Below are 57,671 nucleotides of genomic sequence, written 5' to 3'. Positions count from 1 at the left end.
AGATCTGGCTAAGATCGGTTATTTCTTTGCACACCAATGCATTCGTTTTGATGGAGACAAACGATACAAGGATGCAGAAATGTCAAAACTGATCCAATCACAAATGTTGATTGCTGGCATGTATGAATTTAGTGGTGAATACGCACGGACGGTAGGTTTGCCAAGTAAATCAGGTGTCGGGGGTGGTATTGTGGTAAGCGTTCCGCAGCAAGGAGGAATTGGTGTTTTTAGTGCGCCCCTAGATAGTCATGGTAACTCCGTAGTCGGGTATCGCATGATCCTCGATCTTGCAAAACAGTATAATTTAGGGGTGTTTTAACACCCCTAATATTTTATGATATGCGGAATAAACCGGCTTTTGTCTGTTGTGATCGGCATATCAGATTCACGAAAGGAAATCCCACAAGGTTCCTGACCGATCAGCCAGCTTCCGATAATAGAAAAGCCCGAATCTTCCCGATGCAAGGTAGCTAGTTCCTGATAAATGTACCCTTCTTCCCCATACTCACCTTCCGTTGCATAGATCATCTGCTTATCATAGTACATTTCTACATTTGCACCTTCTCGTGATAAGATTGGTTTTTTCACAAAATGTTTAAGGAAATCAGGTTCCTCAAAGTATGCTGCCAACAAATGAGGATGGTTTGGAAATAGCTCCCAAAGAATAGGAAGGATCGCTTTATTAGATAGCAACATTTTCCACGATGGTTCAATCCACTGCGCGCGTAAAGCATCGTTAACGATATGTACACCAAAATCTTCACGCACCATCCACTCCCAAGGATATAATTTAAAAACCGATTGAATGGGCTCTCCTTCCAGGTCCAGGAAAGAATGTCCATTCCAACCAATATCGTCTACATAGATCAGCTTGGTCGCCAACCCTGCCTGTATCGCCGTATCCCGTAAGTATTCAAGGTTTGTCAGGTCTTCAAGCGACTCCTTTACGCATGCAAAGTGCAAAATTTCGCCTTTGAGGTAAGGCTTCAGCTGTGTCCAACTGGCAATCAGTTGCTCATGGATGCTGTTAAACTGATCTGTCCCCTCTGAAAAATAATGCTTTTTCCAATACCACTGAACGATTCCTGTCTCAAAAAGCGAAGTCGGGGTATCCGCATTAAATTCTAACATTTTCAGCTCCCCTCGTTCCACATCATAAGCGAAGTCGAAGCGCCCATATATCGAAGGATCATCATTTTCCCAGGAGTTTTCGATATGGTGGTACATATAGGCTGGAATATGAAACGATGCATACTGCTTGTTTTTAATGACATATTCCACAGCTTGAAGGCACATATCCCACAATTCTGCTGTTGCTTTATAGATGAGATCCGCTTCGCGACTGGTAATTTCGTAATAGCGATCATCCACCCAAAACGGTACACCACCGAGTGTATGATAGCCAAAGCCGATTTCTTCTAACCGGTTTTGCCAGTTAGGGTCGATACGTAATGTATTAATCTTCATTAAGCGCCTACTGAAGAGTTGCTATTAGCGGTATTTCCAAAACCTCCGCGTTGCGCCTTATAGGCATCCGCTTTCCGGGCATTCGTCCCTGAAACAGAGCTGGGATGAATGCTGTTGTTGGCGTAGCCTAGCACACCTCCCATATGGCGAAAGGCCATAAACCAAAGTAGCGATGTTCCCATCCCACCAGATCCACCGGATCGGTTTGATGAATTATTGTAATTGTCCGTCACCTCGGTATAAGCGGCAGTAGAGTCTGCTCGCATAAAAACTCGTTGCTTATCCGTGTCTTTAGCTTGTTGTGCAGGCTGTCCACACGAGGCCAATACCGACGTAATCAAGACCAACTGTATATTTTTTGAAGCTTTCTTTCTCATGGTTACTGGACGGTTACAAAGATTGGTACTTTACGTAAAGAATTTGTATCCGCCGCATTCCAAGTCTTCGGCTTTGCTTCGGTAATGATAGTATCTGCTTTTTCAGCTAGTCGTTCGCCATTATACCATATATTCTGCTTGGTAATATGTAGTACCGAATCGCCCTTTTCTACGGTGGTTAAGGTAACTTCTCGGGCAGATTTTTTATCCAGGGATTCTAGTTTTTGTTCTTTCTCGCGGGCGCAGCTCAACAAGAAAGTCAATGCAAAAAAGGCTAATGTGTATTTCATTTCCTGTAATTATACGATTTTTTGAATTAATTCCCTTCAACGGAATGAGAAAATACACATCCGCTAGAGATCGCGCTACAAAAAACAATGTGGCAACCTTATCTTACTATAAACAAATGATGTCTATATGCCGATCAAGTTACCACACCGCTGTTCCACTGATGTACAGGAAACCTATATATTTAAATTAAAAGTCTATTTCTTCACCTGCAACTCTTTACCTGCGATATCTTCCCAGCGGTAGAAATGAAAAGTCTTATCATCGCTCATCGCTACGAACAACCCTTTTTTAAACGTATCATTAAGCGACACATTAACGACATCCGAGCCGTCACTTTGACGGGCCGCTACAGGAACCGTTTTCAACAGTTTATGTGCATATGGCTCCTCTTTTGTGCCTTCCCGACTAAACACCTGAAAACGATTCGCTCCTTGATCTGAAACCAAAATATACCCCGTGCTATCTGTCAGTTTATAGATCGATATGCCTTCATGATCTTCGGCAAAACCTGTTGTTGCGAAAAGAGCCAATTGCTTATTCCCTTTTTCCGGATCCGCATGATACTGACGAACCCCCGTCTGCTCATCCGAATAATAAATATAACCCAGCTCGTTATCCACCGCAATTGCTTCGATCTCCTTCTTGCCCGAATATTCACCAAATTTACGTACTAAAGTCGCTTTTACCTGTCCTTTGCCATTATCCTCCAACGCATATTGCCACAGATATCCATCCTTAGGACCATTCTTGCGTCCCACGATAGCATACATCTTACCCATCGGCGCGGTATATATTGCAACGCCCATCAGGTCCCGGTAATCCTGTCCTGTTTCCCCTTCAAATACGGGGATCCCTCCGTTATCCACCGGTTTCATATCAGGCAAAGAAAAGATACGTAGTTTGTGCGTAAAGCGTTCCGTAGTAATCGCAATATCCGTTGGTTTACCGTTCAACATCAACCCATAAGCGAGATCTACATTATTGGGACGCTTGAGGTTACGCACCACTTTATCGTGCACGATCTTACCCTGTAGATCAAAAACATAAAGTGCTCCATTTTCATCCTTATCCGTCCCGAGTACCAAGCTCTTTGATGGATCTGCTTTATTGATCCATATCGCAGGATCATCCGAATCAAACTGTACAGGTTCCGTAATAATTGCTGGTTGCACCTCTACCTCCGTGCTATCCCCCACCTTCGTCTGCGCCTGTTGTTGTGCAGGCTGCCGACAAGCAGACTGGCTCATCAGCGTTAGGGCGAGCACAGCCAAATTTAACTTTTGTAATTTGTTCATCGTTTTATTTTGTGTTCTTTTTTGTCTCTATTATATTATAACTTCACGCCATATGCACCAACATACAATGCAGGTTCTGGAGAGCTGTAACGTGTTCCATTTTCGAGAACCAAACCTTCCTTAAAGTGACGTTTAAAATTTGTGGTTCCTTTTGTTAAGGCCGGTGAATTTCCTTGTAGATGAAAATCCCATCCTTTATTATAATCTGGTAAATTCATGGGGGTATTCAGCGGATAATTAACAAACTTGGGATCATTATCCCCTGCTTTAGTACTGATGACATCATTCTTTCCGCCCACCACATCATTCTTTCCTGGTTGAAATTGGTCCACTGTCGTTTGGTCAAAACCGTAATACCAATTGTTGCTATATACCGAACGTGCATCTTCCGGTTTCTTCGGGTCGCGCTTAATACCAAAACGCGTATTCGCAAACAAGTTGTTATACAGATCGGCACGCACGGTGGCTTCGACCCAAACGGAGCCTCCCTTAGCTGTCGGGCGTCTCCAACCCGTATTTACCATCGTATTGTTATACGCAATAATATACGCTTGCGGCGTGCGGTCTCCGGTGTTAGATAGCTTTAACGCATTGGAGTTCATGCTATAAACGACATTATATGCGATATCGGCGAGGGAACCAGACTTGAAATTCATCGCATCCCCTCCTGTAACACCGTTGGTATAGAATTCGTTGTTCGAGAAAATAATCTTTCCACCATCGATATAGGTACAATCTTCCTGGAAATGGCGGAAAATAGTATGCTGCACGATTAGCTTGCCGCTCACATTCGAGAACCAAATAGCAGGTAGATTTTCACCTGGTTTATTCTTGTAAAGTCCCATTTTCACGGAAGTAGAGGCGTCAGAAGTCGTACTGCCACCATATTCCAAAATGGTATAGTCTAATACCAACTCCTTACACGATGGCGCGGCTAGGATGCCTCCCCAAAGTTTACCGAATTTATTCGCTTCCGTTCGATACGGCTCAGACACTGTAAACTTTATCGGGTTTTCAGCGGTACCAAAAGCGTATAGATTGCCCTTTACAATGATTTCGGGCTTTGCTACAGTGTCCATCACAATAGTTACCCCTTCCTCGATCGTGAGGGATTGTCCTTCTGGAATCACAATATCTCCTTTGACAACCTGCGTACTTCCTTTGGCCCATACGCCCGAAACCTCTCCCGTGGCAGATCCATCTAAGGGACGGGTGTCTACATCGATATTTGCTTTTTCGCAGCTGGAAAAACCGAGGATCACAGTGAAAATAGCCGCTAGTTTGATATATTTTTTCATCTTTTTTCTCTTTATCATTTATGCATGTGTACGCAAAGAATTAATTTAATTTATAGCGAAGACCGACCAAATAACTCTGACCGTAATAGTCGCTACGAATCAATGTTTGTCCATTAGAAACCAAGTTTTCTGCAATCTTCTCATTCTCTGGGTTCGTTCCTTTAATAAATAACTTCATCGGAGTATTCAATATATTATTGGCCTTCACAAACACCGTCAAGCCATGACTGAAACGCTTCTCCGCTGAAAAATCCATTTGGATAAATCCCTTTTGCCAAAGATCATTGTTGAGGAACTGCGATACCGTATTGATGCGGGGGCCGGTATATGCGCCCGCTACCTGTGCATCCCACCCCGTCTTGGTATCCTTAAACAACAAGGCTAGGTTAGCAATATGTTCCGACTGTCCAAATAAAGGACGCGTTTGATCGACCAAAATAGGCTCGATATCGCCCGACTCCGGGTTTATGCGACGTTGTGTCTTGGGTGTTGTAATCCGCGAATGTGTATAGGTATAGTTGGCTTTTACCCCAAACTTATTGACGTATTTGATATAATCGATTTCAGCACCATAGTTTTTTGCATTACCGAAATTACCGGGGCTGTAGTAAATATCTTGTCCGCGTGTGGCATCAGCCTGAAAGGTATACTCAATCGGATTTTTGATTTTTTTGTAGAACACACCCACTAAAAATTGCTCCGATGCACCAGGAAAGAGCTCATAGCGTAAATCAAAATTATCGGCCAACGCACGTTTCAAGTTCGGATTTCCGCGTTCTTGATATTCTTCGTTGACCACTTTACTTGGCACCAGTTCATAGAAACCAGGGCGATTCAATGATTTTGCGTACGAGGCATGTAATTGCGACTTACTATCGAACAAATACTTAAGCGTTAAACTCGGCAAGATATCCGTGTGGACCTGACTCCCAACCGGCGCATTCTCTCCTGCCGGAAACAATAAATTATAGCCTTGATTATTATGTTCCATCCGCGCACCTCCGATAGCTTGTATACGTTCCGCCTGGTAATTGAACATCGCATAGACCGCCGTCGTCTTTTCGCTCGCATCGTAGGTTAACGGATTGCTTACGGCTCCTGTCGGATTGGTTACACGGAGGTTTAATTCGGTATAGTTCTGGTAATCTACGCCATATACTTTACCGATATCGGATTCTGACGGGGCTAATGTGTAATTGTTGTAAAAACTGCTGCGTTGCTTATCGCGGTACACACCTCCAGTAGAAAGCTCTAACTTGGCATCGCGAACATCAAACTTATATTTTAAATCCCAATATGCCGCTTTATCATCATCGGTATTGCGTTCCCAACGGTAGCTGACTGGCGCAGTATTGACCAAGGTCGTTCTACGGCGTTGGTAGTTTTCTTCCAGTCCGTTTAAACTTATTTGGGTATTCTGTGGGACATCATTCAGCGCCGATGAATATACCGCTGCCCAACGAATGCTGAATTTATCGTCCAACAAACTGTGGGTACCTTGCAACGTCCCATTGTATATTTTTTGGTCTGTCTTGCGGCTCCGTGTTTGGTACACCAATTCTGCTTTCCCTATTTCAGGTTTGTACTCACTGTTGTATGTCGTCGTGATGGCTTCGCGAACTTGTTCGTTGACCAAATTCACATACATATTGTAGAAACTGAACTTATTGTTCTTATCCAATACGTAATCTACTTTGGAGTGTAGTCCTAACCGCTTTTGTTGTTCGGAATATTGACGTTCTACTTTATTGGTAATGACGGCATAGGCGTCAGTTCCATTAACAGCATTGTTATAGAAAGCACTCGTACTGCCGCGGAATGTATTTTGATAACTTCCGGCAACGATAACCCCTAATTTATTCTGAAGGAAGCGTTGACCGATCGATAGACTACTCAAAATATTGGGAGCAGGATGCTTGCTTGTATAGTCTAATGTTCCTTTGCTAAAATCTGCCTGCGTAGCTTTGTAATCACGTCCGTTCAGTTCATAAGGCGATTTGGATTGTATCCCGCTGTTATTAAAGGACGTAAATTTATGATCAAAGAACAACTGGTTATATCCGGTCGATAAATTAGCATTGATTTGCAGTTTTTCGGGTGCATTTTTCATGATCATATTCACAGCTCCGCCAATGGCATCTCCCTCCATATTGGGAGTCAAGCTTTTGTATACCTCTAATCGTTCAAGTAAATCCGAAGGAAAGATGTCCAGCGGGATATAACGATATTTGTTATCGGGAGAGGGTAGCTTTACGCCATTGACAAGGGTATAATTGTAGCGCTTATCCATACCGCGGAGAATAGCATATTGTCCATCCCCGTTGCTGTTTCGTTCTAAAGAAACACCCGATACACGTTGCATAACATTGGCTACTGTTAAGTCGGGGGATAGCTCAATGGCTTTGCCCGAAATAATGTTCATCACCTGCGAAGCATTCTGCTCGATCCGACGCGCTTCTCCGTCACTCGATCCAGCTCCTTTACTTTTAATGGATACCTCCATCAATTGAATAGATTTCGAGAGCAGGTAGAAAGCTAATGGCGGTGTATCTTCCTTCAACACCTCAACCTCTTGCACGATACTTTCATAATTTAGGTAGGAAACCTGTACCGTTTCTTTCCCTGCGGACAGGCCTTTGATCTCGAACGATCCATCCAGGCCTGTGCTTGCGGATTTACCACTTTTCTCTAAAACTATGGTTGCTCCAACCAGAGCCTCACCGCTTAGTTTATCGAAAACCTTACCTTTTATTTTTGTCGCATGCGCCAGGCTTGCACAAAAAAATAATGGGATTAAAATTGCAAATAATTTCTTCATTGCTTTTACGAATAATGGTCTATTTAAACGACGAAACAAAAGTGAAAAAACATTTGAAAGTGGAAGAATTTTTGCCGTTACAGGAAGGCAACAGCGTTACAAACAGCGTAAACAAAACAGCAACAAAAACACACAAACAACTGAAAATAAAATATTTACAATATCACAAAAACGCCATTACCGTTACATCATCATTACATTAAGCTAATATTAAGTCGTTAGTTTGTTCGAATAGCTAATCGTCGAGTCTGTCATGCCTAGACTGAAGAGCTCGCTGGTATTTGGTAATGTTTTGAAGGTAAACACGAGCCGAAGGCTCGCGCTAGCAAGCTTGTCAAGCTTTGTGACAGTGAACCTGACTAGCGTATGCAGCTTAGTCAAAGTGCCTGCCTCGGTAACAATTAAAGCGACTGAATAAAAAAGGTTAGGTTATCGCCTTGCTCCATTTGGAGCTTCTTGCGTAAGCGGTACCGAGCAACCCGCAGGCTATCGGTCGATATTCCGAGCATTACGGCTATCTCCGCCGAGTTTAAATTCATTTTCATAAGTGCAATTAAGCGTAGATCAGCTGCTGTTAGGTCTGCACTATGGCTCTTCAGCTTTTCAAAAAACTGCTGATGAACTTGCTCAAAAGCCTGTGCAAATTCCTTCCAATGTTGTTCTTCACCAAAGGAATTATCGATCTCCTGAACCAACTGTTGGATTTGTTTCTTTTGATCACGCCGCTCGTCTTTAACCATGGCAAGAAGATCTATCCGCAACTGCTCCAAAAACTGTTTATTTTTTATCAGGTTTAAGGTGTGCGTGGATAGTTCTCGTCCTTTCACCACCAACTGCTCCTTCAATAGTTCCTCCTCCAACACCTTCTTTTCTAACTGTACTTGCACCAGAGCATGCTCCGCTTTTTGCTTTTCTGCCGTGTTTTTTTGATCCCGAATCTTAAGACGTTGTCTACTGACAATAACCAAAATCAACCCTATAAGAAGAAAAGCCCCGACAGCCGATGCAATTATCATCACACGATTTACCTTGCGAATTCCATGCAGTCGCACAATCTCATCGGATTGCTTATTCATATCATACAGAACCTGAAGAAACGACGTTTGCTTCAAGACATCCTGTGAATAAACTTCCAGGCTATAGGTTCGACTAAGTTCTGCATAATGATACGCGCTATCCAGTTGCTGCATCAGACCATATGTTTTCCCTAAATCTTTGGTGGCCGATGCCTTCTGGTATGTATTCTTCGTCTTTTCCGCCAACAATAAAGCTTCTTTTGTCTTAGCAATACTAGCCCTATATTGTCCTGTCTTACGTAAAATATCGCCTAAGTTGTTAATCACCTCAATTGTCCCGATTTCATTTTTATCTGCACGATAGAGATTCAAAGACTGATTAAAGTGCTCCAAAGCATCATCATAGCGCTCCAAGTCCTCGTAAATGCTCCCCAAATTTTCATATATCTTGGCAGCGCCTGTCTTATTATTGCTGTGCTGAAATTTACTTAAGGCCATCTTCTGGTAATAGAAAGCACTATCATAAAGCTGTCGCTTTTCATAGACCTGCCCTATACTTCCTAAAATGCGTGCCTCCCCTTCTCCGTTTTTATTTTTTTGATACAATGTCAAGGCCTTAGCGAATAGCTGCTGTGCTTTATCTTGTTGTTTATTGTAAAAATAAAGCGTACCCATCTTACCATAATTCTCGGCTAAGAAATCTGTATTCCCAGCTTTCTCAAATGCTTTTTCTGCTTCGAAGTAAAACTCCATTGCTTGCTGATAGTGCCCTTGATGGAAGCAGATCTCGCCCATAGCCTGTAAATATTCGCCTTCCAACAATGGATGATCTTCCTTCCTAGATTTCGTGTACAGCTCCCGCAAGGAACGCAACGCCGTATCCGGTTGTTGTGAAGCTAGCGCTTGCAGCTTTGCCAACTCCTCCGCTTGACCGTAAACCAAATTCCCGACAATGACCAAGCAACAAAAACAAAAAACTCGAAACATACAACGACTTATTAATTAACACAAAGTAAATGATACACTATTAAGTTAATATTAAGTGTGTAGTGATGTGGCAGTTCCCACGATATTATTTTCACTAATACACGGAATTCCATCGGTCAAGAGTCATCATATTTTCTACATCAGGAAAAGGCAGTAACAGAAGGGTCGTAGGCAAATTTACAAACAGAAAATATAGATAAAAACAGATTTATATTTTGAAATATTTTGTTTAAACGAAATTATAAGCTAAATTAAAGTTCACAATACACCTTTTAACACACTATTCTAACACCTCCACATGAAAAAAGAAACATAAGAAATACCTAAAAGACATGGAAAAAACCACCATTATACGATGATTAAATGCATTACAGTTGACAATGAGAAATTAGCGAAAGAAAAATTAACATCGGATTTGGGAAAAATCCATGGTGTGAAAATCATGGGCGTATACAGCAATGCATTTGATGCTTTACGAACAATCAATTCAGAAGAGATACATTTGGTCTTCTGCGATATCCAAATACCCGAGATTGATGGGATTAGCTTTTTTAAAAGCTTACAAAATCCCCCTTTGTTCGTTTTTGTGACTGCCGATGCAAAATATGCGGTTGAAGGTTACGAACTGAATATATTCGATTATATCCTTAAACCTGTCGATATTGATCGGCTGATTAAAACGATCAACAAAGCACATTTTTTCTTAGACTCCCTAAAAGCCAGTGCAATGTCTCGGAATTACATGATCATAAAAGAAAAAAATTCCCGATACATCACCGCATACGACGAAATCCATTATATAAAGGGAGATAAAGACTATGCATACATCTTTACAAAAGAAAAGGTATACTATGTTTGGCAAAAACTAATGAATTTAGAAGAGTCTCTACTTGATGTGCCCCAATTTATCCGCGTCCATAAGTCCTTTATTGTGAACTTAGATTTTGCAGATCAAGTCAAAGGAAACACAATCAAGATGAAAGGAACTGTGGTCGCTATCCCGATAGGTGCACGTTATAAAGTAGACCTTTTTAAAAAGCTGGGCATAATCGTGCAGTAGCCTTATCCCGACCAACAACACATGCCCAGCTGTTACCATTCCATTCTTAATTTCGAATCCTAGTCTATGCGTCCCATATACAAGAATCAGTATACAGGATCTATTTTATGTACGCAAGAATTAGGATAACCATTCCTTTACTGCATCAATGCCTTAAGTTTATCCACGTTAACATTATGTATCCACGAAATCGCTTTCGTATCTATCTCACCATTAGGCTTTATAGCGACATATGTTGGATATCCAGATCGATTAAACATCTTGAACAACTCATCTATTATTGGCTGTTGCACGAAAATATGCGTCCCAGGCTGCTGGAGCTCCAACACTTTATTCGTCCATTTTTCCTCACTCGATCCGCCTTCCGTACACAAATACACAAACTTCACATCCAAACTGTCCTTTTTAACCTGCTCATGCAGCGTTTTGCTGTAAGGCATCTGCGCTAAACATGGGGCACACCATGTCCCCCAGATATCGATGATCACTAATTGATCTTTATACTGCGATTTTAAATTCACCAGCAGATCTTCCGCTGTTTCGTACTTATTTAAATAAAGGGACGCATCAAAGGTCGTTTTCATCTTAGGCTCTCCAAAAGTAGATGCCCCCAAAGGCATGGTCGAACGTTTTTTTAGTTCCTCTAATTTGGCGAGCTTATCTCCTATTTCTTGTTCTTGCATTTGTAAATAATCTTTAACCCAAACGGTCGACATCGTAGGAATCACAAGACCATAAATATTATTTTGTTCCTTTAAATCCTTATCGTCCATCATCGCTTTAGCCAAATCTGCGTACGGCTGCGGCAAAACCGAATCCAGAGCAATTAACGCAGCTTTGTTGTCTCCACGTTGTTTCTGCGGATCTTGATAAAACCGTATGGCATAGTTCTGCAACCAGCGAAAATAAGCCGTAGAATTATTGGAGACCGCGTAGGCCGGAACTAAAAGATCTTGTAAGTCGGCCAGGCGTTCCCCCTTCCTGTAAAAGTACAGAAGCTTACTTTCCATGTACTGCAAATCTGTCTCACTGGTGATAAAACGAGCAAACTGTCCACCGACTGTAGCCAAAAAGTCCTGATCAACACGTCGCTGAATTTTATACAAGGAATCCAACTTGGATAGATAATTAACCTGATCCGCCTCAATTTCATCAATCTTCTTATAAAAATCAGAATTGTGTTTCTTGTCATAAACTATATAATCATTCATCGTCTGATTTAGCTTACCATCTTTCCCCGCGAAAGACAAGCCCTCCCCTGTTAAGTACACCGATGCTTTCTTAAGTTTTTCCATATCGAAGGTCAAGGTAAGTTCTTCATGGCTGTATAGGCAGGTATACGCATATTTATCAAATTTAAACCAGATCTGGCGATATGGTGTTTTATCCAGCAAACGGATCTCAAACGTACCATCTTTCTGTGGTTTGACAGTATGTGGCGTCTGTGTAGGTTCTGTTGGATTCACCGTTGTATAATTAATACTCAACTGCTGTAACTCTTCGGCAGTAGCGTGAAGAATTTTTCCTCGGATGACAGCCTGCTTTCCATGAAAGACATAGCTCGGATCTGTGTAAGGTCCATCCAGCTGCTGTGCAAAAAGAGAAGTGCATAGCAGCACATTTAAAATAAAAGCAATAATTCTCATAATTAATTGTTTAAATATTTTTTTACAGATTCTTTTCGTTGTCGAGAAATTGGAACTCGGGTATTATCCAGCATCAAAAGCGCTCCTCCATCTTCTTTCAGAAAACTTTTGATGTATTTTTTATTGACCAAATGAGACTGATGCGTACGAATAAAATGATGTGGACTGAGCAACTCGACAAACACCTTAAGGGTTTTACTTACCAAAATAGGCGCACCACTATCTAACCAGATATGGGTATAATTATCTTCTGCTTGACAACGGACGATTTTTGAGATATTAACATAGTGTGTTTCCTGGAGCGTCGGTAATGCAATCCGCGGATCATCAACCGGCGCTGTTTGTTTGATATTTTCCAGTAGATTATCAATTCCCTTATTATACTTTTTAGACGTGATGCGGCGTTCCGCCTTATGTACTGCCTGAATAAGTTCCGTCACATCCAACGGTTTCAACAGATAATCCAAAGCGGAAAATTTAATTGCTTGAATACCGTATTGATCAAATGCTGTAATAAATATCACTTCAAAATCAATATGTGGCAACTCTTTAAGGAGGTCAAATCCATTTTTGTTCGGCATTTGAATATCCAGAAAAAGGAGATCTGGCTGATGATTTTGTATCAGTTTTTTAGCTTCGTCCACCGACTGGGCATGCGCCAGCACCTGAACATTCGGCAGGTGTTCCTGAAGGTACTGTTGCAGTACTTCGATATTATTCAACTCGTCGTCAACAATGATAGAGGTCATCATAGGGTAAGCTATTATTGGATCCAGTTATCTACTTGTATTTGTACGCTTGTTCCATTCCCATCGGAAGAGATCTTTAGCGCAAAGCTATTTTCAGGATATGCTTTATTCAGCAATACGATTCGCTCTTTGCTTAGGCGCATACCGTAGCCTGCTGCGGAGTCTAGTTCGTTCATATTAAAACCTTTTCCATTATCCTTAATCTCTATACAAAGGTTACCTTGATTATTGGCAAAGCGCACACTGATTTTTCCTTTCTCGTACAGATCAGCAATACCATGTTTGATTGCATTTTCAACAAATGGCTGTAGCATCATGGTAGGAATTTCAATCAAATCCGGATGTGCCACAATCGCATTCTCGATCTCGTAGTGAAAACCATAGCGTAACTGTTCCATTTGCAGGTAATCATCCAAGAGCTTTATTTCATCCGACAAACTAATCATTTCCTGTTCAGCAAATTCCAATGCGGCGCGTGTCAGGGAGGCAAAACGGTTTAAGTAATGATTGGCATCGTCCACCTGATGTTTTTGTATCAAGTTCTGGATGGAATTTATCGCATTAAACATAAAGTGAGGATTCAGCTGCACCTGAATGCCCTTCAGCTGTACGGCCACCCGTTGTTTCTGATCTTCCAATTTTCGTATCCGACGCCTGGTTTGACTCCGATATAGGAAAAAACCAAGCCCAAGAATAACCAATGTTCCAAACACATAAGGCAATATTTTGTTGAGTGCATATTTCTTTTCCAGTACCTTAGGTTCGAGGACTTCATACGGTATCCGTAGCATTTCTGCATCAGGGAACTTACCGAACTTACCGGTTTGCTGAATAATTAACTCATATTTTCCGACTTGTGCGAGATGTTCCTCAGCGACACTATATTTTGTTTCTTGAAGCCACCATTCGATGCGTGTAGTATCCGTCTTTCCTGCAATTGTTTTGATCAGATAAATCGAATATGGCGTAGTCTCGTGGTTATTAAATTCTAGAGAAAACTCGGTCACACTATCCTTCGGGAATTTCCAATCTAATGGCACGCCTGTTGCAGGATCAAATTTACTAGCAAAGCCATTGTTTAAGGAATCGTAACGGAGATTATAATAGCCATACTTACTCGTACCGTGAACAATAATCTGTTTCAGCTCGGGCCTGTAACGCTGTCTCCAGTCCATGATGTAACCATCACGGATATGGAGTTTATCTTTGTGTGCTACCTCCACCAAAATCTGCTTTCCCGGGTAGTTAAAAGTACCGATCGCGCCATAAGGTTTCTTCGCGCCATATTTTTGTTCTAGCTTTGGTATAGGTGACCATTTAACCCGTTCAATACTGTCATTTTCAACAACACGATATCTATAGTCGTGAATATTAGACTCATTGATTCCCATTGCTACAAGCGTTGCATCGGAAGAGTCTGGGATAAGATAGCTGTTATATTTTTTGGAGAAATTTTGCACCTCCGCCGAAAAGTAGTTTTTCAATTTCGGATGTAACTTAATGCCCAACATGATGGAACTCTTGGGTACGATGTTTAAACTCTTCCCTGGTAAGAAGGTTGAATTATCGAACGAATCAAATATTCGATACAGTGCGGAATCGCCACATGCATAGCTAGCAGGTTGTCTCACCATCATCCGTTGATCCGTATTTACTGCTTCGAAATGAAAATTGTTTCCCCAATAGTAGTCTTCTCCCATTGAGTTTTGTGCCGTTGATGATAAAGCACAAAGCAGTAGCCATAAAGCCTGTAGGTATCTTTTCATATTAAAGTTTACAGGGACTAAAATGACCAATTCTTACGATATACGAAAACAAGAATTAGGATTTGGTTGCTTTGGTCTAGAATTCGGGAAAATGTACCGATTTTTTAAAAATAGTACCATAAACAAAAGATCAAGGGGTTTAGTTTTTTCACTCGAAATGATCTAGAAATTATAGATATTTGAGCCGCCGTAATGCGTACCTGGATAAACAGGTGTGACAATCGAAAACAATAAAATAAATGAAGAATATACTACTAGCCTTGGGCCTATTAATGTCAGGACACCTTTTTGCACAAAAAATCGAAGTCTTAAATTTTGCTACTTTTCACATGTCGTATACCCCAGATGCACATGCTGTAAAGTTTGACCAAAAAGATAACAAGAGCAAACAAGAGACATTCGAAATTGCGAAAATGTTGGCTGAATTTAAACCCACAGTAATCTGTGTAGAAGTGTTGCCTGTAAAGAATGATGAATTGAACATCGATTACAACAACTTCCTAAAAGACAACAATTATAAGGTCAAATTTGGTGGTGAAATCGCTCTACTTGCTTACGAGGCCGGTAAATTGGCAGGCGTAAAAAGAACTTACGGAATTGACGAACAAGAAACCGCGGCTTACAATTACAACATTGGAAGAGAGCTGGAAAATCAAGTAGATAGCCTAACTTCAAAGCATTATACGGAAAGCCTATTGAAGGAGTTTGCGCAGCTTGAAAAACTATCAATCTCGAACAAACTAAAGTTTTTCAACAAAAAAGAGTCGTTAGAGAATTTTATCAATATCAATGCCGATATTCTAACATACAACAGTACCCAAGGTAACTTTGAGGGGGCTGATGAAGCAAGCAAATTCTACAGAAGAAACCTCCGTATGTTTTCAAACCTCAATCAGGTGCCACTAACAAAAGAAGACCGCGTTCTTGTTATCCTGGGCGCCACACATACGGCTTTTCTTACCGAATTCATGAAGCGAAGCCCTAAATACGAGCTTAAAGATGTAGCAGAATATTTAAAATAAAAAAGGCTAAAAAGGAAATAAATTGTTATGTTGAGCCTGTCGAAACATACAATTTATTTCCAAAAGTATTATTTATCCTACGGTAACGCTTCGACAGACCTGCTTACCGCAGACAGACTTCATATGATAGCAAGTAGAAGCCTTTTTATTTCTGTTTCTTTTTCCCTTTCTTTCCCCATTTTCGGTTGTACCAAATTATAAAACCAGTTACCGGCAAAGAAGCCCCGACAAGCGAAGCAATCGAAGCAATAATCTTAGTAGTAAGACCACCAATTGTTCCGACATGGATATCAAAATTCGCTTTGTAGACCTTTTGTCCAAAAGAATAGTGATCTAGATTAGCCATTCCACCTACCTGCTTCAGGGTCTTTTGATCAAAAGAAAACCACGTGGTAATATCATTGTGTCCGGAGGTCGGATCGATATAAATAGCATACACATCTTCCTTGTTCTGAGGATATGTAATACGCATTTTCAAATGCTGTTTATAGCGGGCCCATATCTCATCATCCGCATGCTTGTAAACCGATGTCGTAATCGTTGTATCTGAACTCCCTTTTGTAGGATGTTCCATACGGGGTTTCCCTCCCGTGACCAACCAATGATAACCACTATCGAACCAACTAAATGTAAAAACCACTCCCGTTACAGTGAGGATCACCGTAAAAATCAAGGTGTAAAAGCCCAACACATTATGCAGGTCGATATTGATGCGCTTCCAATTGGCATTCCACTTAATTTTGAAACTTTTATTGCGCGTCGATTTATTCCATTTCGATGGATACCACCAAATGAGTCCGGTGATCAACGTAATCAAAAAGATAATACAGCTAGCCCCCACAAAGTAACTGCCGAATGGTCGTGGAAACCAAAAAAAGCGATGACCGGCACGTAAGAAATCATGAAAAATCGTGACGGTATCTTCATTGACTCGGTGGTACAAAATTGCGCCAGTATAGGGATTAACAAACAGCTCATGATAGTTCTCATCTTGAGGCGTCATATAACTTATTACGCTACTTTTTTCTGGGCCGCGGTATGCGATACTATAAAAACCACCATCCGTGACGGCAGGGATATCCTGGAGTGTCGACTTCACTTGTACTAGTAATTCGGATGGTTTTAGTACCTCCCCTTGTTCCACTTTAACGGATTGTCCCGGAGTAAAGAACAATTCAACCTCGTCCCGAAACACCCAGATTGCAGCCGTGAAACACACTACAAATACAACAATACCAGAGAGCAGTCCCAGCCACAGATGTAACCAGTTACTGATTTTTCTGAAAAGTGATTTTTTTGATTTTGTCATCGTTAGAAAAAAGGTATCAAAGGGAAGGGGACTTAAAATGCCCCCTTCCTGTCTGTTATGTAGTTAGGTCTTTTACTTCAGGCGGAATAAACCGTTTACCGCATCCACATCCTTGATCTGCACACCTTTATTCACTAACCCCGTCGTGCTATCGTAGTTATACAAGAAGAAATTACCATCGATATCTTTCGTATTCACCGGGAAATACACCTTACCTTCATCTGCTAGGATATTTGGAGCTGTCGGTTGACTTTTTGCCAATGGTACATTAAGCTTTGTAATACTTCCCGAAGCCATATCAACCACATGAAACTCCTGCACATTAGCAAAGCCATACGATCCCCAAGTCAACGCCAAATCCATACGGATTCTACGAATCAATAGCTTTCCATTACCAGCATATCCTCCACCCAATACAACATCACCATTTAACTTTTCCGACAGGTTTAAGAAGTAAGTAGGGTCCACCACAGAAGTACCTTTTTTAATCCGATAGATACCATGCGGCTTATCCCAGTTTTGCGCTACCATTTCAAAAGGTGAAGTCACTATATACAGATCATCATTGTAGGTAAAGGTCTTCAAGACCCCATTACGATCATTACCCGGACTTGTAGAGCGATTGTCTTCGCTATAAACCGGGTTACTTAATGAAGGGTAATCAAACACCGCAAAATAAGCCGTTCCTGTCGCGTAATTTTGTTTACCTGGCGCTACTGCTGTTGGATATTTCTCATCACCATACCAGTAACCCACATGTAATTTATTGTCTTTCACTTCCGCAAATCCAACAATAGGACCAGTGAGACCTGCTTTCGTCGGAAGATTAAACTTACCTTCTTTGGTGACAGTCATGCTCTCCACATTGACAATCTTGTAATCACCTTGGTACGCGTAAATAAGTAATGTATTATTATCGATCCACTGGTGATTGTAGCGATAACCATCCTCCAACACAAAAGGAATTGCCTTTACGGTCTGCATGGTTTGATTAACGTAACTGTATTTAGTCAATGTATTTTCACTCGACAGATAGGAGTAATAAAAACCACTCTTCGTGATAAAAGCAAGAAATCCCGGCTCTTGATTCGTCACATTAGCTCCCTTTCCGACAAAAGAGATTTCTCCACCAGTCAGGTTACCCGTCTGAAAAATATAAGAACCATCCGGCTCCATCACCATCCCCCCCACAGCAAAAACTTTCTCCGTTTCTGGCTCAGGCGTGTCGGGTGAATCGCTTTTCTTACAGGACTGTAAGGAATAACCCATGCTGAACATGGTGACGAGCACTATGGCTTTTTTAATCGTATTGATATGCATAAGAATAAAAGTTTATTGATATTTTAATGTATGTAATAGCGTAGTTTAAGATTGAACGAACGTCCCGGTTTCTGTAATCGGAAATTATCGTATGCTAATTCATTGGTTAGATTTTTCGACTCCACAGCGATATTATATCGACCATCTTTTAGCGCGTAGGTGATGCCCGCATTATGCAGCAATTGTGTCGGAATAACATTGAGCGACTGCGAACTTCCCCAAGCCTCCCAAGTCAGGAAAAAGCTATGAAAATATTGTGTAGACCAGTCGAACTGCACGCGTGTACCCTTGCCTAACCAATTGTTCTTGCCCACCGAAAGAAAGAAGTTTCCAAACAACCAAGGTTGGTTCGGAACCATGTTGCCATACGTCTCGCGCGGGGTTTCCGTACCGTAAATATACTGTTGGTTCTGTTTCGTTTTTTGATAACTACCGTTCAAGGTCACTTCCAACAGGTCGGTATATTTGTATCGTGCTTCCAGTTCCCCACCATACACAAGAACCTTTCCCTCGTTCATAAACTGCGAACTAGTGCTTCCTGCCGGCAGCGAATAGATAAAGTCCTTCGAATTGCGGAAGAAAGTCGCCACATCAAGGCTATAGAGATGATTATCCAGCCATTTGGTCATATCAAAACCGACATTCAGGTTGTGGCTGCTCTCGGGTTTGATATCTGGGTTTGGAATCACATTCACCCCATCGCCCAAAACCTCTAACAGTTCCGGCAATCGATAAGCGCGCTCATAAGAAAAACGAACTCTGCTATCTGCCGTTACGGCATAACGCGCCGCCAAACCCAAGCCATATTTATTATAATCTCTTTTCTGTGCAGCACGTTGATTTTTTCCGCTCGTCACTTCCCCGATATTCAAACCAAAGTGGAACAGTTTCGCAAAGACCTCCGTCTTTAACTTATCATTGAACGCATTGTTCTGCCAGGATGCACCCCAGATAGATTTTGTTTGCCCTGAAGGCGTAAACTGCATTTGGCTAAGCTCCTCATCCGATTTCTGGTCCGCCACACTATGGTTCTGATTTAGCGAAACTTTATTATTCGCATTAAGCTCATACATCAGGTTGACACGACTCAAGAAAAAGGTGTTTTGAAAATTCGTCAACGACTGCGGCGTAGAGGCTCCAATTTCTCCGTGTTTATTTTGGCTACTACGCACCGAGCCATCCCACCAATAGGTGGTTGAGGAGGTATCGACCACCGCATAACGATCCACACCATAACTCATAAAAGCAGTTGCCGACAAGCCTTTCGTAAAGAGGTCTGTCTTTTTATAACGAATGGAAGGCATGAAATAATCTCCATTGCGATTGACCTTGCCATAGACAGCAGACTGCCTAGCACCCGTTTGATACTCTTTGTAATGGTCATTATAAAGCATCCCCAAAACCAAAACATCTGCCCATTTTTTATTTACATACCCCACCTCTCCCTGCGCCATCGCCGACCGATACTGGTCATGAAAACGTCGGACACTCTTCTCGATAAAATTACCATTACCGTCGGGCACTTGGATTAATGCATCATACTTCGGATTGCTGTGCATCCAATAGTTATTGTCTGAAAAATTATAGAACGATGTGAGTTTGAAAAGAAAACCTGTTTGTTGATTCACATACTGTGTATTGAGCGCAGCACGATGCGTATTAAAAGAACCGTAGCTGTAGCTCGCATCGAGATAACTTTTTGTGCCTTTATTGGTTACCATATTAATCGCGCCGCCCAATGCATCTGCTCCCAGCTCAATAGGTACAACACCTTTATAGACATCCAGGCGCTCCGCCAGATTGACCGGAAAATTATTGAACGTCATCCCCACACCATAGTTTTCCATAGGGATCCCATCGACAAAGAAACGCACCGCCTTGCCCGATAACCCGTTTACAGAAAAATTAAAATCAGAACCCAATCCGCCATACTCTCGAATACGAATCCCTGTTGTTGTATTTAATATCTGATTCACATCTCTCGTGGAATTCTTAAACTTGTCCACCGAAACGGTATTAAGGTTGAAACCGCTATCTTTTATTTTCTGTACCTCCGTTTGCCCTAAAACCATGACATCTTCCAAAGACTGCTCATCAATAGCCATCGCCATGTTCAGGATAACGTCTCCCTCCCCTTTGCTTTCCACGATTTTCGCAAAGGGCTTAAATCCGATGCTGGATACGCGAACCTGATAAGTCTGTTCCTCGGCATCTATCTTTATTTGATAGCGACCATCGGCATCCGTCACCACTGCCGTTTCAGCAATCGCGACAACCGCTCCCGGAACAGGCGTACCGTTGGCTGTCACCACACCCGAAATGCGTTTCTTCTTATTGGATTTTAAACCGATGAAAATTTGGCTGCCCGAAGCTTTGAATTTAAGATCACGTCGGCCAATAAGCTGCATGAGTATATCAGCGACTTTTTCGTTGGTATATTTTTTACTAACCCGCTTCTCGGTTTGGAGTAACTGGTTACTATAAACAAAAGAGCAATCGAGCCGCTCTCCCATTTCTAAAATGGCTGCTGAAAGTTTGATATTTTCAAACTGAATTGATATTCGTTTTTCTAAGGTATTTCCACCTTGCGCTTGTGCAAAAATCGGTATAAAAAAGCCTCCTATCAAGGCACAACATATCATGCACAGTGTCCGCATATAGCCACACTGTGTTAAAAATATTTTCATATTTTTACAAAAATTATGGATTAATCTCTATTATTTGATTCATTCATTCTCCGGTATGTAGTTTTGGACGACGGCATACCGGCTTTTTATTTTTTGACCGTTATTTCATTATTCTGTAATCGTTACTACCTTATCCTTTATTTCGTATTTCAAACCGGTCGTAAATTCAAGACTACTCAACACCTGCTCCAAACTTTTCTCTCTGTAACTTCCCGTTACCGTAAGCGATTTTAAGTTTTCAGACTTGATTTTTATAGAAACACCATACCACCGTTCTATCTTTTTTGCGACCTCGCTCAACGGTTCATTGGACAATTGTAGTACCCGTTCTTTCCACGCACTTTCTTGTTCAGGTTGCACCGTTTGACTGGTTACACCTTTATTATATGCCAACGTGCCCTGCATACCGACCGTAAGCACGACCTGTTCCTTGCTGTCATGACGGCCAAACATCACCTTACCTCGTTCAACGGTCAATACTGCTTTCGCGTCGCTTCCATAGGCGCTTAGGTTAAATTGTGTCCCCAAGACTTTTGTATAGGAAGAGTCGGTATGAACAATAAAAGGTTTCGATTTGTCGTGTGCGACATCAAAAAAAGCTTCTCCGTTGAGTGTTACAAGTCTATTATCCGCTGTAAAGGCTTCTGGAAATTCAAGTTCGCTTTCCGCATTTAGCAATACTTTAGAACCATCCGGCAAGGTTATATTCATCCGTTGTCCAGCCTCCGTACGCACTGTTTTCATTGGCGCTGCCTCCAGCACAGTCGGTTTTATAAAATAATCCTTCACCAACCATCCTATACCCATAGCAAATACAAAACAAGCCGCTATTTTGGACAGCATGATTAACCTCCCCTTTCTTAAGGATCGTCCACCGCGAATGTTTGTTATTTCGTCTTCTATACCCGCTGTTGCAGAAAGCTTACGCCAGACCGCAGCAAGTTGCTCGTCTTCACCCGTAGCTTCAGTTCCACCATCTTCCTGCTGGTTAAGCCAAGATTCGATCTTACCCTTCTCCAAAGGAGATGCTTCCCCCTTTGCATAGCGCTTAAATTCTTCTGGACTTATATTCATCTACTAGTAATTAATCCTTTCTTTATAAAACGGTACTCTGTGACTCTTCTTAATTTTATTCAATCTAAATTAGACCGGTTATATATACAGTTCCATAACCGCATGAAAGGTACAGGTCGTTTTAATTAAAAAACAACAATACACTGAATGTCAATTTATTATTTTTAATAAAGGTGGATTTCTGGGTAAGATTACACTAAAGACGGGGTTATACTTCGCGTACGATGTTTTTCCGGAGAAAAGACAAGGCAAGACCGATCTGCTGTTTCACGGCGCTTACAGAGATACCGAGTTCTGTGGCAATCTCCGTATTATTTAGTCCTTCCTGATCCCGCATCAGGTAGATACGGCGGCATTGCGGCGGAAGTTTATCGACCAGCAAATAGACGCGCTCGGAAAGGTTATTGAAATAGATGGCTTGAAGTGTGCTGGTATCCGCTTCGGAATAATCCTGCAACGAGTTTTGTAAATGAGATTTACGACTGGCGTTATCTCGAAAGAATTTTAGGATCTGGATTTTTACGGCATGAATCAGAAACGCTTCCGGATTGTCCATGATAAGTGTCTCGCGCCGCTCCCATACAGAGAGGAATACGTTATGGATGATATCAGCACATAGTTCCTCTTCCTGTAGTTCCCGGTAGCAGATGCGGTACATTTTCTTTGCGTAGCACTGATAGAGCATCTTGAAAGATGCCGCATCCAAAGGAGCGATGTGAAAATCTGATATATTATTTCCTGTTTCCAAACGTATAGGTAAACCTATAAAGGTTGGTCAAAGATAATTACTATTTAGAATTAATACAAATAGATGATAAAATTGAATTCCTGTTAGGGGAATCGTTTTGGGTTTGACAAGCAAATTCTACAGAAGAAACCTGCATATGTTTTCCTAGCTCAAGCTGGTGCCATTGACGAAGAGAACCGTGTTTTTGTTATTCTGGCCGCAACGTATAAAGCGCTCCTTGCCGCGTTCATGATGTGGTAATTCTCCCAAACATGGGCATGAAGGTATAGCCGACTATCCAGCAGAATATTTAAAGTAAAAAAGGATATCGGCAAGGCAGCGACGGACGTCTTCATAGCATCGACGTATTCAATTGCTCCATCGCGTACACACTTTGTAGCATTGCGGGAACACTTTGCGGCATTTCTAATCCGCGGCGTAGTCGCGCGCAGTATTAACAGGTCCCCCCCACTCCTCTTTGGAGCATGCACGGTAGACTTTACGTCGATGTCAGGACCCTTTCGTGTATTGATGGTTGGTGTTGCATCAAAGTCTGTAGGATTTGCATACATTCGTGTCTTCTTTGTTCACAAAGCCATCGTCGGTGTCATCACGCAGGCACAATACGTCGTATTCCGGTCTTCTTTAAACCTAAGTCCTTAGGCTTTGTCCCATTGTCTTCACACGACACGCCAAAGTCTCCACGCGCTGCCCCTATTGCATGTGGGGATGCTACAAAGAGTAACGGCGATACGTTGTTTTTTTCGGGAAGTATGGGCTGGTAGGCGCCTATTATCACTTCAATTTCTTTAGTCGCTCTTTGGCTGAAGGTATAACATCATCATCCTCTTCGTAATTACCGATCACGCTCTCTAATGTACTCTTCGCCTGACGAATATCCCCCTTACGCGCATACACATCCGCCAGCAGGATGAAGCTCTTAGCGACCCAATAATCATGCGTACTCATATTCTCGATCACATCAAAGGCAGACTGTTGCGCTTTGTTGTACTCTTTATTTTCATACTGCAACAGAGCCACACGGTACCTTGCCTCAGCACTGACTGGCGCTTTGCTTTTGAGCGCTGCTAAGTTCAGTTCGTCCATGGCAGACTTCGCATTGCCTTGCTTCTGCATTGCCTTTGCTCTATACAGGTGTACCGTTGCAATTTCCTCGTCAGATGCGCGTGGATAGTTCTTCACCAGATTTGCATACTTATTCATCTGCTCCATATCACCAATTTCAAAATAACAAATCATCAGATTCGTAACGGCGTAACCATAGTTATTTTTATAATCAGCATTGAGCTCTAATTTTTTGAGATGCACAATTGCCTCATTGTATTGCTTCAAACTCAAGTACAAGGCAGCAACGGTCATCAGTGTACTCTCTGTATACGGACTTGTCCAGTCGTTCAGGATAATATTTAGGTCATGTAGTGCTTTTTCCGGCTGCCCGGTATGGTATAAACTCACCCCTCGGATGTAGCGCGCATGCTTCTCATTCCTTGGTTTCGGAAATTTATCAAAATAGGCATTGATTGCTTCCACAGCTGGACCGTACTGCGCTCTGGAAAACAAGGTACGGCCCATCTTAAATGCCAGGTTATCTTGATCTGCAGCACTCAGCTTCATAACATTACTGCTGGTGGCATACTGGATATAACCCGTAGCATCACCTTTGTCGAGGTAGATATTTTCAATAGAACCAATCGCCTGGGCGGCCTCATCGGTCGTCGGATATTCCTTCACCACCTTCTTGAATGTAGCGATAGCTGCTTCGGTGTCATCTTTATTATATTGCACCAGTCCGATTGTCACTAACGCCCTCGGAATATAGCTGCTGCGCGGATATGTTTCGACCATCTTTTGTAGCCCCTCGATGGCAGCCTCGTACTCCCCTTTTGTGAAATACACATACGGGATCTCAAACGCTACGTCATCGGCATAGTTCGAACTCGGGTATTTTTTAACAATGGATCGTAATGTATTGAGCTTCGCCTCATTATCGCCCTGCAACCCCTGAATAATAGCCTGTTGGAACAAGGCATAATCTTGTGTCGGAGCGTTGTTCTTAATAAGGATGTTGTAGTAGTCCTTGGCACGACCATAGTTGCGCATAGACAGATACGAATCGCCTAAACGGGCGATTACATCATAGCGTACCGCTTCATCCGACGAACTGTCCTTCGTTGTTAAAAAACGTTCAAAATACTCGGCGGCCACACTATACTTACGGTTACGGAAAGCCGCATAGGCCAGGGCATAGTTCGCATAATTGTAAACGGTCGTGTTCCGTGCGGCGGGCAAACGTAGGAAGTTAGCGAAGTTTTCCACCGCCTCGCCGTACTTGCGCACTTCATACATAGCTTCTGCTTTCCAATAGGTAGCCAACGCCGCCATTTCGGCATCGAACTGAAACTTCTCCGATCGCATAAACATGGATATGCTGTTTTCGAAAGCGCGTTCGTTATAAAACTCCATACCCCGATAATAGGTAATCTTTTGGTAAGTAATATCGGCTTTACGATCTCTATTTTTGAATGATTCAAATAAATATACAGGAGCCTGAAAATTGCTGAACCCCGATAGAACCTTCGCCAGTTGCGTCTCCGTAGTCTCCGTGCTTTTTACATCAGCATCAAGTTTGACATATTTTAGGGCAAAATATTCTTGAAGTGATTTCAAGGCTACTTGTACCGAGTCCAAGCTATACAAGGTTTTGGCGTAGTTGAACAGGGCATCCATTTTCAAATCCCGATCATAATTCATCTTGGATGCTTTAGAAAATGAATGACATGCACTTTGCATATCGCCTGTTTTTAAGGAAATATAGCCCAAAGCAATGATCGAGCTTTGATAGAAAGCGTCCGCTGGCTCTACTTTCTTGAGGATAGAAGTTGCTCGTTCATATTCGCCAGCGCGATAGGCCAAAATACCAATTCTGTTGTTATCGATATTACTGCGTAGGGCGTTAGGGTATCTTTCCGGCAATGGGCTGTGATAAGGTTCTTTGAATCCGTTTTCTGCAAAATACACGCCCACAGCAACCTGCCGAAGTTCCTTCTCTAGTGCTTCCCGGTCGAGCTTCATATCCGGACTTCGACGTATCTTTACCGCATCAGCCAGCATCGGACGGTAGTCACGAACGACTTCGATAGAATCCATAACGGATGGCCTGACTTGATCTATTCTTTCAGTAGTTTGTGGTTTTTCTGCTTGCTTCTTTTCTTTTTCCTGTGCGTAGCCTAGGCCCCCTACAAATAGAAAGATACCGATTAGTGTATATGTGAGATAATTGTAGCCTATCCTTTGTTTATGTATCATTTTCTCTGAACCTTTTTTCCTTTTCCAATCATTTATCCACATAGGGAATAATGATCACAGTGCAATCTTCCTGCCAAGGGGCGCTATCCTATCTAAAAAAAGTAGTTATCAGGATCTACTACAATTAACCTGTTTGTTAAACAGGAAAGTTATACCCATCCGATGGAGCAATATGAAAACCGGATGTGTTATCTATATTTCAAAAGATACTGGTAAACCTAAAGAGATTTGCTGAAGATAACCGCTACTTAAAAATACACACAACGAAATGGTAAATTGAGGTTCTGTTAGCGATATCTTTTCATGTCACTTGGCTCCGTTTTCTTCATGACGTATACGATACCTGATGTTCCTCCTGTTCCATCGGAGTTTTTGGTTAGGTCTAGCGTATTTACGAGCTCATATCCAATCTCCGCCATGTAGTTTAATACGGCCGCATATGATCTTGTATTGGTGAGAATCTGCGATAACTTCATTCCGTCTTCCAATTGTTTTTCGGAATCACCTAAGTCGACATTTACTTTTAATTTTTTGGACAAGAATTTTCCTTCTATCCGGATGTAAGCATAGGATACTTTTTCTTTTTGAATTTCAATTTGATTGGCTTTTAATGTTTCTGCCGATGGGTAAAGCGCATAGGAAAGCAGACAAAGTAGAATGAGATATTTACGCATAATGGAAGTGGTTTTATATAGGTAATATTACTGATTTTCTTTGAGGATTTTATAATGTATTAAAAATGTTAGCCTTAAGCGGCTCATAAGCCTATACTTCCTTTCTCTGACACTATAATTATAGATGTACACTAATATCGTATGCTAGATTGTGACAGCCAAAGACCTAGAGGAGATAAGAGACTATTTTATAATCGGCACAGTTTTAGCAAGGTAATGGCACAACGAACAATCAATAGAACAACGATGAAAAGAACACTTACACTGGGGCTATTCTTAAGCCTCCTAACTTTCCTTTATACCGGATGTAGCAAAGATGATGATGCGAACGGTGAAGTGCAGGAGAACTACTTTAAAGTAAAAGTAGACGGTACTGAGAAAATATTCCCTATTGTAGAAGCTCGTTGGGTGGATGGTGGGAACTATCTGAGTATTTATGGCATGAACAGTGGGAAAGAATCGGTCACGGTTACCGTTATGTCTGAAAAAACACGTGTACCTGCAGGTCAATATAGTTTAGATGATGCGTCCGGCTACACCATCCTTTCTGCTCATATTGTTAGCAGTAGTAATGGACAGCTAAACGCTGCGGCAACACGAGGAACGGTTTCTACTGATGATGCCTTTGATTTGAAAATAACTAAGATTGATAATGGCCAGGTACAAGGTTCTTTTACAGGCACATTAATCCGAGTAGAAGGCCTAAATACGATAGGCAAGGTTGTCCTTACCGATGGTCAGTTTAAGGCGAGCATAAAACCAAACTAGCTGTTGGGTTGAAGATAAAAGTAGCTCGGCTATGATAATCATATAAATCAAGATCATCATAGCCGAGCTGTTTATTTAGATGTTTGATAAAAACGAACTAAAGTTGGTTTTTCTATGGGAAGAGACTACTTCCCAATACAAAACTTCGAGAAAATATTCTCCAAGAGATCATCCGTGGTCACTGCCCCAGTAATTTCACCCAAGTGGTGAAGCGACTGACGGATATCCATCGCCAAGAAATCCGATGTTACCGGATTATCCAAGCCGTAAAGCACCTTCTCCAGCGCCTCCTGCGTATGTTGCAACGCCTCCACATGTCGGATATTCGTTACCATGACATCATCGTGATTCACATTCGCCAGATTCACCTGGTTCAACAACTCATCCTTCAAATCATCGATCCCCTCCTGCTGCTTTGCCGAAATATACAACGGCTTCAAAACATCAAAAGCCAAACGCTGTTCCACCGTAATCAGGTCACTCTTATTCACGATCGTCACAAAAGGAATATTCAAATGCTGCACCTCCGCAATCTGCGTCTGCACATCCGCCACACTATCCTGCGTCGGGTCAAACAAATAAACAATCAGGCGCGCCTGCCTCATCTTCTCGCGGGTACGCTCCACCCCTTTAGCCTCAATAATATCTGCTGTCTCCCGGATACCCGCTGTATCAATAAAACGGAATGTTATCCCGTGGATATTAATCTCATCCTCAATCGTATCCCGCGTTGTTCCCGCAATCTCAGAAACAATCGCTCGCTCCTCATTTAAGAGCGCATTCAGTAAAGTCGACTTACCCACATTCGGCTTACCGGCAATCACCACCGGCACCCCATTCTTCAACACATTACCCTGCTCAAACGAAGCAATCAACTTGCGGATTACCTGATAGATATTAGTAATCAACAACCGCAGCTGATCGCGATTGGCAAACTCCACATCCTCCTCCGAGAAGTCCAGTTCCAGCTCAATAAGCGAAGCAAAATGTACCAGATCCTCACGCAGCTTTTTCAGCTGATTGGAGAAACCACCACGCATCTGTTGCATGGCCACCTGATGAGATGCCGCCGAATTCGAAGCAATTAAATCCGCCACCGCTTCCGCTTGCGACAGATCCAGTCCGCCATTCAAGAAAGCACGAAGCGTAAACTCCCCCGGTTTCGCGGCACGTGCCCCCTGTTTCATCAACAAGTGAATAACGCGCTCAATAATATAAGCCGAGTTATGCGTCGAGATCTCTACGACATGCTCCTTCGTGTAAGAATTCGGACCAACAAACAAGGACACCAATACCTCATCAATAATATCATCGCCATCGCGAATCGTACCAAAATGAATCGTGTGCGAGGGCTGCTCCAGTAGATTCTTGCCTTTAAACACACGGTTGGTAATATGAATAGCCTCTGCACCCGAAAGACGGATCACAGCGATAGCACCATTTACGCCCGGCGAAGTCGCCAGTGCAACAATAGTATCTGATGAAATTAATCCTGTTGACATGGTGCAAAGGTATAAAATACTGGTGAGAGTTCCGTTTAATCCGCTTAGGAGCAATATCCCTATCCATTCCCCTCCACAAACGATTCACGGCCTTTACTTGTTATAAATTAAGCAAATGTTTTGGGAATGTTTATTAACATCTTGTTTACAATTTGTTTATATTTAAGAAACTTTACTTCAATATTTTTAGCATTCAAGAAAGTGGCAAAGAAAAAGATGATCAAGAAATTTATTCCCCGCGATATTAGTTGGTTAAGTTTTAACGGGCGCGTATTACAGGAGGCAGCAGATAATACGGTTCCTTTATCCGAACGCATCAAGTTTTTGGGAATTTTCTCCAACAATATGGACGAGTTTTTCAGGGTGCGTGTAGCCGGCCTAAAGCGTGCATTAGCCTTTAACCAAAAAGAAGCAAAAGAGATTTTCTACGAAACGCCACAGAGTATATTGGATGAATTATATGAACGTATTATCAAACAGCAGGATAAGTTTGATGAAACATGGCGTGAGGTTCAAGTCGAGATGGCTAAGCAAAAGGTATATATAAAATCCTTTGCCGACCTGAACCCACAACAACAACGTTTCGTAAAGCATTACTACGAAGACGAAGTAGAATCCAACGTAATCCCACTGATGTTGGATGATATGCGTCCCATTCCCTACCTGCGTGATAAAAGCTTGTACTTAGGGATTGCGATGCGCAAAAGAGATTGGGAATATGAAACGAAGTATGCGTTAATCGAGGTTCCGACACAGGGCAACGGTCGCTTTATTTTACTGCCAGCGCCAAAAGGCGAAAAGCATGTCATCCTCTTAGAGGACATCATTAAGTTTAACCTTCCTTATATCTTCTCCTTCTTTGGGTTTGACACCTTCGAGGCACATGCCTTTAAGATTACCAAAGATGCGGAGTTTGATATAGACAACGACATCAATACCACGTTGGTGGAAAAGATAACCAAAGGCGTCAAAAACCGTCGCAAAGGTAAGCCTACACGTTTTGTCTTCGACAAGGAAATGGACTCCTCATTGGTAGAATTTTTAATAAAAAAGCTGAACTTATCGAAGAAAGATAGTATCATTCCGGGACAGAAAATCCATAATTTCAAACATTTTATGGACTTCCCTAAAGTCTTTAAAACAGAGGAAAAGGCAAAGGAACGCATCCCTTTTTACCACCCGGATTTTGATGGGAAGCAGCGCATCAGCGATGTCTTGATTAAGAAGGATGTGCTGTTATCTTTTCCGTACCACAGCTTCGTACCGATGATCGACCTGCTGCGGGAATCGGCGATGGATCCAGATGTAAAATCTATACACATCGCGATTTACCGCATGGCGGAGAATTCCAAAATTGCAAATGCTTTAGTCAATGCTGCGCGTAATGGTAAAGAGGTCGTCGTGATGCTGGAGTTGCGTGCTCGATTTGATGAAGAGCATAACCTCGACTGGAAAGAACGTTTTGAAATGGAAGGTATCACGGTTCTGCTTGGTATCCCCGACAAGAAAGTACACGCTAAACTTTGTATCATCAAAAAACGTATCGAAAATAAAACGGTACAATATGGCTTTGTGAGCACGGGGAACATCAACGAAAAGACCGCTAAGTTTTATGGTGACTATTGCCTGATGACAAGTAACCGGACGATTATGGCGGACATCAACAAAGTCTTTGCCGCACTGAAAAAGCCAAAGGTAGATTTGGCATTGACCTTAGCAAACTGCAAGAATCTTATGGTGTGCCCTACCAGCATGCGTAACGCGATTGTCGCCTATATCGATAAGGAAATCGCGGAAGCTAAGGCTGGAAAAAAAGCGCATATCATCGTTAAAATAAACTCGCTGAGCGATAAGCACCTTATTCGAAAACTTTATGAAGCGGCGCTGGTCGGTGTCAAGGTGGAGTTGATCGTTCGGGGCATTTACTGTGCGGTGAACGATAAAAAATTCAAACAGCCGCTCAAAGCGATCAGTATCGTGGATGAGTATTTGGAACACGCGCGTGTGATGTATTTCTACGCGGCCGGCAAGGAACATGTGTATATATCATCAGCCGACTGGATGCCTCGAAATCTGGATCATCGTATTGAAGCTGCCGTGCGCATTATTAATAAGAAGATAAAAACGGAGCTGATCGATATGCTGCATATTCAGCTCAAGGATAATGTTAAGGCTCGGATTCTAAATAATGAGCTTGATAATGCCTATGTCGAAAGTGGTAAGAAGGATATTCGATCTCAAGTGGAGCTGCATCGCTATCTTAAAGGAAAAACTTTGTAGTTGGTGGTGAGTAGTTTGTTGTTCATAGTTTCTAGATTATGGTTCATCGTGCCTAGATATCTCCATAGTCGATAGGACGCCCTTCTTATATTAAATAGTCTGACAGATTAATGACGCAACAATGTTGCGATTAAGAATTTAACCTCTTAGTTTTGTTTCAACAAATTAAGAACACTATGATACCTTACGCACCATTTGACGTCATTATTATTGGAGGAAGTTATGCGGGCCTATCCGCCGCTATGTCACTTGGGCGTTCGCGCCGGCAAGTACTGATTATCGATAGTGGTCTGCCTTGCAATAGATTCACCCCACACTCCCACAATTTCTTAACGCAGGATGGAAAGGCTCCGGCCGAGATTGCACAACGCGCACGCGAACAGGTTCATCAATACGATACGGTTCACTTTGTGGAAGGAACAGCCAATACCGTGACCCAAGTCGATAGCTTCTTTGTCGTAGAAACCGCAACGGGAGAAGCCTTCACTGCCAAGAAACTAATTCTTGCAAACGGTATTAAAGATAATCTTCCCGATATTCCGGGCTTGGCAAATGCGTGGGGTAAAACAGTAATCCACTGCCCTTATTGCCACGGCTATGAGTTTAAAGACCAGAAGACAGGAATCCTAGCCCATGGAGATCGTGCTCTGCATCTCGCCGGTTTAGTGTATAACTTAAGTAAAGACTTGCAGCTCTTCACCAATGGAGAAGCTGAATTTACAGCTGAGCAGCGTACGAAGCTGACAAAAGCGGGTATTTTGGTCCACGAAGAACGTATCATCTCCATATCCGAAAAGGAAGGTATAATCGATGGTATCACCCTCGATACTGGAGTTTTCATGCCCCTCCAAGCCCTCTATGCAGTCATACCTTTTACGCAACAAGGAGGTGTCGCAGACGCTCTAGGATGCACACTTACCGATGCAGGACATATCAAGGTTGATTTTATGCAGAAAACAAGCGTACCAGGCGTATATGCGTGCGGCGATAACTCCTCGCCAATGCGTTCGGTCGCATTGGCTGTTTCCACAGGAAGCACCGCTGGAGCTATGGTTAATATGGAGCTCGTAACGGAATCTTTTTAAAAATTTCCAATCCATAAAAAAACATAGAATATCTATCGAAAATTTTGTCGTAACTTGCTTTAAAGTTAACGATACGTTATGGAACAGATAAAGATAACCAGTGTGATCCATGTTCGGGTAGAAACCGTATGGAATGCATACACCTCTGCCGAGGATGTTCAACAATGGAATCATGCTTCGGATGACTGGCATTGTACCGCTGCTACGAATGATCTACGCATCGGTGGTAAATTCAATTACCGGATGGAAGCTAAAGATGGTCGCTTCGGGTTTGATTTTGAAGGGGAATACACCAAGCTGGAGCCCTTCCGAAAGATTGCATACAAGATGGGAGACGGTCGCCATGCGGAAATTAATTTTCTTGCTCAGGACGACCACACCGATATTGTCGTGCTTTTTGATCCAGAACAGACGAACCCAATCGAGATGCAACGCGATGGCTGGCAAGCGATCTTGAATAATTTTAAAGCATATGTAGAACGAATCTACGGCAACAATTAAGATTATCCTCCGTTAGTTTAAGATTATATTACGTGTCACATTATGGCAGGAGTAAAAACATTTTTTACAGACCAATCTGTAGTCGACTATATTGAACAGCTTACAGAGGAGCAGAAAAAAGCGGATAGTTATCGCTTGATCGAGCTGATGAAGCAAGTAACCGGTGAAGATGCCCGTATGTTTGGCCCTAGCATCATTGGATTCGGACAATATCATTACAAATATGCAAGTGGTCACGAAGGCGACGCACCAATCTTAGGCTTTTCACCGCGAAAAGCAGCGTTCTCCCTTTACGTCCATACCGGATGCGAAGAAGCAGCCCATCTTTTGGAAAACCTGGGCAAATACAAAATCAGCAAAGCCTGTATCTATATCAAAAAACTAGCCGATATCAAGGAAGACCAATTGTTAAATTTGATGCAATATACACTGGATTATATCAGTGAAAAATATCAACGCATTAAACAATAAAAAAACCTGTATACGCTTAATTTCATCCAAAGATGTCGAACTCATTTACCACCATAGCCGATTATATTTCACTTTTCGATGGGGAGAAAAAAGAGCTCCTTATTACGCTTAGGGAAATAATAGCAAGCGCAGCACCGGAAGCAACAGAAACAATCAATTACCAGATGCCTACCTTTCGATATAATGGGAACTTGATTCATTTTGCGATGTCTAAAAATCACCTAGGTTTATATCCCGGGCCAGCGGCTATTGTCCATTTCGCGGATCAATTGACGGCCTACAAAACTTCAAAAGGTGCTATTCAGTTACCGTTGGATAAGCCACTTCCTAAAAAATTGATCCAGGACATCGTCCACTACAACATAGATCGCCTACACGATAAAGAAGCTCCCGATTGGAAAAAATACAACAGCCAATGGGCGGAAGCGACAGAAAAGGTCGCACAAATAATCCATGAACTTCCGCTCACCAAGGAGTTTAAATGGGGTGGCGATATATACACCTATCAAGGAAAGAATGTCGTCGCTTTTTCAGGTTTCAAAAATCACTTCGCAATATGGTTTCACAACGGTGTATTCCTCAGCGATCCACAACAGGTTTTAGTTTCCGCTTCGGAAGGAAAAACAAAATCGCTGCGCCAGTGGCGTTTTACTTCGGCTGACGATATTGATCCGAAACTCGTTAAATCATACATAGAAGAAGCTATTCAAACGGTAATCGACGGCAAGGAGCTCAAAGCAGAAAAATCAACGCCCCTTACGCTGGATGGCATCCTTAAAGAAACGCTAGCAAACGACACGAAATTAGACGCTGCCTTCACCAAACTAACGCCAGGCAAGCAGCGTGAATACATGGAATATATCGCCGATGCCAAACAAGAGAAAACGAAGATTACACGGATCGAAAAAATAATCCCTCTGGTCTTACAAGGCAAAGGGCTGCACGACAAGTACAAGAAATAGTATACAAGCTAAATGAATGTTATACGTTCTTCTTATCTTTGCCTTTTGAAATTACGCAATAGAGAATATGTCGACAAAAGAACAGAAAATAGCAAATTTTGACCCTTCACAACCGGGTTTAGCGGATGCAAGTATTTTTGGTCTGCCTTTTACAGCGGAAGAAAGTGAATTCATTATTATTCCTGTGCCGTGGGAAGTAACTGTTAGCTATGGAGCAGGTGCGGCTGATGGGCCGGATGCCGTTATGGATGCATCTTTCCAAGTAGACCTTCTGCACCAAGAGTTCCCTGAATTGTGGAAGCTTGGTATGTTCATGGATGAGGCACCTGCATCGTGGAAGACAAATAGTGAAAAATATAAAGCTTTGGCGCAGCCCATTATCGCAGCCTTAGAAGAAGGCGAAGATATTGCCGACCATCCCAACTTACAAGCTGATCTAGATAAAATTAATGCCGCTTCAGCACAGCTAAATGCAGAGTTGAAAGAACGCGTACTTTACTGGGCATCTCAAGGCAAGAAAGTGGTTTTATTGGGTGGCGATCACTCTACACCATACGGCTACTATCAGGCACTAGCTGAACAGCACGATAGCTTTGGTATTCTTCATTTTGATGCACACATGGACTTGCGCATCGCTTATGAAGGGTTTACCTTTTCACATGCCTCAATTATGTACAATGCTATACAGTTACCACAGATTACAAACCTGTTGCAGGTCGGAATTCGTGACTTCTGTGAGCAGGAAGTAGATGTCGTTCGTGCCTCGGATAAAGTAAAAGTATTTACGGATGCTGATCTAAAAACAGCGCAATTTGAAGGAAAAACATGGCGGCAACAGGTGGATGAAATGATTGGTCTTTTGCCGAAAAAAGTAGCGATCAGTTTTGATATCGATGCGTTATACCGTTGGTACTGTCCAAATACAGGAACACCGGTTCCAGGTGGTTTATCCTATGAACAAGTGACGTACATGCTGAATAAATTAGCAGCTTCCGATCGGGAAATTATCGGTGTGGATTTAGTCGAAGTGGCCCCAGGTGAAACCGATGAATGGGATGGCAATGTGGGTGCTCGATTATTGTTCCACCTTTGTGGTGCATTTGCAAAAAATAATGGCTTGAACGTAGGGGAACGTATTGTGTTCTAGTGTTCAATCTACTTTATAAAAAAAGCGGGATCTTACTAGATCCCGCTTTTTTATGTCCCTTACTTTAAGTTATCGCGATATACTTTCGCTTTCTTAACTTCTGTTTGGATATCCTTACGAGAAGAATCGTAAGTCAATACTTTTTCGTAATCTGCTACCGCTTTGTTGTATGCATCTGTAGCTGCCGCTTTATTGTAATTTGGAGTTCCAGCTGTTCCTACCAAGATACCTAGATCACGGTAAGCTACCGCTCTGTTTTGGTAAAATTTAGCATCGTTCGCCGAAATAGCAATAGCTTTCGTGTAGTCTTCGATCGCAGACTTCAATAATTGCTCTTTCGCCGCGTTAGCCAATTTACTATCATTCGCTACTGCTAATGTATTATTAGCTTTAGCTTTATAATAGTAAGCTGACGTATTTTTACTATCTAATGCAATAACTTTTTTGAACGTTTCAACAGCTTTGTTGAAATCGCCATTTTGAAATTGTGAATAGCCCAACAAATACTGAACATCAGGATCTTTAGCCTCTGTTGGCAGGGCCTTTTCCAAGTGCGCCGCAGCCGATTTAAAGTCTCCATCAAGAAGAGCCTTTTGGCCTAAACGGACATTAGCATTACTATGTTGCTCTTGCGCTTGTGCTGTTAAGGCAAACAAAGCAAGGGCTGCTGAAGCCAAACCTAACTTCACAGCTTTCCATTGGTTACTTAAAAAAATACGTTTCATAAATCCTTTCTTTTATACTCTTTTTAATTGTTTTTCTTCGATATGACTACTCTCCATAAAGCTCCGATTATTCACGGAAGCCTCCAAAGCGAAGTTATAAACATTTCAACATTTATAACGACACATGTTGTCATATTGTTATCCAATAACCCTGCCGATATAACAGATTATTACATATAACTATACAAATACCGTTCTTTTTAAAAGTTGGCATCTCTCTTGCAATTATAGGATAAATAATTCATTAACATAAAAATTATCTATAAATCTGACATCTTGTCGGGTGAAGGCACATATATATGAACAAAAACGACACATTCGATATCAACCAAGTACTTTCTGTCATTAATGAAGACACGGAATTTTTTCCGCTGTTAAGTTCACAGGATGAGGAAGAAATGAGCAAAGCTGATATCCCCGAAATATTACCCATACTCCCCCTTCGTAATACCGTCCTTTTCCCCGGTGTTGTTATTCCAATCACCGTTGGAAGGGACAAATCCATAAAACTTGTTAAAGAGGCGTACAAAGGTGATAAAACCATCGGCGTTGTTTCGCAGAAGGATATGAACATTGAAGAACCAACCTTGGAGCAACTCCATAAAATTGGTACCGTGGCACATATCATCAAGGTGTTGCAAATGCCCGATGGAAACACAACTGTGATTATCCAAGGAAAGCAACGTTTTAAAATCACGGAGATGGTCGCAACGACACCTTACCTAAAAGCAAAGGTGGAGCGCGTTCAAGAAGACAAACCGAAAGTATCGAGTAAGGAATTCAAAGCCTTAATCTCTTCCATTCGTGAATTAGCTTTACAAATTATTCAGCTATCCCCTAACCTGCCTAGTGAAGCAGGATTAGCAATCAAAAATATTGAGAGCCCGACGTTCTTGGTCAACTTTATTTCTTCGAATTTATCGTTAGAAACAGATCAAAAACAACAGCTCCTGGAGACCAAAGATTTTGTTAAACGTGCTAAAAACTTATTGGAGCATCTGACCACAGAAATCCAGATGCTGGAGCTCAAAAATCAGATTCAAAATAAAGTACGTATCGACCTGGACAAACAGCAACGTGATTATTTTTTAAATCAACAGCTGAAAACTATCCAAGAAGAATTAGGTGGCAACACACCCGATCTAGAGATTCAAGATCTGGAAAAACGTGCCAAAACAAAAAAATGGTCGAAAGATGTACAAAAGCATTTTGAAAAAGAGCTGGAGAAACTAGCACGCATCAATCCCGCGGCGGCAGACTATTCGGTACAGATCAACTACCTGGAGGTATTATTGGATTTACCTTGGGGGGAATATACCAAAGACAATTTCGACCTCAACAGAGCCGTTAAAGTTTTGGATAAGGATCACTATGGGCTGGAGAAAGTAAAGCAGCGTATTGTGGAGTACCTTGCAGTATTGAAGCTAAAGAATGACATGAAAGCCCCTATCCTGTGTTTAGTAGGGCCTCCAGGTGTGGGTAAAACATCGCTTGGTAAATCTATTGCACGGGCATTAGGACGTAAATATACACGTATGGCACTGGGTGGTGTACGCGATGAAGCAGAGATCCGCGGTCACCGTAAAACCTATATTGGCGCCATGCCAGGACGCATTATACAGTCACTGAAAAAAGCGGCTGCTTCTAATCCTGTTTTTGTATTGGATGAGATTGATAAAATAGGTTCTGACTTTAAAGGTGACCCTTCATCGGCATTACTTGAGGTATTGGATCCAGAACAAAACACACACTTCTATGACCACTACGTGGAAATGGAGTACGATTTGTCAAAAGTTCTTTTTATCGCAACGGCCAACTCCTTGAACACCATCCAACCGGCTTTACTCGATCGTATGGAAATCATTGAGGTAAATGGATATACCATTGAAGAGAAGATCGAAATCGCTAAGAAACACCTTTTGCCAAAGCAATTGGAGATCCATGGCGTTGGGAAGAAAGAAGTAATGTTGAACAATAAGGTTATTGAAAAAATAATCGAAGAATATACCCGTGAATCAGGTGTCCGTGGATTGGAGAAAAAAATTGGTTCAGTCGTGCGTGGTGTTGCCACCCGTATCGTGATGGAAAAACCATACAATCCAAAGGTAGATGCCCCATTGATCGAAGATATCTTGGGTGCTCCGATATTCGATAAAGACCTATATGAAGACAACGAGATTGCTGGTGTTGTAACCGGTTTAGCGTGGACCTCGGTCGGTGGCGATATCCTCTTCATAGAATCAAGCCTTAGCCCGGGTAAAGGTAAATTAAGCCTAACAGGTAACTTGGGAGATGTCATGAAAGAATCGGCGGCAATTGCGATGGCTTACTTGCGCGCACATGCTGAAGAGTTTGGTATTAACTACAAGATCTTTGACCACTGGGATGTTAACATTCACGTGCCAGCAGGAGCAACACCAAAGGACGGTCCTTCAGCAGGTATTACCATGCTTACGGCACTTACCTCGCTCTTCACCCAAAGGAAGGTAAAGGAAAAGTTAGCGATGACAGGCGAGATTACGCTGCGTGGCCGTGTTCTTCCGGTAGGTGGAATCAAAGAGAAAATCTTGGCGGCGAAAAGAGCGAATATAAAAGAGATTATCTTAAGCAAAGCCAATGAAAAGGATATCTTAGAAATCAAAGAAGATTATGTAAAGGATCTCAAATTCCATTACGTAACGAAGATGTCTGAAGTTATTGACTTAGCACTCTTGAAAAGTAAAGTAAAGAATGCAAAAGATCTCGATAGATTTATAACAGCATAAAAAAAGGTGGGTTTATGAAAAACCCACCTTTTTTTATTTAAGTCTTGTTAAGCCAGTAGAAACATCGAGATGCAAAAACGAGCAAGCGGATAGACACTTCCGAAGTCAGAGTGAGGGCTAAGTTCTTTCTTTCGTCATGTCGACTTCGGAGACATCTAAGAACGAGGGTCTTTTAATTACCATCCACCAATTATGAACGACCAACAATTCGTCACGAACCCCGAAGAGCACAGCGCAACTAAATCTTGCGGCTCTACCAACTACGGACAACTCTCTCCCCACTACAAACTACGATCTATCAACGACCAACTTCGATCTACCAACTCCTAAACTAATACCTAACCTTTAGTGCTATAGGACTTAAATCCGTATCGTCAATAGATTTCGCGAAGTAACACTCCCCTCCTTTTTCCAATACTTCAAACGCGATAACGCTGGTAATATCATCAAATACCCCAACCCCTTCACCAGAATCTTCCAAATTGAGACCTCGGTTACCGTCCAAGGAAGCGGGCTGAATAAAGTCCTCTTGAATCACTAACAATTCGCCACGACCATCTACGGATGCTTGATAAATTTCCTGCAAGTCTGTGATCACTTTTCCTTGACCCACCGCTTCACGCAATTCGGAAACAACCTTTTCATCTTGGTTATCCAGTTGTTCATTGACAAAATCCCAGGCTTGGCCAACAATTTGATGCTCCGCCACATTGTTATAGTCAATCGCTGAATACCCCCAGTAGATGCTCGGATTATCAGCAACCTGTAATAAATGACTGTAGTTATCTTCCACGCAGATAACGACCGTTGGCACTTTCTCGCTGCTGTTATACACGGAGTTCAATGCCTTATCTATACGATTTAAGAACTCGCGTAACAGGTCATCCAAGTGCCCCGCATCGCTGCTCCTATCTGGAAAAGTATTGTAAAATCGGTTCTCCCCAAATGGGAAACCATGATCTTTTACTTCCTTTAAGATTGCTCCATTTTGAGCGTCGTACAAACTTACGCCACTTTGCGACAACACCATAATGCGGTAACGTACCTTGCGACTTAACTGTTTGACCAAAGGTCGCACGGCAAATGATCGAGATACATGGACACCCTCTTGGTTCGTAGCCCAGTCGGAACGAAAAATTTCACTCGTATTTTCGGAAATAAAAACATGCAGACTCTTTAGGTTCTCTCGCACATCAATCTTGTCCTGCACCAGGTCCAGCTGATCCAAAATATTGGCGACCTCTCGTTTTTCGTGCTTCGCCAAAATCCGTTCCTTCGCCTCGCTCACAAAATTCTTTAGCGTGATACTATCTTTTTGACTATCGGGATGTGTACGATGTGTATTTAATGAAATAGTGACACAAAGGTCATCACTGTTCTTTGCCAACTTTTTTAAAAGTGCCGATGTTTCCATATCTATGTAATTTGTTTTTTAATCTGATTGTTACTTTGGGGTGCTCAAAATGAACAAGGTAATCTCACGTACACGTCAAAAAAACATGCTTTATGCGCTATTGCCTCTATATAAACAACAAATGAAACGACAAATGGTTTTGATGTGAATCAACAAAGTGCCCTACTCTGGGAGATACGCAATTGCTACGTGTATTTTTCGTACCTTTGTGGACTTTAAAGAAAAATGATTATGTCGAATCAGGTTCCAGAAGATGGTAGTTTACTTCCTTTAATGGAAGAGTTCTATACAATACAGGGTGAAGGATACCATATGGGAAAGGCAGCGTACTTTATCCGTCTTGGTGGCTGTGATGTAGGATGCCATTGGTGTGATGTAAAAGAAAGTTGGGATGCCAACCTTCATCCCTTAACGCCCGCCGATACCATTATCGAAAATGCAAAAAAACACCCGTCAAAAACGGTCGTTATTACTGGTGGGGAACCCCTATTATATAATTTAGATTACCTCACAAAAGGACTTAAGGAAGCGGGAATACAAACGTTCATGGAAACATCAGGCGCTTATCCTCTTTCTGGCTTTTGGGACTGGATTTGTCTATCGCCAAAAAAATTCAAAGGACCACGTCCAGATGTGCTTAACGCAGCTGGAGAGCTGAAGGTTATCGTATTCAATAAAAGTGATTTTCAATGGGCAGAAGAGCATGCACGCTTTGTGGGGAAAGATTGCAAACTATACTTACAACCGGAATGGTCCAAATCAGCGGAAATGACCCCCTTGATTATTGATTATGTAAAAGAGAATCCGCGTTGGGAAATATCATTGCAAACGCATAAATATCTCAATATTCCATAAGGCGTTCTGATATAAGCTCGCGCGCTCCTTACGGGCAAGTTCTATTATACAGGAGACCGGCCGCTAAAATCCGAACGCGCTTTCAAGCTCCCGGCGTTAGTTCCGAGCGCGCTTGTCTAGCCATTTGCGGCACAACGTAAAATTAGGTAAGTTTGAGTAAACTTTTGAATTCCTTATGGCATACGTTAGAACGGTTATCCTTAGTTTTCTCTGCTCCATTACACTTGCTTTTGCGCAAAAGCCTTCTCCAAATAAGAAAGCACAGGAATATTATATCGAATCCAATAAAGCACTCCGTTCGAACGATTATAGCCAAGCACAAAAACATTTACTCGAGGCTGTCAAGCAAGACAAAAACTTCGCGACGGCCTATCAGCAGCTCGGTGATATTTATCGAAAAACAGAACACTATGAAAAAGCCGTCTCCGCATATCAAGAGGTGCTACGCATCGATCCGCAACTAACAACACTCACCTATTTCGGAATTGGGGAAGCCCTTCTCTTCAGTGGTCAGTATAGCGCAGCGAAAACAAATCTGGAGAAATACAAAGAGATTCAAACCCGTTTAGGTCGCAGTACAGAACTTACGGATAAGTATATAAGAGACTGTGATTTCAGTATGGCCAACCTGAGCCTGCAACCTGATTTCAAGCTTGTAAAAGTTGACAATGCCATAAACACAGATGATGATGAATACTTCCCCAAGCTGACGGCTGACAACAAAAACATCATTTTCACACGTAAAACAGCCAATCAGGAGAACTTTTACGAAAGTCACTTGCAGGATGGGCAATGGTCGATCGCGGAGAAGCTCGTTGGCAAAATCAATTCCGACGATTTCAACGAGGGTGCACATTGTATATCTCCCGACGGGACATACCTCTTTTTTACGGGCTGTAACTGGCCTAATGGAATGGGAAGTTGTGATATATACGTCTCCAAGCGTGAAAACGGCGTATGGAGTACACCGCATAACCTAGGTGCCCCGATCAATACCAAGGGATGGGAATCGCAACCCGCGATTTCGGCGGATGGAAAAACGCTCTACTTTGTGAGCAACAGACAAGGCAGCATCGGTGGATACGACATCTATAAAAGTACGCGTAAAGATGATGGCACCTGGAATATTCCGGAGAACTTAGGACCAAACATCAACAGTAAATACGACGAAAGCTCTCCCTATATACACGCCGACAACAGCACACTATACTTTGCTTCGGATGGATGGCCTGGCTTTGGGCGAAAGGATATCTTTAAAAGTACCTTGAACAAGGATGGCAAATGGAGCATTCCGGTTAACATGGGAAATGCCATCAACAACTTTCGCGACCAAACAGCGCTCCATGTTAGTATGAATGGAAAAATAGGACACCTAGCAGCACAGGATAGCAGCGGTCAACTGGATATTTACACGTTTGAACTTCCGCAAGCCATTCGGCCAGGAGCGGTCGCCTATATCCAAGGCACTATACGCGATGCGGATACAAAGAAAACATTACGAGCCACGATCAGTGTCACCAATACAAAAAGCAACATGGTTGTTTTTGAAGATGAAAGCGATCAAGACGATGGTACATTCCTCGCCACACTTCCCATTGGACACAACTACGCCGTCCATGTGCAGCAAAAAGGTTATTTATTTGAATCGCAACAATATGCATTAGATAAAGCTGAATTTGCAGATGAAGCTTTTACCGCAGATATAGAACTCAAACCTATTGCACTCGGTTCTAGCAGTAAACTCAACAATATTTACTTCGCCACCAATAGCTTTGAAATATTACCACAATCTGATGCTGACCTAGGGGCGCTCATCCGGTTTTTACAGGTAAACACACGTATAAAAATTGAAATCGGGGGGCATACGGATAATACAGGAACGATAGAACGAAATCAACAACTATCTGAAAACCGTGCGAAGTCGGTAAAAGAATACCTGCAAGCCAAAGGAATAGGTGCAGAACGTTTAACGGTAAGAGGATATGGTCAAAGCAAACCTGTGGCAGACAACACCACGGAGGAAGGAAAACAGCTGAACCGTCGAACAGAGTTTACGGTTACAGCTATTTAACATTCATATTTTCTAACGCAAAGAAACGACAGCACCTGTTTTTACAGACTCATCGCACGCAATTGCTATACGCAGACTATTCAACGCATCATCCATTGATTTAGACAGATCTATATCGTGCTTTATGGCGTGCAAAAAGAACGCTTGTTCCCGATCGCACAAGGCTTGATGATCGGGTTCATCGGTCAGGTCAAACCATTCGTCGGCACGTATAAATTTATTATCTCCATCCAGCGCAGCGTGATGCAATCGAATCGATTCTGTTTGCGTGTGGGCCGCAACTGAATCAGATTTACCCGCTGCGGAAGCTTCTTTCGCAACAATAGATACCGACCCTTTAGGTCCGATAACATCTTTCACAAAGAAGGCTGTTTCACTCATCATAGGCCCCCAACCCGCTTCATACCAACCCACGGAGCCATCATCAAAGCGAATCTGTAGCTGCCCATAATTGTAGTTATCTGCTGGGATTTCGTCTGTTAAGCGCGCTCCGATAGCCGTTACCTGAACGGGGTTCGCAGTCGTCATCTGACACATCACATCGATATAATGGACGCCACAGTCCACGATTGGACTTAAGCTATTCATCAGATTTTTATGCACATCCCACATGTATCCTTGACTTTGTTGATTCAGGTTCATGCGGAATACCAACGGTGAGCCTAATGTTTTCCCGAGCTCAACAAATTTTATCCAGGACGGGTGATGGCGCAAAATATAACCGACCACAAGTTTCTTTCCACTTCGCTTGGCCGCATCGATCACACGCGTTGCTCCCAGTACGGTATCGGCCAATGGTTTTTCGATAAACACATGCGCCCCCGCATCAAAAGCCATAATAGCATAGCTCTCATGTGTATCGGGATAGGTGGAAATACAAACTGCATCTGGCTGAACACGCGCTAGTGCTTCCGAATAATCTTCAAAGGTCGGATAATTCGTTCCTAGCTTCGCATTCAAGACATCTTTGCTCGTTCCTCTCGATACCAAACCTACCACCTCAAAACCTGCATCATGGTGGTATGCCGTCGCATGAGAAGCCCCCATGTTTCCACAACCGACCACCAGAACACGAATTTGCTCCATATTATACAAATTTATAGCTACCCGGTCTTGCGATTGGCAATTCATCGGCCTTCATATTCCATTCATAATTATCGACCGACGGCCCCAATTGCTCTTTTGAATTCAGGATCTCATCCAGCGTAATTGTTTTTCCGGAATAAGCAGATGCACGACCCCAGATTGCCAACAACGTTGAATTGACCATAAAATCGCCATCATTTACTGTCCGGCCTTCTTTCAACGCCTTAAAAAGTTCATCATGCTGCGTCTGGTACATATTGTTCAAACGTTGCTCGTTTTTCCAAGGCTGCTCTCCGAAGAGCTCATAACTGCTGTTGATCGCTACATTCGCATACCCTTTAGTCCCCATCACCTCTACGGTATTTCTTGATGTCGTACCATTTTGCTGGCGACCGAAGTGGAATCCACGGAAACCATTTCCGTACTCGTATTCCACGGTAAAGTGATCATAAACATTGCCGTATTTATTCCAAGGGCGACTTTGTCGTCCACCGGTTGCTGTAACCTTAACCGGTAATTCATTATTTAACACCCATGACATATAATCGATACTATGGATCGTCTGTTCTACGATCATATCACCCGAATAACGCTGATAGTAAAACCAGTTTCGAAGTTGATATTCTAAATCGCTCCACCCTGGTTGGCGCTCTCTGTAGCTTAACTCCCCTCCGTGACGAAATGTAGAAACTGCTTTGATATCGCCTAAAGCTCCTCCATGGATCCGACTTATTAATTCCCGATTTGGAAACGAATACCGAAAACAGAACCCACTTACGATAGACAAATTCTTTTGTTTGGCAAGCTTAACGGCCTCTTCAACTTGATGAAGCCCTGGGATATCAATAGCAACCGGCTTTTCACAAAACACATGCTTTCCTTCCTTAATCGCTAAAGAAAGATGTGTCGGTCTAAAGTTTGGAGGCGTACATAACAAGACGACATCAACATCCGATTTGATAAGTTTTTCATAGGCATCAAAGCCGAGGTAAGAAGTCTTTTCCGTCACCTCAATACGATCGCCATATTTAGCTTTCAATGCCGAAAGCGCATTGCTTAAATTATCTTGAAAAACGTCGGCCAATGCGACAACATGAACATCTGGATCTGCATCTAAGGCTTGAAACACAGCTCCTGTTCCACGGCCTCCACAGCCCACCAAGCCCACACGTATAGTTTTTGCTTTGTTGGCTGTCGGATTTGCAAAGGCTGATTGCCCTACTGCGGCTGTTCCCAACACGATGCCGCTATTTCGTATAAAATCCCTACGATTTATCATAGTTATAGTTTAAGGTTCTTTAAAAAGAAGATGCAACTTTATGCAAGAATAACAAAAAAACAATTGTCAATCCGAAATTAATGCATAATTTCACCAGCAATTTAACAATAACCCGAAAATTATGCAAAATGGAATCGAAGATGTTACACCGCTAATCACGGACAATGCCGCTGTTTTTGGAATTTTGATGGCTGTCTTAGGGTTGGTTTTCTACATCTCTAATCTCAAAAACAAATATATTCAAGGCTTTCTATCCGTTGTACCTCCCCTCCTTTTATGCTATTTCTTACCCGGGATATTAAATACATTAAATGTTTTTGATGGCGAAGACTCCCCATTCACTAGTGTTGGCAGTCGCTATTTCCTTCCGGCATGTCTTATTTTATTTACTATAAATCTGGATTTAAAGGAAATGTGGAACCTGCGCAAACGTGCAGGGTTAATGTTTATAACAGGAACAATCGGCATCATGCTGGGTGGACCTTTAGCGGTATGGGTTGTCTCTCTTTTTGCACCTCAAGTGGTAGGTGGTGCCGGACCAGACGAAGTATGGCGGGGCCTTGGTGCTCTTGCTGGCTCTTGGGTTGGTGGTAGTGCCAATCAAGTGGCTCTTAAAGAAATCTTACAACCTTCACCGAAACTATTTTCTGCCATTATCGCTGTCGATGCATTCGTCGCTTATCTGTGGATGGCGCTATTGTTATTTGGTGCGAGTAAATCAAAGAAAGTAGATGCGTTCTTTAAAGCAGATGCTTCAGATGTGGATGCCCTAATGAAAAGAATGGATAGTAAAGCAAAGGAAAATACACGAATTCCAGAGACAAAAGATATTATTATGATGTTATCCTTGGCCTTTGCAGGTACAGGGCTGGCCTCTCTTTTGGCAACTCCGGTTTCAAGCTATTTAGCGACGCACTACCCTGTCCTGGAAAAATTCTCGTTGACAAACTCATTCTTCTGGATCATACTTTTTGCTACGATTTTCGGAATCGGACTTTCTTTTACGCGTGCAAAAAAATTGGAACATGCAGGCGCTTCAAAACTGGGAACTGTCTTCCTTTATATGTTGATCGTTACCATTGGTATGCAAATGGACATACGTGCTATTTTTGATAATCCGGGATTGTTCCTGGTGGGTATAATTTGGATTAGCTTCCATGCGTTATGTTTATTCATTGTCGGAAAGATTATCAAGGCTCCATTTTTCTATTTCGCGGTTGGCAGTATGGCGAACGTAGGTGGCGTTGCTTCGGCGACCGTCACTGCGGCAGCCTTTCACCCTTCCTTAGTGTCGGTCGGTGTTGTGTTAGCGGTGTTCGGCTACGCCATTGGCACGTACGCAGGTTGGTTAACGGCTTTACTGATGCAAATGGTATCGCCCATCTAGCCTCACCCCATAGCAAAGAGATGTTATACTTTTTTCTTATCTTGTTAAAAAGCTAAGAAAATGGACAAGAATAATATTTTTTATGAAGGTCAGGTATTGTGGGCACAGTTAGATCCCAACCGTCATTTACGTCACTCGGCCTATGCTGATTTTGGTGCGCAAGCCCGGATCAATATGCTAAGTGCATCTGGTTTATCTGCCAACGAACTCGCTAAACAAAACATTGGCCCTATTCTTTTCCGGGAGGAACTATTCTATCACCGGGAAATCGGTTTGAACGATAAGATCTACGTAACCGTGGAGCTGACCAAGTATCATGTCAAGAAACATCGTTTTTCTTTCCGCCACGTCATATACAGAGCCGATGGCGTTAAAGCAGCCACCATTCTTATCGATGGCGCGTGGTTAGACTTAGTAGAGCGTAAACTGACGACCATACCTGAGGAATGGAACGCCAAAATTCAACAAGTTCCCAAAGCGGAAGATTACATTGAAGTATCAGAATAGAATAAGGAATGAAGGCAATTCCTTTGCCGTAAATACAAAAGAGGCTGTCTATCGCAGGTAGCCTCGCGCCACCGAACGAGGACAGAATCGTATAGCTAGTTCGAGCCTGCCTACCGCAGGCAGGCTTGCAGATCAGACTTTTGGTTTGGACACGAGCTACAAACTCGCGCCAGCGAACAGGATCGTATAGCTAGTTTGAGCCTGCCTACCGCAGGCAGGCTTGTAGCTCGGATTTCTGATTTGGACACGAGCTGAAAGCTCGCGCCAGCGACTTGGCAGTCTTTCTCCTTAATTAGATAAACCACCCTCTCCCCTACATAACCCATTAACCTCTTTACCCTCCACTTCTTTACTTCTTCACCTTTTTACTCTTTAACAACCTGATACAAGTCCTTACGCCGGTCTTTCAAAATTTTCACTGTACCATATTCATGTAAATCGCGAAGTGCATATAAGTCTACATCTGCAATCAATACCATCTCGGTATTGGGGGTGGCTTCCGCTTTAATCCCATTATTCGGAAAGGCAAAATCTGACGGTGTGAAAACGGCTGATTGGGAATACTGGATATCCATATTATTTACCCGCGGCAAGTTCCCCACACAACCGGCAATCGCTACATAGCATTCGTTTTCAATAGCACGTGCTTGGGAACAGATTCGCACCCGCATATAGCCATTTTGCGTATCTGTCATAAAGGGAACAAACAGAATTTGCATTCCCTGGTCTGCCATAATACGACCGACTTCCGGAAACTCCACATCATAGCAAATCAGAAGCCCTACCCGTCCACAATCCGTATCAAATACTTCGATATCATTTCCTCCGACCATACCGTAATACTTAAACTCGTTCGGTGTAATATGCAGCTTTTTATGCATATCCAATTTACCACTCCGATGGCAGAGATACGATGTATTGTACAGCTTCTTGTACTCCATAGTCGGCATTGACCCAGCAATGATATTCACATTATAAGATACCGCAAGCTGCTGCATCTTGGCGACAATCTCACTTGTTAACTCCGCCAACCGTTCCATCGCATGGCGCTCTGGTAAATCATTATAGGGACTCATGAGTGGCGTATTGAAAAACTCCGGAAAGAGGATAAAATCAGCCCCATAGTCACTCACCGCATCAACAAAAAACTCAACCTGATCATAGAACTCTTCCACGTTCTTAAAGAGACGCATCTGCCACTGCACCAACCCCAAACGAATCGTTTGCTTGGAAGCTGAGCTGGCACGTGCGTCGGGCTCGTAGTAAATATTATCCCACATCAGCAAGGTTGCAAACTCATTGGACTCCTTATCTTCTGGTAGATAATTTTTCAGGATCTTATGTACATGAAAGTCGTTAGAAAGCTGAAAAGTTAGTGTAGGATCGTAAATTTCCTTACGCTTTACCTTTTCAATATAAGTTCGCGGCGTCATCTTATCGGCATAGTTGTGGTAGTTCGGAATACGTCCACCGGCGATAATACTCTTCAGATTCATCTCTTCGCACAACTCTTTGCGCGCATCATACAATCGTCGCCCTAAGCGTAGCGAACGATGATCCGGATGCACAAATACCTCGATACCGTAGAGTATATCTCCGTCATCATCGTGCACCGTAAATTTACCATCATCGATAATCTGGTGGTATTTTTTATAAATATTTGTCTTTTTGGAATCGATAATAAGAGATAATGCACAAGCTACAACCTTACCGTTCACTTCTACACAAAGCTGTCCCTCTGGAAACAACTCAATTATATCTTCTATATTTTCGCGTGTCCACACCTCTCCGGCTTCATTCCCATACGCTTTCTCCATGGACCGTTTCAGGTCTTTATAGTCTTCTGCTGTTAAGGTTCTTACTTGTATATCCATAATCGCTTTTATTGTAAAACAAACGAAAGGCGTATTGGTTTCCCAAAAGTGCACTTGATTTTCAATAAAAGAATAGGACATTATTTAAACAAAAAGAGGAATGCGATGTGCATTCCTCTTTTTGTTTATGCATCACCTTTTGGTGATCCAAAATTTACTGGAAAGGCTGGGTCATTGGATTTAATTGGTCCGTTTCCGGCTTCAAATCTATTTACATTATCCTGCAAGGCTCCCAACAGGCGCTTTGCATGTTCTGGGGTCAAAATAATGCGTGACTTCACTTTTGCCTTTGGAATTCCTGGCATGATACGGATAAAATCCAATACAAATTCAGAGGTCGAGTGCGTAATGATCGCTAAATTGCTATACGTTCCCTCTGCCATCTCTTCACTCAGTTCAATGCTTAATTCGTTATTCTCTGTATTCTCGTCTTCCTTGTTGTTTAAATCCATGAAATTTACGTCCATCTTCTCTATTCTTTAATAATTAATAATTGTGTGTCTATTTTGTAAATGATCTAAAATCTTGTCCGTCCTCAATTTTCAAGACAGCTTCGTAGATCAGTCGGATAACATTATCTACGTCTTCTTTATGGATCATTTCTACTGTTGTATGCATATAACGAAGTGGTAGAGATATCAAGGCCGATGGAACACCGCCATTGGAATAAGCAAACGCATCCGTATCCGTTCCGGTATACCGCGAAGAAGCCTGACGCTGGAATGGAATTTCCTTGCTCGTTGCCACCTCCATCAACAACTTGTTCAAATTAATCTGAACAGCCGGAGCATACGATAAAACAGGACCTTTACCACAAGCTAAATCTCCTTGCGTAATCTTGTTGATCATAGGCGTTTGCGTATCGTGTGTTACATCGGTCACGATGGCTACATTTGGCTTAATATGATGCGCAATCATCTCTGCACCACGGAGTCCAATCTCTTCTTGCACCGAATTGACGATATATAATCCAAAGGGTAATTTTTTCTTGTTTTCGTGCAATAAACGCGCAACTTCGGCAATCATAAAACCGCCGGCTCTGTTATCCAATGCACGCCCCACGTAGTAACGATCGTTAAGGACCATGAATTCATCTTCATAGGTCACCACACATCCCACATGAATCCCTAAAGCCTCCACTTCTTCTTGGGAAGTAGCGCCACAATCCAGGAATATATTTTTTAATGTTGGTGCCTCCTCCTTTTCTCCCGAGCGCGTATGAATAGCTGGCCATCCGAAAACAGCTTTGACCATGCCCTTATCAGTATGGATATTCACGCGCTTCGAAGGTGCAATCTGATGATCGGAACCACCATTACGAATTACATAGATCAAACCATCCTTGGTTATATAATTTACAAACCACGAAATCTCATCCGCATGTGCCTCAATAACCACTTTGTACTTGGCGTCCGGATTAATAACCCCCATTGCCGTACCATAGTTATCGATATATGTATCATCAACGTAAGACTTCAAATAATCCAGCCATAAACGTTGCCCCTGCCATTCAAACCCTGTCGGAGAAGGGTTATTAATATATTTTTCAAAAAACTTAAGCGACTTCTCGGTAACTACCGTTAAATGCTTCTTCGCTTCCTTCTCTTTTTTACTTGCCATGTATATAATTTATTATGCAAACATCGTTGATTTGTCTTCTTTTCAAACTTAGATAAAATTGCTTTTATATACAATTTTATCTAAGTTTACCACATAATAGCACCATATGCAATCAACTTTAAATGTTATTCACTGGAACATCGACCCAGTGTTGTTTCAACTAGGTTCCTTTGGACTACGGTATTATGCACTATGCTTTTTGGCGGCATTTATCGTGTCTTACGTCCTGATGCTTCGCGTCTTTAAACGGGAAGGAAAAAGCCAGGAACTCCTTGATCAATTGAGTATTTATATCTTTTTAGGCACCTTAATTGGAGCGCGTTTAGGGCACTGCCTATTCTACGAATTCGATTACTACATACAACACCCGCTGGAGATGATTTTGCCTTTCCGCAAAGGGCCCGACGGCTGGGAGTTGACCGGATTCCAAGGCTTAGCAAGTCACGGCGGTGCTATCGGTATTTTAGTCGCTTTATGGTTGTTTGCAAAAAAGACCAAGACAGATTTTATATGGATTGCCGACCGCTTGGTACTTGTCGTACCGATTGCTGGTGCTTTCGTACGTCTAGGAAACTTTTTCAACTCTGAAATCATCGGGTTACAAACCGATGTACCTTGGGCTGTAGTCTTCGAGAAAGTAGATATGTTACCGCGCCACCCGGCACAATTGTATGAAGCACTTGCTTATCTTATTATCTTCCTCATCCTTTGGACAATGTACCAACGCAATGCGAAACCAAAAGCAGGATATTTCTTTGGTATTTTCTTGGTATTACTGTTTGGCGCACGCTTCGGACTGGAATTTTTTAAAGAAAATCAAGAAGCTTTTGAAGCGGGTATGCGTTTCAATATGGGACAACTACTCAGCATACCGTTTATGTTGGTGGGACTCTTCCTGATGTTCAGAAAACCCAAAACAGCACAAAAATAAGAAACAGAGAGCCCATCATATAGATGGGTTCTTTGTTTTTATACTATTCTATCGTATAAAACATCCTTTTTAGTTTACCCTTAAATTACATGCAGAAAACAACAACAAATCGAGGCATCATCTTACTTATTCTAGGCTTCTTATCCGCCATAGGTCCTTTTTCTATCGATATGTACCTCCCGGCCTTTCAAACCATTGCTACGGATTTTAATACCTCTGTCGATAAAGTGCAACTATCCCTCACCAGCTTCTTTATAGGTATTGCATTTGGACAGTTAATCTATGGTCCATTGTTGGATAAATATGGGCGTAAAAAACCCCTAATGGCCGGACTGGTTATCTACATCAGTACTACTTTACTGTGTCTCTTCACGCGCGATATTGAACACCTGATTGTGCTTCGCTTTCTTCAAGCTTTGGGAAGCTGTGCCGGCATGGTTGCATCACGTGCAATGATCCAGGATTACTATGAACCACGCGAAGCAGCACGGGTATTCAGTTTGCTGATGCTCGTTATTGCCATATCACCTATCTTAGCTCCTAGTGCAGGTGCCTTATTGCTCCAATATTTTGATTGGCATTATATCTTCGCCTCCCTAGCCACGATAGGCTTTTTGATTCTATTGGCAACTATTTTCCTGTTGCCCGAATCGTATGCCGGTGATCCGAGTTTTTCACTTCGCCCTAAAGCAATCTTAGGAAAATTCACCGAAGTATTGACGAACCAAACGTTCCTGCTGTATGCACTAGTGGGTTCCATTGCCTCCTCCGGGATGTATGCCTATCTTGCAGGTTCCTCCTTTGTTATGCAGCAATATTTCGGCTTGACCCAAAGCCAATACGGTCTCGCTTTCGCCTTTGTGGCTTCCGCGATGGTCATTGCAACGCAAATAAATAGGGCAATTTTAAAAAGGTGGAATAGCAGCCAGATCAGTCGGTCTGCAAATATTTGGCAGTCCTGTATTGGAAGTCTTATGGTTCTGTCCTTAGTTTCGGGCAATCTTAACTTTCCAACGCTACTGGGCTTAATCTTTCTTTTCCTGTTGGGGCATGGGTTTATTTTCCCCAATACATCGGCTCTCGCCTTATCACCCTTTAAGGCCTTGGCGGGAAGTGCTTCCGCTCTCTTGGGTTGTATACAAATGGGGATTGGTGCACTGACCTCCGGACTGGTGAGTTACTTTCACAACGATACACCTTACCCGATGGTTACCGTGATGTGCTTAACGGCTTGCATCTCACTGGCCATACATTTAGCCAGCAAAAATATTATTGCACAGATTAAACAGTAGATAAATAAATCGCAAAGAAAAAGAGGTTAAACCGCGAAGCTGTGAAAAAAATCACAAATAATATGACGATTTAACCTCTTTATAGCTTTGTGCTACTATAAAAAACTCTGGATCCCCAGGGTATAGCTCTTTAATCCAAAACCACAGATTACCCCGACACAGCTTTTCGCTAAATAAGAGTGGTGTCTAAATGATTCCCGCTGATGCACATTGGAAATATGGACCTCCACTACCGGGGTATTGATAGCTGAAATAGCATCGGCAATAGCAATGGAAGTATGCGTGTAGGCCCCTGCATTCAACACAATACCGTCATACGAAAAACCAACTTCGTGCAGTTTGTCGATCAGTTCGCCTTCATGGTTACTCTGGAAATAGAAAAGTTCTACCGCAGCGAAGTCCTGCTTTAGATCGGCGAAGAAACCTTCGAAATCTTTATCTCCATATATGCTTTTTTCACGTACGCCCAACAGGTTTAAGTTGGGGCCGTTCATAATCAATATTCGTTTCATACTTTAATTAATGCTATCGTAAACTTAATTAAAATTGCTTTTAAATGCAAAATCCTATACGGGACAAGACTTCTCGCTACATATCGCCGTAGAAATTGCGGAATGACGAGCGTAAACCAAAGGTAATAACACCAGACTTTTCAGTTGGTGCATCTTCTACCCGATTGAAGCGTTGCGTATACCCTACTTCAAAACGGAGGTTGTATTTCGGGTTTAACACATAAGCTGCTTTCGCATCCGCGTAGAAAAGATTGTGTTTAATGCCCTGACCAATGGAATTCCCATATGTATGAGGAATAGTGAGGTAAGATTGAAAAATATCGCCCCCCATATTAGTTCCATCTGCCGGATCCGTCCCATAGACACTATACAAGCCTTGCAATGAAAAGTCAAACCGCTTCCACGAATAATTTGCAATCCCCACCAATTCTTTGAAATTAGCTCCTCTTGGATGTGCCAAAGGCTCCCCATGGTTGCTATAATTGGAAATGGACGTAAAATGCTGGTACGTATAAGGACGAACCACATTATACTCTGCCAAGAAATTCAAGCGTTTCACTTTAAACAAATCGAAGCCTTTCACACCAAGTTGTGTACCCCATTTGTTATGCGCATATCCTTTTCCTCCAAAAAACTCCTTCGCAGTAAATTCGCCCAATAAAAACTGACCGTAGGCTGTCATATTATCCAGCACTTTATACTTTGCATTCAAACCCAGAAACATCTTATCGGGTGAAGTAGAATTATTGGACTCAACCGGACGTAGGAAAATAACCGGATTTAAGTAGTTGAAATCAAACCCACGATGTCCGGCTTCGTTTTGGTTTGCCCAAACGACGGCTTGAAAAAAACCAATTGACAATCTATTTGTCGCATTATAATCTAAATACTGGAAAGCCCCCCATTTAATACCATCTCCAAAACGTCCACCCGAATTCAAAGAATCTATACGTGGATTTTTAGGATCTGTCATATAGGCCCAAATCGATGTGTACTGCACATTTCCAATCTTACCACTCAATTTCAAATGTGTGTAGTTCGACGAAAAATCAGATAAGAGTAAAGACCGATAACCATCTCCAATGTGATTTTTGTCATACGCCAATGTAGCTTGCAAGTAATCACTAAAATCATAGGTCAAACTGGCCGTAGCATACATCCAATCTTTCTTATTCTTCGATTGGTTTTCCACGGTACCTTGTCCGGGTACAACTCCGTTCTGGCTCATATACTCATCCAAGTAACGCGGAAATACACCTTGGTTTTCGAATGCATTGGCATAGAACGTGAATTTATCACCGATTGTTAATCCTGCTTGAAACCCTCTTGTGTTAAGCCATGTTGTTCGCTTATCTGTATCGAACATTTCTTTTCCCATGACAAAGTCAGGTAAGAAGTCAAGGAAGAAAGTATGGTCGTCTTTCTTGACATCCACCAAATGCTCATTGAAAATCTTACGAACGAACCAATTTTGAGAATCCATCTGGTTCGTATTTTGAAGCGAATCAAATCGATTCAAGAGCTCTCCTTTTAACACATATGGCTTAACGGCTGTATGGTATCTGGTGCTCGGAGAATATAAAAGATCGTTATATTTCTGATCGTGCTGAAACGAATAGGTCTGGCTTTTAATCTGCGCCTTTGAGACCTGAACAGCACTACAAAGAAGAATCGCTATTGATAAGCACTTTGTGAACTTCATAAAGAAAAGAATATTACTATAAAAACAAACTTATGGCCTAGAAAATCCAAGCTACAAACTTAGGTAAAATCCTTGTATAAGCAATAAAATGCCATAATATATAAAGGAAATGCTAAAGAAGAACGATAAGTTCAAAAAAATATTGCTAAAACGTTTATTCACCTTTCATTTTTCTGTTTTTTCATTATCTTTAGCTACAAACAAAACAATAAACAAACCATGAAACGTAGAACTTTCTTACAAAATACATTTGCTTTGGGCGCTGGCGTGGTGGCTAGTAAATTTTCCTTTGCGAATGATTTAGGCACATTTCCGCCGGTACGCATCCCAGTGGAAAAACGCCATTTCAACTCCAAAGTAATTGAAGGGGCCATTGCTGAATTTCAAAAAAATGTACCCAATAAAGAATTGGGATGGCTGTTCAATAATTGTTTTCCGAATACTTTGGATACCACTATCTATGATGAATCTACGGCAACAAAAAAACTAACCTATGTCATCACCGGTGATATTGACGCCATGTGGTTACGCGATAGTAGTGCGCAAGTATGGCCTTACCTTCCCTTTATGAAGAAAGACCGCAAACTACAAGATTTGATATTGGGGCTTATCAACAAACAGGCAAAATGTATCAATATCGATCCATATGCAAATGCCTTTTATAATGACCCAACAAAAAAAGGGGAATGGTTTTCTGACCACACCACCATGAAACCAGGTCTTCACGAACGGAAATGGGAGATCGACTCCTTATGCTACCCTATTCGATTGGCGTATCATTACTGGAAAGAAACAAATGATAACACACCTTTTGATGATGAATGGGTACAAGCGCAAGAGAATACCTATAAAACTTTTGTAGAGCAGCAACGCAAAGATGGTACAAGTCCTTATGTATTCTCTAGAACGACTTCTCGTGGTACAGATACCTTACAAATCGACGGTTTAGGTTACCCAGTAAACCCTGTGGGTTTAATATGTTCAAGTTTTAGACCGTCTGATGATTGTACCATATTTTTATTTCTTATTCCATCCAACCTTTTTGCTGTTACAAGTTTAAGACAGTCAGCTGAAATATTACGTAAGGTTAAAAACAACACCACATTGGCCGCCAAAATGGAAGCATTAGCGCAAGAGGTAGAAACAGCAGTCAATCGTTATGGTATTGTCGATCACCCAGACCACGGGCGCATTTACGCCTTTGAGGTCGATGGTTTTGGCAGCCGGATGATGATGGACGACGCCAATGTTCCTTCGCTTTTATCGTTACCCTACTTAGGTGCAGTAGATGTAAACGACGAGGTTTACCAACGCACACGTAATTTCGTACTATCGGAAAAGAATCCATTTTTCTTCAAAGGTAAAGTAGCCGAAGGAATTGGTGGTCCTCATATTGGCCGTGATATGATCTGGCCTATGGCGATTATTATGCGCGCTATGACTTCGACCAATGACAATGAAATCAGAACTTGTATTGAGACACTTCGTAATACGCATGGCGATACAGGATTTATGCATGAATCATTCCACAAAGACGATCCTAAGAAATTTACGAGACACTGGTTTGCTTGGACGAATACACTTTTCGGAGAGCTTCTCTGGAAAACATACCAAGAAAAACCAGCTTTGCTGAAGTAAGAAATAATAATAAATAGGCAGGACTTGATTCCTGCCTATTTAAAAAACGATATACCGTAGTGTTGTCTTTTTACTTTTTTCTTGATAAAAAAGTAACCAAAAAATCAAGGCTGCATTCCTTATGTTACCTCATGCCGTTTAAAGCTAAATCATCCAGAACTCACTTCGTTCAGACAAGGATGATTTTTAACGCTTTACCCAGCGTTCGCCAACGCAGTCGGAACGCTAGGCCGCTTTCAAAAGTTTTTATTATCGCTCCTGCTTTACTTGTTAGGACACGAGCCAAAGACGGTGTCTTTTTACTTTTTTCTTGATAAAAAAGTAATCAAAAAATCAAGGCTGCATTCCTTATGCTACCTCATGCCGTTTAAAGCTAAATCATCCAGA

46 protein-coding genes (1 of these 46 running past the window's edge) are annotated in these 57,671 nt (G+C 42.1%); 18 read left to right on the top strand and 28 right to left on the bottom strand.

Annotated elements, in window-relative coordinates; translation table 11 throughout:
* Positions 1-319, top strand: partial view of a glutaminase A gene (gene glsA / locus B9Y69_RS00235; protein WP_085471084.1) — the 3' portion only. It extends 686 nt beyond the left edge of the window; the window shows 319 of its 1,005 coding nt (coding positions 687-1,005); the start codon falls outside the window, past its left edge; its stop codon occupies positions 317-319.
* Between the two features lie 5 nt (positions 320-324).
* Here the strand turns inward: glsA and B9Y69_RS00230 are convergent, their stop codons facing one another.
* From B9Y69_RS00230 to B9Y69_RS00195, 7 genes are all read right to left on the bottom strand, one after another.
* A complete protein-coding gene (locus tag B9Y69_RS00230; protein WP_085471083.1) occupies positions 325-1,467 on the bottom strand; it encodes a glutathionylspermidine synthase family protein in 1,143 nt (380 codons plus the stop codon).
* Positions 1,467-1,844, bottom strand: coding sequence for a hypothetical protein (locus tag B9Y69_RS00225; protein ID WP_085471082.1), 378 nt, complete (start codon positions 1,842-1,844; stop codon positions 1,467-1,469). Before B9Y69_RS00225 ends, B9Y69_RS00230 begins: the two co-directional genes overlap by 1 nt.
* A gap of 2 nt (positions 1,845-1,846) precedes the next feature.
* Positions 1,847-2,134, bottom strand: a complete 288-nt coding sequence (locus tag B9Y69_RS00220) for a hypothetical protein (RefSeq protein WP_085471081.1) — start codon at positions 2,132-2,134, stop codon at positions 1,847-1,849.
* A 195-nt stretch (positions 2,135-2,329) separates the two neighbouring features.
* A complete protein-coding gene (locus B9Y69_RS00215) occupies positions 2,330-3,430 on the bottom strand; it encodes a phytase (protein ID WP_085471080.1) in 1,101 nt (366 codons plus the stop codon).
* A gap of 35 nt (positions 3,431-3,465) precedes the next feature.
* Positions 3,466-4,728, bottom strand: a complete 1,263-nt coding sequence (locus tag B9Y69_RS00210) for a right-handed parallel beta-helix repeat-containing protein (RefSeq protein ID WP_085471079.1) — start codon at positions 4,726-4,728, stop codon at positions 3,466-3,468.
* Between the two features lie 40 nt (positions 4,729-4,768).
* A complete protein-coding gene (locus B9Y69_RS00205) occupies positions 4,769-7,546 on the bottom strand; it encodes a TonB-dependent receptor (protein WP_085471078.1) in 2,778 nt (925 codons plus the stop codon).
* Positions 7,547-7,947: 401 nt separating this feature from the next.
* Positions 7,948-9,549 (bottom strand): tetratricopeptide repeat protein, encoded by a 1,602-nt coding sequence (locus tag B9Y69_RS00195; protein WP_085471076.1) that lies wholly within the window; start codon positions 9,547-9,549, stop codon positions 7,948-7,950.
* A 355-nt stretch (positions 9,550-9,904) separates the two neighbouring features.
* Between B9Y69_RS00195 and B9Y69_RS00190 the strand changes: the two genes are divergently transcribed.
* Complete coding sequence (locus B9Y69_RS00190) at positions 9,905-10,609, top strand: LytR/AlgR family response regulator transcription factor (protein WP_085471075.1); 705 nt, start codon at positions 9,905-9,907, stop codon at positions 10,607-10,609.
* Between the two features lie 137 nt (positions 10,610-10,746).
* On the opposite strand, the gene B9Y69_RS00185 is transcribed toward B9Y69_RS00190, so the two are convergent.
* Genes B9Y69_RS00185 through B9Y69_RS00175 form a run of 3 tightly spaced genes read right to left on the bottom strand, consistent with a single transcriptional unit; the run spans position 10,747 to position 14,770 of the window.
* Positions 10,747-12,255: a TlpA family protein disulfide reductase gene (locus tag B9Y69_RS00185; RefSeq protein ID WP_085471074.1), complete on the bottom strand. Its 1,509-nt coding sequence runs from the start codon at positions 12,253-12,255 to the stop codon at positions 10,747-10,749.
* A gap of 2 nt (positions 12,256-12,257) precedes the next feature.
* Positions 12,258-13,007: a LytR/AlgR family response regulator transcription factor gene (locus B9Y69_RS00180; protein ID WP_317042121.1), complete on the bottom strand. Its 750-nt coding sequence runs from the start codon at positions 13,005-13,007 to the stop codon at positions 12,258-12,260.
* An 11-nt stretch (positions 13,008-13,018) separates the two neighbouring features.
* Complete coding sequence (locus B9Y69_RS00175) at positions 13,019-14,770, bottom strand: sensor histidine kinase (protein ID WP_085471073.1); 1,752 nt, start codon at positions 14,768-14,770, stop codon at positions 13,019-13,021.
* Between the two features lie 239 nt (positions 14,771-15,009).
* Here B9Y69_RS00175 and B9Y69_RS00170 point away from each other — a divergent pair, with 239 nt between their 5' ends.
* Positions 15,010-15,792, top strand: coding sequence for a DUF5694 domain-containing protein (locus tag B9Y69_RS00170; RefSeq protein ID WP_085471072.1), 783 nt, complete (start codon positions 15,010-15,012; stop codon positions 15,790-15,792).
* Positions 15,793-15,937: 145 nt separating this feature from the next.
* Here the strand turns inward: B9Y69_RS00170 and B9Y69_RS00165 are convergent, their stop codons facing one another.
* The 8 genes from B9Y69_RS00165 to B9Y69_RS00130 form a co-directional block, all read right to left on the bottom strand.
* Positions 15,938-17,101, bottom strand: coding sequence for a PepSY-associated TM helix domain-containing protein (locus B9Y69_RS00165; protein WP_085471071.1), 1,164 nt, complete (start codon positions 17,099-17,101; stop codon positions 15,938-15,940).
* Between the two features lie 72 nt (positions 17,102-17,173).
* Complete coding sequence (locus B9Y69_RS00160) at positions 17,174-18,421, bottom strand: DUF4374 domain-containing protein (protein ID WP_085471070.1); 1,248 nt, start codon at positions 18,419-18,421, stop codon at positions 17,174-17,176.
* Between the two features lie 23 nt (positions 18,422-18,444).
* A complete protein-coding gene (locus B9Y69_RS00155) occupies positions 18,445-21,108 on the bottom strand; it encodes a TonB-dependent receptor (RefSeq protein WP_085471069.1) in 2,664 nt (887 codons plus the stop codon).
* Between the two features lie 108 nt (positions 21,109-21,216).
* The gene (locus tag B9Y69_RS00150) at positions 21,217-22,182 is read right to left on the bottom strand and encodes a FecR family protein (RefSeq protein ID WP_085471068.1); all 966 of its coding nucleotides are present in this window, start codon (positions 22,180-22,182) and stop codon (positions 21,217-21,219) included.
* Between the two features lie 208 nt (positions 22,183-22,390).
* On the bottom strand, positions 22,391-22,930 hold the full coding sequence (locus B9Y69_RS00145; protein ID WP_085471067.1) for an RNA polymerase sigma-70 factor: 540 nt from the start codon (positions 22,928-22,930) through the stop codon (positions 22,391-22,393).
* A 149-nt stretch (positions 22,931-23,079) separates the two neighbouring features.
* Positions 23,080-23,481 (bottom strand): hypothetical protein, encoded by a 402-nt coding sequence (locus B9Y69_RS00140; protein ID WP_085471066.1) that lies wholly within the window; start codon positions 23,479-23,481, stop codon positions 23,080-23,082.
* A gap of 223 nt (positions 23,482-23,704) precedes the next feature.
* Positions 23,705-26,236, bottom strand: coding sequence for a tetratricopeptide repeat protein (locus B9Y69_RS00135; RefSeq protein WP_085471941.1), 2,532 nt, complete (start codon positions 26,234-26,236; stop codon positions 23,705-23,707).
* Between the two features lie 287 nt (positions 26,237-26,523).
* Positions 26,524-26,910, bottom strand: coding sequence for a hypothetical protein (locus B9Y69_RS00130; RefSeq protein ID WP_085471065.1), 387 nt, complete (start codon positions 26,908-26,910; stop codon positions 26,524-26,526).
* A gap of 246 nt (positions 26,911-27,156) precedes the next feature.
* Between B9Y69_RS00130 and B9Y69_RS00125 the strand changes: the two genes are divergently transcribed.
* Entirely contained in the window at positions 27,157-27,678 is a 522-nt protein-coding gene (locus B9Y69_RS00125) for a hypothetical protein (RefSeq protein WP_144036468.1), read from the top strand.
* A 125-nt stretch (positions 27,679-27,803) separates the two neighbouring features.
* Here the strand turns inward: B9Y69_RS00125 and mnmE are convergent, their stop codons facing one another.
* On the bottom strand, positions 27,804-29,180 hold the full coding sequence (mnmE, locus tag B9Y69_RS00120) for a tRNA uridine-5-carboxymethylaminomethyl(34) synthesis GTPase MnmE (protein WP_085471063.1): 1,377 nt from the start codon (positions 29,178-29,180) through the stop codon (positions 27,804-27,806).
* Positions 29,181-29,381: 201 nt separating this feature from the next.
* On the opposite strand from mnmE, the gene ppk1 reads away from it, so the two are divergent.
* From ppk1 to B9Y69_RS00090, 6 genes are all read left to right on the top strand, one after another.
* Complete coding sequence (gene ppk1 / locus B9Y69_RS00115; protein ID WP_200811721.1) at positions 29,382-31,460, top strand: polyphosphate kinase 1; 2,079 nt, start codon at positions 29,382-29,384, stop codon at positions 31,458-31,460.
* Between the two features lie 176 nt (positions 31,461-31,636).
* Positions 31,637-32,545, top strand: a complete 909-nt coding sequence (locus tag B9Y69_RS00110) for an NAD(P)/FAD-dependent oxidoreductase (protein ID WP_085471062.1) — start codon at positions 31,637-31,639, stop codon at positions 32,543-32,545.
* Between the two features lie 78 nt (positions 32,546-32,623).
* A complete protein-coding gene (locus tag B9Y69_RS00105; protein WP_085471061.1) occupies positions 32,624-33,046 on the top strand; it encodes an SRPBCC family protein in 423 nt (140 codons plus the stop codon).
* Positions 33,047-33,088: 42 nt separating this feature from the next.
* Complete coding sequence (locus B9Y69_RS00100; protein ID WP_085471060.1) at positions 33,089-33,517, top strand: DUF1801 domain-containing protein; 429 nt, start codon at positions 33,089-33,091, stop codon at positions 33,515-33,517.
* Between the two features lie 32 nt (positions 33,518-33,549).
* Complete coding sequence (locus tag B9Y69_RS00095; RefSeq protein ID WP_085471059.1) at positions 33,550-34,479, top strand: DUF1801 domain-containing protein; 930 nt, start codon at positions 33,550-33,552, stop codon at positions 34,477-34,479.
* 67 nt (positions 34,480-34,546) lie between these two features.
* The gene (locus B9Y69_RS00090; RefSeq protein ID WP_085471058.1) at positions 34,547-35,626 is read left to right on the top strand and encodes an agmatinase family protein; all 1,080 of its coding nucleotides are present in this window, start codon (positions 34,547-34,549) and stop codon (positions 35,624-35,626) included.
* A gap of 59 nt (positions 35,627-35,685) precedes the next feature.
* Here the strand turns inward: B9Y69_RS00090 and B9Y69_RS00085 are convergent, their stop codons facing one another.
* Entirely contained in the window at positions 35,686-36,351 is a 666-nt protein-coding gene (locus B9Y69_RS00085) for a tetratricopeptide repeat protein (RefSeq protein ID WP_085471057.1), read from the bottom strand.
* Between the two features lie 299 nt (positions 36,352-36,650).
* On the opposite strand from B9Y69_RS00085, the gene lon reads away from it, so the two are divergent.
* Entirely contained in the window at positions 36,651-39,116 is a 2,466-nt protein-coding gene (gene lon, locus B9Y69_RS00080) for an endopeptidase La (RefSeq protein ID WP_085471056.1), read from the top strand.
* Positions 39,117-39,447: 331 nt separating this feature from the next.
* Here the strand turns inward: lon and B9Y69_RS00075 are convergent, their stop codons facing one another.
* Complete coding sequence (locus tag B9Y69_RS00075) at positions 39,448-40,530, bottom strand: baeRF3 domain-containing protein (RefSeq protein WP_085471055.1); 1,083 nt, start codon at positions 40,528-40,530, stop codon at positions 39,448-39,450.
* A gap of 231 nt (positions 40,531-40,761) precedes the next feature.
* Between B9Y69_RS00075 and B9Y69_RS00070 the strand changes: the two genes are divergently transcribed.
* Together B9Y69_RS00070 and B9Y69_RS00065 are read left to right on the top strand one after the other, a co-directional pair.
* Positions 40,762-41,385, top strand: a complete 624-nt coding sequence (locus B9Y69_RS00070) for a 7-carboxy-7-deazaguanine synthase QueE (protein WP_085471054.1) — start codon at positions 40,762-40,764, stop codon at positions 41,383-41,385.
* A gap of 175 nt (positions 41,386-41,560) precedes the next feature.
* Positions 41,561-43,456 carry an OmpA family protein gene (locus tag B9Y69_RS00065; RefSeq protein ID WP_085471053.1) on the top strand — a complete coding sequence of 632 codons (1,896 nt, stop codon included), beginning with the start codon at positions 41,561-41,563 and terminating at the stop codon, positions 43,454-43,456.
* Between the two features lie 12 nt (positions 43,457-43,468).
* On the opposite strand, the gene B9Y69_RS00060 is transcribed toward B9Y69_RS00065, so the two are convergent.
* Positions 43,469-44,542, bottom strand: a complete 1,074-nt coding sequence (locus B9Y69_RS00060; protein ID WP_085471052.1) for a Gfo/Idh/MocA family protein — start codon at positions 44,540-44,542, stop codon at positions 43,469-43,471.
* 1 nt (position 44,543) lies between these two features.
* Positions 44,544-45,821: a Gfo/Idh/MocA family protein gene (locus B9Y69_RS00055; RefSeq protein ID WP_085471051.1), complete on the bottom strand. Its 1,278-nt coding sequence runs from the start codon at positions 45,819-45,821 to the stop codon at positions 44,544-44,546.
* A 121-nt stretch (positions 45,822-45,942) separates the two neighbouring features.
* Here B9Y69_RS00055 and B9Y69_RS00050 point away from each other — a divergent pair, with 121 nt between their 5' ends.
* Together B9Y69_RS00050 and B9Y69_RS00045 are read left to right on the top strand one after the other, a co-directional pair.
* Positions 45,943-47,208 (top strand): DUF819 family protein, encoded by a 1,266-nt coding sequence (locus tag B9Y69_RS00050; RefSeq protein WP_085471050.1) that lies wholly within the window; start codon positions 45,943-45,945, stop codon positions 47,206-47,208.
* Positions 47,209-47,268: 60 nt separating this feature from the next.
* A complete protein-coding gene (locus B9Y69_RS00045) occupies positions 47,269-47,715 on the top strand; it encodes an acyl-CoA thioesterase (protein ID WP_200811720.1) in 447 nt (148 codons plus the stop codon).
* Positions 47,716-48,080: 365 nt separating this feature from the next.
* Here the strand turns inward: B9Y69_RS00045 and B9Y69_RS00040 are convergent, their stop codons facing one another.
* From B9Y69_RS00040 to B9Y69_RS00030, 3 genes are all read right to left on the bottom strand, one after another.
* Positions 48,081-49,589, bottom strand: coding sequence for a bifunctional GNAT family N-acetyltransferase/carbon-nitrogen hydrolase family protein (locus tag B9Y69_RS00040; RefSeq protein WP_085471938.1), 1,509 nt, complete (start codon positions 49,587-49,589; stop codon positions 48,081-48,083).
* 125 nt (positions 49,590-49,714) lie between these two features.
* On the bottom strand, positions 49,715-50,056 hold the full coding sequence (locus tag B9Y69_RS00035) for a DUF3467 domain-containing protein (RefSeq protein WP_234991029.1): 342 nt from the start codon (positions 50,054-50,056) through the stop codon (positions 49,715-49,717).
* Between the two features lie 34 nt (positions 50,057-50,090).
* A complete protein-coding gene (locus tag B9Y69_RS00030) occupies positions 50,091-51,209 on the bottom strand; it encodes a M42 family metallopeptidase (protein WP_085471049.1) in 1,119 nt (372 codons plus the stop codon).
* A gap of 106 nt (positions 51,210-51,315) precedes the next feature.
* Between B9Y69_RS00030 and lgt the strand changes: the two genes are divergently transcribed.
* Together lgt and B9Y69_RS00020 are read left to right on the top strand one after the other, a co-directional pair.
* Positions 51,316-52,140 carry a prolipoprotein diacylglyceryl transferase gene (gene lgt, locus B9Y69_RS00025; RefSeq protein ID WP_085471048.1) on the top strand — a complete coding sequence of 275 codons (825 nt, stop codon included), beginning with the start codon at positions 51,316-51,318 and terminating at the stop codon, positions 52,138-52,140.
* Positions 52,141-52,229: 89 nt separating this feature from the next.
* Positions 52,230-53,432, top strand: coding sequence for a multidrug effflux MFS transporter (locus B9Y69_RS00020; protein WP_085471047.1), 1,203 nt, complete (start codon positions 52,230-52,232; stop codon positions 53,430-53,432).
* 95 nt (positions 53,433-53,527) lie between these two features.
* Here the strand turns inward: B9Y69_RS00020 and aroQ are convergent, their stop codons facing one another.
* Positions 53,528-53,944 (bottom strand): type II 3-dehydroquinate dehydratase, encoded by a 417-nt coding sequence (gene aroQ, locus B9Y69_RS00015; protein ID WP_085471046.1) that lies wholly within the window; start codon positions 53,942-53,944, stop codon positions 53,528-53,530.
* A 76-nt stretch (positions 53,945-54,020) separates the two neighbouring features.
* Positions 54,021-55,646, bottom strand: coding sequence for a gliding motility protein RemB (locus B9Y69_RS00010; RefSeq protein WP_085471045.1), 1,626 nt, complete (start codon positions 55,644-55,646; stop codon positions 54,021-54,023).
* A gap of 219 nt (positions 55,647-55,865) precedes the next feature.
* Here B9Y69_RS00010 and B9Y69_RS00005 point away from each other — a divergent pair, with 219 nt between their 5' ends.
* Positions 55,866-57,284 (top strand): glycoside hydrolase family 125 protein, encoded by a 1,419-nt coding sequence (locus tag B9Y69_RS00005; RefSeq protein WP_085471044.1) that lies wholly within the window; start codon positions 55,866-55,868, stop codon positions 57,282-57,284.
* Positions 57,285-57,671 lie beyond the last annotated feature (387 nt).

Origin of the sequence: Sphingobacterium psychroaquaticum, assembly GCF_900177625.1 — a bacterium.
Lineage (GTDB): Bacteria > Bacteroidota > Bacteroidia > Sphingobacteriales > Sphingobacteriaceae > Sphingobacterium > Sphingobacterium psychroaquaticum.
This window is presented reverse-complemented; position numbering and strand designations above follow the sequence as displayed.

What these genes read in the sequence shown, in the direction of transcription:
- B9Y69_RS00230 (WP_085471083.1), bottom strand. Translation starts at nt 1,467, where the DNA reads ATGAAGATTAATACATTACGTATCGACCCTAACTGGCAAAACCGGTTA.
- B9Y69_RS00225 (WP_085471082.1), bottom strand. Translation starts at nt 1,844, where the DNA reads ATGAGAAAGAAAGCTTCAAAAAATATACAGTTGGTCTTGATTACGTCG.
- B9Y69_RS00220 (WP_085471081.1), bottom strand. Translation starts at nt 2,134, where the DNA reads ATGAAATACACATTAGCCTTTTTTGCATTGACTTTCTTGTTGAGCTGC.
- B9Y69_RS00215 (WP_085471080.1), bottom strand. Translation starts at nt 3,430, where the DNA reads ATGAACAAATTACAAAAGTTAAATTTGGCTGTGCTCGCCCTAACGCTG.
- B9Y69_RS00210 (WP_085471079.1), bottom strand. Translation starts at nt 4,728, where the DNA reads ATGAAAAAATATATCAAACTAGCGGCTATTTTCACTGTGATCCTCGGT.
- B9Y69_RS00205 (WP_085471078.1), bottom strand. Translation starts at nt 7,546, where the DNA reads ATGAAGAAATTATTTGCAATTTTAATCCCATTATTTTTTTGTGCAAGC.
- B9Y69_RS00195 (WP_085471076.1), bottom strand. Translation starts at nt 9,549, where the DNA reads ATGTTTCGAGTTTTTTGTTTTTGTTGCTTGGTCATTGTCGGGAATTTG.
- B9Y69_RS00190 (WP_085471075.1), top strand. Translation starts at nt 9,905, where the DNA reads ATGATTAAATGCATTACAGTTGACAATGAGAAATTAGCGAAAGAAAAA.
- B9Y69_RS00185 (WP_085471074.1), bottom strand. Translation starts at nt 12,255, where the DNA reads ATGAGAATTATTGCTTTTATTTTAAATGTGCTGCTATGCACTTCTCTT.
- B9Y69_RS00180 (WP_317042121.1), bottom strand. Translation starts at nt 13,007, where the DNA reads ATGATGACCTCTATCATTGTTGACGACGAGTTGAATAATATCGAAGTA.
- B9Y69_RS00175 (WP_085471073.1), bottom strand. Translation starts at nt 14,770, where the DNA reads ATGAAAAGATACCTACAGGCTTTATGGCTACTGCTTTGTGCTTTATCA.
- B9Y69_RS00170 (WP_085471072.1), top strand. Translation starts at nt 15,010, where the DNA reads ATGAAGAATATACTACTAGCCTTGGGCCTATTAATGTCAGGACACCTT.
- B9Y69_RS00165 (WP_085471071.1), bottom strand. Translation starts at nt 17,101, where the DNA reads ATGACAAAATCAAAAAAATCACTTTTCAGAAAAATCAGTAACTGGTTA.
- B9Y69_RS00160 (WP_085471070.1), bottom strand. Translation starts at nt 18,421, where the DNA reads ATGCATATCAATACGATTAAAAAAGCCATAGTGCTCGTCACCATGTTC.
- B9Y69_RS00155 (WP_085471069.1), bottom strand. Translation starts at nt 21,108, where the DNA reads ATGAAAATATTTTTAACACAGTGTGGCTATATGCGGACACTGTGCATG.
- B9Y69_RS00150 (WP_085471068.1), bottom strand. Translation starts at nt 22,182, where the DNA reads ATGAATATAAGTCCAGAAGAATTTAAGCGCTATGCAAAGGGGGAAGCA.
- B9Y69_RS00140 (WP_085471066.1), bottom strand. Translation starts at nt 23,481, where the DNA reads ATGTATGCAAATCCTACAGACTTTGATGCAACACCAACCATCAATACA.
- B9Y69_RS00135 (WP_085471941.1), bottom strand. Translation starts at nt 26,236, where the DNA reads ATGATACATAAACAAAGGATAGGCTACAATTATCTCACATATACACTA.
- B9Y69_RS00130 (WP_085471065.1), bottom strand. Translation starts at nt 26,910, where the DNA reads ATGCGTAAATATCTCATTCTACTTTGTCTGCTTTCCTATGCGCTTTAC.
- B9Y69_RS00125 (WP_144036468.1), top strand. Translation starts at nt 27,157, where the DNA reads ATGAAAAGAACACTTACACTGGGGCTATTCTTAAGCCTCCTAACTTTC.
- mnmE (WP_085471063.1), bottom strand. Translation starts at nt 29,180, where the DNA reads ATGTCAACAGGATTAATTTCATCAGATACTATTGTTGCACTGGCGACT.
- B9Y69_RS00110 (WP_085471062.1), top strand. Translation starts at nt 31,637, where the DNA reads ATGATACCTTACGCACCATTTGACGTCATTATTATTGGAGGAAGTTAT.
- B9Y69_RS00105 (WP_085471061.1), top strand. Translation starts at nt 32,624, where the DNA reads ATGGAACAGATAAAGATAACCAGTGTGATCCATGTTCGGGTAGAAACC.
- B9Y69_RS00100 (WP_085471060.1), top strand. Translation starts at nt 33,089, where the DNA reads ATGGCAGGAGTAAAAACATTTTTTACAGACCAATCTGTAGTCGACTAT.
- B9Y69_RS00095 (WP_085471059.1), top strand. Translation starts at nt 33,550, where the DNA reads ATGTCGAACTCATTTACCACCATAGCCGATTATATTTCACTTTTCGAT.
- B9Y69_RS00090 (WP_085471058.1), top strand. Translation starts at nt 34,547, where the DNA reads ATGTCGACAAAAGAACAGAAAATAGCAAATTTTGACCCTTCACAACCG.
- B9Y69_RS00085 (WP_085471057.1), bottom strand. Translation starts at nt 36,351, where the DNA reads ATGAAACGTATTTTTTTAAGTAACCAATGGAAAGCTGTGAAGTTAGGT.
- lon (WP_085471056.1), top strand. Translation starts at nt 36,651, where the DNA reads ATGAACAAAAACGACACATTCGATATCAACCAAGTACTTTCTGTCATT.
- B9Y69_RS00075 (WP_085471055.1), bottom strand. Translation starts at nt 40,530, where the DNA reads ATGGAAACATCGGCACTTTTAAAAAAGTTGGCAAAGAACAGTGATGAC.
- B9Y69_RS00070 (WP_085471054.1), top strand. Translation starts at nt 40,762, where the DNA reads ATGTCGAATCAGGTTCCAGAAGATGGTAGTTTACTTCCTTTAATGGAA.
- B9Y69_RS00065 (WP_085471053.1), top strand. Translation starts at nt 41,561, where the DNA reads ATGGCATACGTTAGAACGGTTATCCTTAGTTTTCTCTGCTCCATTACA.
- B9Y69_RS00060 (WP_085471052.1), bottom strand. Translation starts at nt 44,542, where the DNA reads ATGGAGCAAATTCGTGTTCTGGTGGTCGGTTGTGGAAACATGGGGGCT.
- B9Y69_RS00055 (WP_085471051.1), bottom strand. Translation starts at nt 45,821, where the DNA reads ATGATAAATCGTAGGGATTTTATACGAAATAGCGGCATCGTGTTGGGA.
- B9Y69_RS00050 (WP_085471050.1), top strand. Translation starts at nt 45,943, where the DNA reads ATGCAAAATGGAATCGAAGATGTTACACCGCTAATCACGGACAATGCC.
- B9Y69_RS00045 (WP_200811720.1), top strand. Translation starts at nt 47,269, where the DNA reads ATGGACAAGAATAATATTTTTTATGAAGGTCAGGTATTGTGGGCACAG.
- B9Y69_RS00040 (WP_085471938.1), bottom strand. Translation starts at nt 49,589, where the DNA reads ATGGATATACAAGTAAGAACCTTAACAGCAGAAGACTATAAAGACCTG.
- B9Y69_RS00035 (WP_234991029.1), bottom strand. Translation starts at nt 50,056, where the DNA reads ATGGACGTAAATTTCATGGATTTAAACAACAAGGAAGACGAGAATACA.
- B9Y69_RS00030 (WP_085471049.1), bottom strand. Translation starts at nt 51,209, where the DNA reads ATGGCAAGTAAAAAAGAGAAGGAAGCGAAGAAGCATTTAACGGTAGTT.
- lgt (WP_085471048.1), top strand. Translation starts at nt 51,316, where the DNA reads ATGCAATCAACTTTAAATGTTATTCACTGGAACATCGACCCAGTGTTG.
- B9Y69_RS00020 (WP_085471047.1), top strand. Translation starts at nt 52,230, where the DNA reads ATGCAGAAAACAACAACAAATCGAGGCATCATCTTACTTATTCTAGGC.
- aroQ (WP_085471046.1), bottom strand. Translation starts at nt 53,944, where the DNA reads ATGAAACGAATATTGATTATGAACGGCCCCAACTTAAACCTGTTGGGC.
- B9Y69_RS00010 (WP_085471045.1), bottom strand. Translation starts at nt 55,646, where the DNA reads ATGAAGTTCACAAAGTGCTTATCAATAGCGATTCTTCTTTGTAGTGCT.
- B9Y69_RS00005 (WP_085471044.1), top strand. Translation starts at nt 55,866, where the DNA reads ATGAAACGTAGAACTTTCTTACAAAATACATTTGCTTTGGGCGCTGGC.